Origin of the sequence: Streptomyces viridiviolaceus, from assembly GCF_014650995.1 — a bacterium.
Classification (GTDB): domain Bacteria; phylum Actinomycetota; class Actinomycetes; order Streptomycetales; family Streptomycetaceae; genus Streptomyces; species Streptomyces viridiviolaceus.
Genome location: NZ_BMWA01000036.1, coordinates 1 through 56,639 on the forward strand (window position 1 = coordinate 1; position 56,639 = coordinate 56,639).

The following is a 56,639-nucleotide window of genomic DNA, read 5'->3' on the forward strand; positions in this document are numbered from 1 at the left end:
CGCCTGTGGGAATCGCCCGACGAGCTGCTCGACCGGTTCCACCTCGAGGTCGTGCCCAGCCCCAGCGGCGTGACGCATCACCTGTTCTGGCGAAAGTGATGCCAGGGCTCCCCCGGAAATCTCAGCACGGCTGATGCGAGCGTTCCGGCACATAAGCGCATGGTTATGGGCGAGTTGCCAAGACGGACCGCAGTACGACGGCAGCGTGGCTCACCATCGCCACCGTGCTGCACAACGAGTAGCCCCTCTCCCCTCACTGAATACCTCCGCCCGACGCCCCGTGCCCATGACGCTGATCGGGACGTACGGTCCGGTGTCGGCTGCCCGGCCTTCGCACCTGCCACGATGTGAAGGCCGGGCAGCGTGGGTGCAGGGGCTGCGGTCAGCGGGTGCGACGGTGAGGGGGATCCGGGCGCCAGGCAGACTGCCGACCTGAAGTAGGTTGACGACGCCAGCCGGGCTGACGATGATTTTCAATCATCGAACGCTCATACGATTTTGGGGGATGGCTTGAGGAAGCGACTGAGGAGCCGTGTCGCCACGCTCCTGGCGACCAGTGCACTCTTTGTCGGCAGCTCGATCACCATCGGGGCGAGCAATGCGGCAGCCGCCACGTGGACCTTTGAAAAGGGCGAGGTGTTCGCCGACGGGGGCTTTTCGATCGCCGCCCACTACAACGGCACCTACGCAGGCCTCATGGAGTGGCGCGGCGACCCACTGCCCGGGGACCCTGGCGACGCGTTCCGCGTCCTGGATCGACTCTCCGACGGGTGGGGCATGGAGGCCAGCATGATCAGCCCGGCAACGGGACGCGTTGCCACCACACGCGGCCACTCGGCCGTCTACTACAGCCCATGGAGCACCGGCGATCTGCCTGAGGAAACCAAGGTCTACATCCAGCTTTGCGCGGTCCAGGGCGAGCGCTTCCAGTGCAGCTCCGTGTACAGCGGTCACGCGTGACCGAGCGCTGATCGCCTGGATTTAAGACATATCACCGCCCGCCCCCGGAAGCCGGGGGCGGGCGTACGTTGTCCTGCAACACCGAACTGCAATGGCGTCCCAGCCGGGTCCCCCATGAGGGGACAGCTGTCCACAGCCGTCCGCGTGGATCCGGTCTGCTTGCTCCACTGGGCATCCGTTGCAAATACGCCCGGCCAGATCGGCGAACACGAGACCGTGGTGGAATGACCCATCACCTTGCCCTCCTGCGGACCGCTCCCCTGCGCGACGCCGTCGCTGATCTGCCGCGTCGCGAGCCGCTACGGGATGGAAACCAAGGCGTTGCGGTCCTGCTGGCACTGGCGCAATCACCAGCCCCGACACGACGGTGGGAACGCGCGGGCCGACGCCGAGGTGCTGCTGAACGCAGCCGGACGGCAGATCCTGGCAGGCCTGTGCGGCATCGAGGAAGACGTGCTGGCGCGGGCGTGGATCCGTGACGCCAGGAGCTGAGCTGCTGTCGGAGGCGGCTTGTACTCTGCACCCATTCGAGATCGGACGATCACGAACTCGGCATGCGGGCACGGGGCGGGCGTCCAGGGGCAGGAGCGCGGGGATTCGATGAAGGACGCACATCCGATACGAAGCCGCAGACCGGGCCTCTCGGTCGGAACGCGGATCATCGCCGTGGTCGTCCTCGCCGCGATCGGGGCCCTCGGCGCCTGGCTCCAGCACGACGCTCCCGGCCGGAGTGCGCAGCCGCGTACGGAGTTCACCGCGAACAATCCGCCCGCCGGTCTGCCCACCGCGCTCACCACCGGCCAGCACCTCCACTGGTCCCGCTGCACCTCGCCGCCCACCGCGCGCACGGGCTACGACTGCGCTGCCATGAAGACCCCCCTCGACTACCGGAAACCAGATGGCAGGACGATCGACGTGGCCCTAATCCGCCGCAAGGCCACCGGCCCGAACGCCCGGCGCATCGGCTCGCTCGTCCTCAACTTCGGCGGTCCCGGCGTGTCCGGCGTGAGCGGACTGCCCGAACACCTCGACCAGTACAAGCCGCTCCTCGACCGCTACGACCTGGTCTCCTTCGACCCGCGCGGCGTTGGCGCGACCATCCCGGTGCGCTGCGGGAAGACCGCGAACGAGACTGGCTACGACGGGGCCGACGCCTGCGCCGAGCATTCCGGGGCGCTCCTCCCGTACATCGGCACTTCGCACACCGCGCGCGACCTCGACCTGATGCGCTACCTCCTCGGCGACGAGCGGCTGCACTACTTCGGCGTCTCGTACGGAACGGAGCTCGGCGCGGTTTACGCCCACCTGTACCCGTCGCACGTCGGACGGCTCGTCCTCGAGGCGCCCGTCGATCCGACCGAGGACCTCGTCGAGGAGCAGGTGTCGCAGGTCAAGGCGGTCCAGGCGGCGTTCGACCGGTTCGCTGCGCACTGCGCGGCCCGTATCCGCCACTGCCCGACCGGTGATGGGCCCGCGGAGGCCGCGCGACGCATGGCGCGCCTGGCCGACCGCCTGGAGAAGAAGCCCGCCCCGGCCGGTGGAGGAAACGACCTCGACGCCGACGACCTCGCGTACGCCGTCAGCGACCATCTCGACCTCGGCACGGACGGCTGGTCGCCACTCGCCGAGGCGCTCACCGCGCTGATCGACCACAACGACGGCGGTCCGCTGAGCAAGGGCGCGGACGACACCGGCTCCGCCGACCGCGCAGCGACCCCGCGCGACAACAGCCGCGTCGCCCAGACCGCGATCACCTGCGCGGACTCCAGCCTGCGTCCTGGCTTCGAACGCCTCGACAGGGACGAGGCCCGCGTCAGAGCCGCCTCACCCGTTTTCGGCGAGGCCTGGTCCACCGGCGTCTACCTCTGTTACGACTGGCCGTTCGACGGCGAGCGCGCCACGCCCCAGGTGAATGCTGACGGCGCGGCCCCCATCCTGGTGGTCGGCGGCACCGGCGACCCGACCACCCCGTATCCCGGCGCCCGCCGCATGGCCCGCGCCCTGGGCGACGGTGTCGGCGTGCTCCTGACGGCCGAGGAGGAGGGCCACGGCACATACCCGCAGAACCGCTGCGTCACCAAGGCGGTCGACACATACCTCCGCACGGGCCGCACCCCGGCCGTGGGAACGGTGTGCCGGGGCAGCATGTCCTGAGGTCCATACGGATCCGCCGGACGGCCGTCAGCACACCGGTTCGTTCGCAGACGACGAGGGGCGTATCCAGGACGGCACCGACGCCGTACGGAGCCGATCGCTCCACCGCAGGCCGCGCCCAAGTTCATGCTCGTCGGCATGGTCGTGGTCGGGGTCTCCGCGGTGCTCCCGCCCGACCAGGGGAGCGCCTACGCTCAGGGCGCGCCACCCTCACCCCCGGCAAGCTCGCCGCCCTCGCCGACCTCGGGCTCGACTGGGCGGCGATGTAACTGCCCGCTAGAGATGCAGTACGCGGAAGCGGCCCGGTTGCACGCGGAACTTGTCGTCGACCGGACACGTATCCAGGGCGCCGACCACCACGACACCTTGACCAGTCGCCATCACCATGCCTGGGAAGTGGCGGGGACGGGAGATCATGGGGAGGCAGTACGGGTGTACGCCGCTGTGATCGCCGACTCGACCCGTGTTCTGGGATTCGACCACCCCGACACGTTGAACGCCCGCGCCTGCCAGGCGCCCTGGATCGGAACACTCGGGGATCATGCGGAGGCGGCACGGTTGCTGGCCGAGGTCGTGGCCGCCCGGGTACGTGTCCTTGGACCCGACCACCCCGACACGTTGAACGCCCGATCGATGTCAGGCCGCTGAAGGGACTATGGGGGCACCTCAGGCCGTTGAAGATCTGAGCGGCGTGGACCGGCGAGACCGGCCGCCAGCCCGCCAGAGTCGAAGGCTGGTCGATCGGGCGGCGGTGTCCGCCGGGGTGCGGGGCCGGGGCACGGCAGCGGACACCAGGTCGAGCCGCTTGTCCATATCCAGGCGGAAGGTCCCGTACGGGTTGACGTTCGACCAGAACAGCGCGGTCAGCCCGCGCCCGTCCTCGTCGCTCAGCTTCTTTGCCCAGGCCGGTTCGGCCAGAACCTGCTGCACCAGCAGGGTGTTGACGTGCACGAGCGCGGACTGAAGCAGGTGCAGGGCGAGCATCGACGTCTCGGCGTGCTCCTTGTCCGGGCCGGTCGGGGCACCGTACTTGCCGTAGTGCAGCACCGTGTTCGCCGAGTTCCAGTTCTCCACGACCTGAAGGCCGCCGTAAATCTCGCGGCGCAGGTCGGGGCTGGCCAGGTAGTCGCACGCGAAGACCGTACGGACCGCGCGGTCGAGTTCTTCGAGCGCGGCGTAGGTGGGGTGCTTGGGCCCGCCGCGGGTGAAGCGCCTCAGCACCTGCTCGGCCTCGGCCGTGCCGAGGCCGAGCGCGGGTCGCGTACTTCACCATCTGGTCGTACTGCTGCTCGATCAGCTCCCCGCTGATCGGCCGCGTCAGCGAGCACCGAGCGCCGGCCAGCCGGGCGGGGTGTCGTCCGGGCGGTACAGGCGGATGCTGCCGATGTTCTTCAGCCGCGGCAGCAGGCGGAAGTTGAGCAGTTCGGCGAAGGCGAACCCAACCACGCTCGCGCCGTGGGTGTCGACGTACTGGGACTCGATCTCGGCATCGGTGCAGTGCCGCAGCAGACCCACGATCATCGCCGCGACCTCGGACGACGAACAGCTCTTGAGCTGGGAGTAGATGCAGACATTCTTCCGCTCGACGTGCCAGTAGATCATCACGCCGTTGCCGCCGCTTGAGCGCGGCCAGCAGGGCAGTGCCCGCCTCGTTGTCCTCGGCCACCAGAGACAGCAGCCGGCCCGTACCCTCCTCGCCCAGGCGCTCGATGACGCGCGCGCAGAAATGCCGACTCCCACCGGCCCCGGGCGGCGACCAGGATCTTCTCGACACGGGTCCGGCCCGGCGGCTCGATCTTCCGCGCCCGGTACTCCACCAGCAGAGCCGGGCCTCCACCAGCTCGACCGGGCACACCTCCACAGCCATCCACCCGGTGAGCGCCTCCTCGTCCGCGAGCGTCGCCGGCCGGAACCCAAGCGCCTCACGGATCTGCTTGCGGTGGTACTCGGCAGTCCGGCCGACCAGCGTGCTTCGCGAAGTCGGTGGCCGGGACCTTCACCAGATCAGCGACGCGACGCTGCCGCTCCTCGCGCAGGGCGGCACCGTGTCCTCCCCGCCGACGCGGGGGGTTCCGTCCGGCCGACCCGAGGACCGGGTCCTCCCCGCCGACGCCGGGGTGTTCCGGCTCGCAGCGCGGCCAGCCCAGACAGCCGCCGCACAGGGCTCCGCCGGGGGAGTCGTCTCCGCATTCCGGGCATTCGCCCCGCACGCGGCGGCGCACGGACTCCTCGACCGGGCGATCGGCGGCCAGCGTCGACGACGCTTCCCGCCGGGAAGCTGCACCGTCGCCGTTGGATGCCTGCCCGGGGAGCATCGCTGTGCGGGGCGTGCGTACCAGGCCGTCGATGCGGGCGGAGATCACTCCGCCGGGACTCTTCCTGATCGGCTCGTTCAGCGGTGCTCCCAGCACCGCGGTCAGCTCGCTGATCCGCCACGGGTCCCCGCGGCTTCCGAGTCGGCGATCTTGCCGTCCAGTTTCCTCGTCTGGTCCGTCAGGACCCGACCGGCCAGAGCCGGCTGCGGCTGCATTCGGCCGACCCGCAGGACAACCTCCACCCCCGGCGTCGTCTCCGCAGGACGCCGCGAACCCGCGACGAGGAGACCTACCGCAGCGTCCGCGACCACCTGACCATCGTGAGCGAACGCTTTCGCCGCAACGCGCTCGCGATCGAAGGCCCGCGATTCGCCCCTCCAGCCCATCACCGGCCTGGCTCCCGCCACCGGCTACTCCCCCTTCGCAGAACTCCGCGCCCCAGGAAGACTTACTCCAGTGGGTCGCACGGGGCGAGCGTCACCTTTGCCCCCGCGGCGACGAGTGCCCGGCTGACGCCGAGGCCGATCCCCGATGCCGCTCCGGTGACGAACGCCGCCTCCCCTGCCGGCCAGTTCATGCTTCTCTCCTTGCCCATGTGTCGCCGCTCGGGTTCGCGGCGGACTACGCCCACGGTGGACCGGGGCATCAGGTGACGGCACCGCCGTTCGCGGCGGATGCAGGCCGCTCGTCCCGCCGTTCACGCGCCGCGCGGAGGCCGCTGCTCCTGCTCCGGCTCTCGGCGGAAGTACGGCGCGCGGTTGGCGGGGTAACTGCCCGACATCTGCCCCGCGCGGCGGTGCCACCGGCCGGTTCTCCCGCCGGACCATTGCCGGACCTCGCGCCGTGTGCGCACGTGTCAGATACCGAGGGAGTTCGATGCCCACGTACCCGAGGCCGCCGTTCGACCTCAAAGTCGAGGCGGCCCTGACCGCCCTGGCGGAACCGATCCCGGCCGTCACGCCCGGGTCGATCTCGGCCCTGCGGCAAGCCGCTCTGCCCGTCGTCTCGGACGAGGTGCTGCTCGCCGCCGGGGTCATGTGCCGGGACGTGACCGTTCCCGGCCACCGGGGCGCCGAACTCGTCGCCAGTGTGATCACGCGTTCCGGTCACACCGGCGCGGGCCCGGGCGTCTACCACATCCACGGCGGTGGAATGATCGCCGGCGAGCGCATGACCGGGGTGAGTCAGATCCTCCCCTGGATCGTGGAGCACGACGCCGTGGTCGTGACCGTGGAGTACCGGCTCGCGCCCGAGTTCCCGGACCCCTGCCCGGTCGAGGAGTGCTATGCGGGCCTTGTGTGGATCGCCGAGCACGCCGCCGAACTCGGCATCGCCCCCGGCCGCCTGATCATCGCCGGTGCCAGCGCCGGAGGTGGGCTCGCCGCGGGCACTGCGCTCCTGGCCCGCGACCGTAAGGGACCCGCGCTCATCGGTCAGGTCCTGATCTGTCCGATGCTCGACGACCGGGACCGGACTGTTCTGTCTCCAGTGCCCAGTACGAGAACGTCGGCGTCTGGGTCCGGGAGAGCAACCGGACGGGAGGGGCGGCGCTGCTGGGCGACCGGTGCGGCACCGAGGAGGTGCCGGTCTACGCCGCGCCCGCTCGCGCGACCGACCTCACGGGATTGCCACCCGCGTTCATCGACTGCGGTTCGGCCGAACTTTTCCGGGACGAGGACGTCGCCTACTCGACCGCCCTCTGGCACGCCGGCGTGCAGGCCGAGTTGCACGTATGGCCCGGCGGCTACCACGGATTCGACATGCTCGCGCCGGACTCCGGCATCGCACGGGCGGCGATCGCGGCCCGGAACGGGTGGGCCCGCGCGCACTCTCGGCGCCCGGCTCCCGGGCACGGGCGGGCGGTAGGCGGGGCGGTCGCCTCAGCGGCCCGGGACGGACCTGAGCGCGGGGGCGGCACACCTCCGGCGCATGACGAGACGGTTCGCGCCGACAGGAACGGTCACCGCAGGTGGCCTTGGAACATGGAGTTGAAGGAGCAGCATGAAGGCAGCACGGTTTTACGGCAAGGAAGACGTCCGCATCGAGGAGGTGCCGGAGCCCAGTCCCGGCCCGGGGCAAGTGAAGCTGCGCAACGCGTTCGCCGGCATCTGCGGTTCCGATCTCCACTTCTTCTTCTACCCCGAGTCGCTGCCGTTCTCCCTGGACGAGCCGCACCCCCTGACCGGGGCCACTCTGCCGCAGATCCTCGGGCACGAGTTCTCCGGCACCGTCGTCGAGATCGGCGAGGGCGTGACGGATGTGAAGATCGGCGACCGCTGTGCTGTCTTCCCCCTGGCGGTCTCCTGCGGCAAGTGCGCCGCCTGCCGCCGGGGGCTGCCGTTCTCCTGCCGGCTGATGGGCGCGCTCGGGTCGAACGTGGAGGGCGGTGGTCTGTCGGAGTTCACCGTGTGCGACGCGTCGAAGGCGCACGTATTGCCGGACGGTGTCGACCTGCGGATGGGCGCGCTCGTCGAGCCCACGGCGGTGGGCTGGCACGCTGCCGCGCGCAGCGGTGTGGAACCGGGTGGCAGCGCGCTCGTGGCGGGGGCCGGGCCGATCGGTATCGGTGCCTGGTTCGCTTTCAAGGCCCGAGGAGTGGAGAAGGTGCTGGTGTCCGAGCCGAGCGCGGACCGTCGCGCCATCATGGCCGCGCTGGGTGCCCGCGTCATCGACCCGGTGAACGAGGACCTCGCGGACGCCATCGACTCGCTCACCGGAGGTGACGGCGTCGACGCCGCGGTGGACGCCGCCGGCGCGGGCGCGGCGGTCACCTCCGCCATGGCGTGCCTGGTCCCCGGCGGTCGCCTGGTGGTCGCCGCGCTGCACGAGCACACCATGGACTTCCAGCCCACCCACCTCATGATGGGCGAGACCGGGATCGTGGGCGCTGTCGGCTACCGCCCCGAGGAGTTCGACGAGGTCATCGCGGCCATGGCCGACGGGTTCTACGACACCACCGGCTGGGTGCGGGAGCTGCCCCTGGAGGGCCTCGTCGACGCCTTCCACTCGCTGCGCCGCGGCATCGGAGGGAAGACTCTCCTGCGCCTTGGCTGAGCCTCCCGAACGCTCCGGTACGGACGGCCCGAGGGCTTGTCCGTACCGGGCTGCGCCCCTCCCGGCGGGCCAGCGCGCGAACGGCGGAGGACATCACCCGAGACTGCGGCGTTCGGCGGTTCCTCACGCGGTGGCTCGCCCATGACGATTGATCCGCACCGCGACCAGGCGGTGCGGAAGAAGGAGCCCCATGTCTCACAGCGTCCCGCGCCCCCCGTTCGACCCGGAGCTCGAGGCCGTACTCGCGGTCCTCGCGGATCAGATACCGCCGACCATGACCGCGGAGATGATCCCCGATATGCGTCGGGCAGCACCGGCAGAGGTCAGCGATGAAATGCTCAAGGCTTCCGGTCTGACCCGGCGCGACGTCACGGTCCCGGGGTATCTGGGCGACCCGATAACCGTCTCGGTGATCGCCCGGGAGGATCATCAGGGGCTCGGGCCGGGGATCTACCATACGCACGGCGGTGGCATGGTCTCCGGCGATCAGTTCTCGGGTCTGATCCAGGCCCTCCCGTGGGTCGTCGAGCACGACGCGGTCCTGGTCACCGTCGACTACCGGCTCGCACCCGAGCACCCCGATCCCTACCCGGTCGAGGACTGCTATGCCGGTCTGCTGTGGACCGCCGAGCACGCCCGAGAACTCGGAATGGACCCTGACAGGCTGATCATCGCCGGACAGAGCGCCGGAGGCGGCCTTGCCGCCGGCGTCGCACTGATGGCACGCGACCGGCAAGGACCGGCCTTGATCGGCCAGGTCCTCATGTATCCGATGCTCGACGACAGGGATCGGACGGTCTCCTCGGCCCAGTTCGACGCTGTCGGCGTGTGGGACCGCGGGAGCAATGTCATGGGCTGGACCGCGCTCCTGGGAGAGCGGCGCGGAACCGACGAGGTCTCGGTCTACGCCGTACCCGCCCGCGCGACCGACCTCACGGGGTTGCCGCCCGCGTTCATCGACTGTGGCTCGGCCGAGGTGTTCCGGGACGAGGACGTCGCGTACGCGACCGCCCTCTGGCAAGCGGGCGTGCAGGCCGAGCTGCACGTCTGGCCCGGCGGATTCCACGGCTTCGATCTGACGGCGCCCCACACCGCGCTCGCGCACGCCATGACGGCCGCACGCAACGCTTGGGTGGCCCGCACCCTGGGATCCTGAGGAACCCCACTCCCTCAGCGCTCGATACACTCCAAAAACGAAAAGGGAGAGCAATTGCACCATTTGGCCGGTCGGCTGAGCGCACTCGACCCGGAGGCAGGCGAGAGTCTGCGGATCGTGTCGTATTTCGACGTCCTCATCACCCGGGGCGCTGGACTCGACGGGCTCCTGCGTGGTGCCGCGGTCCTTTCCGGGACAGTCGCGGGCGCCGAGATCCGAGGGCGCGTGAGCCGACGCGACCCCGACGGGCATTCGGTCACGGAGGCCGTCGAAAGCCGGCGTTCCCCCCAGATGTCTCACGGCGACTGGACGGTCTGGCTCGAGAGAGACGGGGAACCGGAACCCAACGACGAGATGATCGTGGAGCGCCTCGCGCTGGGCGTCGAGCTGATCGAGGGGCGCCGCCGTCCCGAGCGCGGCTTCGACGCGGTCATCGACGCCGCCCGTCCGATCGCCGAGCGGGTGACGCTCCTCGCGAAGCACCGGCTCGACGCGGCGACGCCGGTACGGATCCTGGCCACCGCCGCGGACACTGCCGAGCTCGGCGCACCCTCCGCGATCGTGCCGACCCGGTACGGGCTTCTGAGGGCCACACTCGACGTCTTCGGCAAGCTCGATCCGCCGGAACCGGTCGGGTTCGGGACCTGGGTGCGTGCCGACCGGGCCCCCGACTCCTGGGACGCGGCGATCATCGCGCTCCGGCTGACGGACGACTCCGCACCGGCCGTCGACGCGACCGATCTCGGAGCGATGCTCCTGCTCGCCCAGGCGTACGACCCACAGAACCCTCACGACGACGTGCGCGCTCTCGCCGGGCTCGATACGCGTTCCGCGGACGTACTCCGCACGCTGGTGGAAGCCGACAGCATCCGCTCCGCCGCCGCCACACTGGGCATGCACCACTCCACCGTGCAAGCACGCCATGAAGCGCTGACACAAACCCTCGGCTACGACCCGCGCACCAACGTCGGCCAGATGCGGTACATCGCCGCGGCACTGCTGCTACGCCTCACCGACCCGATCACCCCGGTGCACTCCAAGCCGGCTTAGGGCTCATAACAAGGTTGGTGGACAGGACCTGTTCAGCGGTCGGTGTCGCGCACGATAAACCCGGCGACGTCGACGATCCTCCCCGGGATACTGGTCGCCCATGGATGAGGTCAAAGTCGTCGTCGCCCATTCCGAGCGCGCGACCCTGCGCGTCGGCGACGTGTTCCTGAAGGTGGACGCCGATCAGGGGCGCATCGACGTCGAGGTCGAGGCGATGGCCCTGGCGCCGGTCCCGACCCCGAAGGTCCTGTGGCGCACGCCGCCCGTGCTCGCGATCGCCGCGGTCCCGGGGGCGGCGCTCGGCCGCCTCGGCGAGCCGTCGACCGCGTCCCCGGCGGCATGGGCCGCGGCGGGCGCCGCCATCCGGAAACTGCACGACGCGCCGCTGCCGACCCGGCCCGGCCGGGCCGGCCGGGGCCTCGACGAGCTGGCGGCAGATCTCGACGGCGAGTGCGAGTGGCTCGTGACGAACGCAGTCCTGCCCGCCGACCTGGTCACCCGCAACCGCCAGGTCGCCCAGGCCGCGCTCCGACCGTGGACTCCGGCGTTCACACACGGCGACCTACAGATCGCTCACGTCTTCGTCGACGGCGACGAGATCACGGGCATCATCGACTGGTCCGAAGCGGGCCAGGGCGATGCCCTGTACGACCTCGCCACCCTCACGCTAGGACACGAGGAGCACCTCGGCGACGTCGTCGCCGGCTATGGCACCGACGTCGACCTCGACGTGATCCGCGCGTGGTGGTCATTGCGAAGCCTGCTGGGGGTTCGCTGGCTGGTCGAGCACGGCTTCGACCCGACCGCGCCGGGCTGTGAAGTCGACGTCCTGAGATCCCAGACGTGAGACTGCGCGGGCCCGACTGCTATGAGTGCCGTTCTGGTGATGGGGCTATTTGGACTTCCCCACCCCCTGCTAGACATGAAGGCAAACCTTGTCTGGGCGGACATTGCCCGGGTGCTCAGCCTGCTGTTCGACGCCGGGTGGTCTTGGGGAGCGCTGGCGGTGGCGGTCGGCTGGTTGGCCCAGACCTGGGTCCGAGGGGCGCTGGTTGGGGTTCTGGCGCTGGCCGGGGCCACGGTGTCCTACTACGTGACGGATGCTTTCGCTTGGGGGCTGGCTCGGACATGGTCCGGTGGTTGGCGGTGGGTCTGCCGCTCGGGTTGCTGCTGGGTGCAGTGGGCGCCACGATCAGGCGGCCGGGAGCAGTCGGGTTGCTTGCCGCCTTGACGGTTCCGGTGGGTGCTGCGTTGCAGATGGTGGTGCTGCCGCCGCAGCCGCTCGTCAACTCGAATCTGGACGTTGTTGTCGCTGAGGCCATCGTCTGGACGGCAGCTGTGCTCGGTGCCGGCTGGGCTGTCTACCGTTTCCAGCTCGAGAGGCATGCAGTCGACGTCGGGCCGCGAACCGGAGAGGGAGTCCCGTCCATCGACTCGTGAGATGGCCGACGCCGGTGAACGCGTAGCACTCGGCGTTCACCTGCTGCTGCCGAGCTGTCTCCGCCGTCCACGGCTGTGATCTAGCTCTTCTTCGACCAGGTGGTGCGGGTGCCCTTGCGGGTCATGAGAGTGATGAGTGCGCAGGTCAGGTGGGCTTCTGAGTGTTGCGGGAGACGTTCGTAGTCGCGGACGGTGCGCCGGGCTTTCATGCCCACCGCGGGTCTCGATACGGCCATGCCGTGCACCGCCTGCACATCGGCGAGGAACGAGCGGGTCAGGTCGCGGGCCTCGGCGATCTCCTCGCTGCCCTCGAACGCGGCGGACACCGATAGGGGGCGCTCGGCGAGCGGCTGCGGACCATCGTCGCGTCCGGGCAGGTCCATCCAGTCCGCCTCACGTCCGAAGCGCCGACAATTTCCCACCCCGCTTACCCCGAGAAACAGCACCGCAGTCCGGCACGAGCGAAAATCGATTCTGGAAATCCTGTGCGGGTATGCGTCTCAGGCGAGGTGTTCGAAGACGGAAGGACACATGGTGGTGGACCGGCAGGCAGGCGGATGGACCTTCCTCACCAACCATGCCCGCGTGCTGCTTGCCGTCGCACGGAACAGGGGCTCGCCGGGAACCGCCGAGCCGGCCGGTCGCTTCGCCCGCACCTGCTGAGCTGGTCATACTGGCGCCGCAGACGCCAGGTCGTCGCCCGCCACTGCTACTACCAACGACGACTCCGCTCGTTGGAGCGGGCGGTCCAGCAAGACCGCCCCTGACGCACCACCAGCCAACTACGCTCCGGACGATGCCTCTGAACAGGCCAGATAGCAAAACGCTGCTGGATTACTAGGCCTTCGATGGCTCACGCAGCCAGTACAGGCCCGCGTCGCGCTCCAGCAGGCACAGGTCGATCAGATATCTGCGAATAGTCACGTGATCGGTGTTCGAGCCTTCGCACCAATCACGCAACGTCTCGTTGATCGCTTTCTCGTCGTACCTGGCGCCCGGTTCGAACGACCTCTCGGCCAGGTACTGGAGCACGGTGCGGCGGCGACTCAGCTGCGCGGGCACCCGGGTCAGCCGGCCCTCTCGGGTGAAGGTGCGCAGCAAGGTCTCCACTTGCTGGTCACCGGAGCCGTGGTCCTCCACCGGCGGGGCCGGCTCAGCCTCGCGGGCGGTGTTGCGCAATGCCTCGGCGTCGACCCTCATCTCGGCCCCGTCGTCCACGACGAGCCCCGCGCTGCGCAGCCGCCGTACCGCACCCGCAGCGTCTTTCACGGACACGCCTGCTGCACTGGCCACCTCGGACAATGTGCTCGCCCCCAACGCGATCGCTGAGAACACGCGCAGACGGGCGGGCTCGGCAAGCAGGCCAACGATTGTCGCCGGCGTCACAGAATCTCCCTCGTTCTATTTGGTCGTGTGTGTCATGCGTCCCTGCTTGTTGCACGGGAATTCATTCGTCCGCAGGTAGCTTCTCACTACGTTCAGCACCGTGAAGAGCACTTTTTTCCGGCTTCTTGGGTGACGTGCTGAATCAGGCCACGTTGCAGGAACGCGTGCACCGCGCCCGCGATGCGGGCACGATCGACACCCAACTCTGTTCTGGCCTCCTCCATCGTCCAGCCGGACAGCGGCGTGAGGAGCTCACCGAACGCCCGGGGCACACTCGACACCGCGTCGGACACGGCTTCCCCGATCCAGTCGTCGCCCCGGGGTCGCCGTGGGGCGGTGTCGCGAGCAGGTGCGGCCCCGGCTGGCCGGCGTCCCGGCTGGTGCGCTCCACGGATGTCGTCGCCCACCGCGCGGCCAGGGCCGCGTGGAAGGCGAACGCGGTCTCGTCGTCGGCCGCCGCGACGTCTACGACGACCAGTCCGGGCTCGGACACGTGTACCTCGTTGATCGCTTGCATGTCCGGCACGACGCACCTGGAGCCGGCGGCAGTTCACGCGGAAGCCCGCATTCACCCGCCCGGAGGGCTCCTGCGGCATGGGAGGCCTGGCTGGCAGCCGGTCTGCCCATAGGGATGCCACTGACCCCATGGGTCAAGATCAAACTTGAGGGTCTGGAGAAGACCAGGCGTTGGCGGCCCTCGGACGCGTGTGGGCGCCCTGACGGTTGCGGGCCGCGCCGTCTGCCGCGGGCGGCCCGCGCGGTGTTCAGCGTTTGGCGGTGCCCATTTGTTCGGGGACTGTCTGCAGGTATGCGCGTTCGACAGGCTCGGTGGTGGTGGGCTCGTGGTTGTCTGCAGCGGGGTGCTTGGGCCGTCTCTGCCAGGTGTGTGGGCGGTCTGTCACGGCGAGCAGGCGGTTGATGCGGCGGGCGAATTCGTCTCCGGGCAGGGGAAGCTCGGTGTCCGGTTCTCGGAGGTAGCCGGCCGTGACGGCGGCGGGGAGGTAGGCCATGAGTTTGCTGACCGCGGCTGGGCGCGACCGCACGGTCTGCTTGGCGAGGTGGCGCAGGATGCGCATGAACTGGGTGGTGGTGGCGCTGGTGATCCGGTGGTCTGCGGGATTCCAGCTGGTGCCGTCGTCCCAGGCCGGGGGTTCGGGTGCGGGCTGGACGTCGTCGGTTTGCTGGTGCCACCGCTCGGCCGTGGTCCGTTCCCCCAGCGCGAGGTGGTGCAGGTAGAGGCAGTAGGCGGCGGCCTGTCCGGCGCCGGCCGCGTACTGCCACCAGAAGCGTGCGCCCTCGACGGTGTCGGTCAGTTGCAGGACGCAGGCGAGGACCAGGGCGCTGCGTGGTTCGGGGACCTGGCCGGTGACGAATTTGGTGACGGTGGTGGGCGGGGTGTGCAGGGCGAGGGTTTCGCACAGGGCGCGCAGGTCCTGGGCGGCTGCGTTGGGGGTGCTGTCCTGGGCGGGGTTGCCGGTGGGGCGTGTGCGGGCTGCGGTCGGGGCGGGGCAGGGGACGCTCTCGCGGACAACGGTGCGTTCGCGTACGAGCAGTGCTCTGGAGAGGAGCTCTTCGATGCGGGTCACGAGGTTGTTCCTCCGGTCGAGGGCGGCGAGTCCAGGACGCTCTTCACGAAGTGGGTGGCGTGGCGTTCGTCGGAGCGGACGGTGGCCAGTGAGGCTCCCACCAGAGCTGATACGGCCTCGGGGGTGAAGCCGCACAGGCGGCGCAGCACCATGACGTCGAACTGGCGGCCGGGCAGGTGGCTGATCGCGGTGAACAGCTCCACGAGCTCCGGGACCTGGTCCACGTCGGCACGCGCGGCGAGGACCGGGCGCGGCTTCTTGATCTGGTTCTTGACGTACCGTTCGACGGTGCGCTGGGAGATGCGCAGCATCTGGGCGACCGGTCTGGTGCCCTTGAGCTGCTTGACCAGGTAGCGCATCTGCGCCGGCGCGCTCTTGGGTGCCGGGCGGGTGAACGATTTCTGCACCGCGGCGTCCAGGCGTCCCCGAACAGGGTCATCGTCCTCTCCACTTCGTATTCGCCGTTTGTCGGTGTGCGTCACGGTCAGGTCGCGGCAGTCCATGACGTTGCTGTAGAGCAGGGCCGGGATGAGCTGGCCGATGCGGACCAGGTGCTCGCCGTACCCGGCCTATGCCACCCGGCTGGTCACCCAGCCCGGCCACGGCTCCATTGCGGACGCTCTGTGCGGCGTCATGTACGGCACGCTACCGGCCACCTGTGACGTCGGAGACGGAGACCGGACAGCCCCAGGCGTCGGGGACGTGCGGCAAGTCGGCTTGCGGGCATGTCCATTGGGCGGTCAGATGAGGGTGCCCCGACAACGAGAAGACAACGGGCAGTCGTTCTTTGAAGAACGACCGGAGAAGACCGCACCGCTCCCACTCAGCTCAGCCGGGTCAGGGCTTCCACGTGCGGAGCATGGCGGCGATCCCGGAAGCGGTGGAACGCGGACTGTTCAACTCGTGAGCGAGCGCGGCCAGTTGCTCGCGGGTCGGGTTGACCGGGATGTTGCCGGCTTCGAGGTACATGACGGCGACGACGCAGGCAACCGTCAGATTGGAGCGCTCCAGCCAGCGGCAGCGGCCGAGGGTATGCATCAGGGCTGCAGCTCGGGCGTAGGGGCCGTCATAGACGGGCAGGCCCAGCTCGACACCGATGTCCTTGACCCGCACGGGGCCACCCGCCGCCCGCCGCCCGCACGAACTTCATGATCCGCTGGTAGTCGGGCGGGAGGGCCTCCTCCCCCATGCCCCGGACCGCGGTGCGAGACCAGCAGTACCCCACGACCGCCCACCTGCGCCGGTACCGCCCGCGTCGCCGACTTCTCCGACTCCAGCTGGGGGTGCATGCGTTCCCACACGCGCTTCGCCGCAGCGAGTTCCTCACGCTCGGCGCGGACCTTCTCGAGCCATTCGACCAGGACCATCTCCTCCTCGTCGAGCTCCGCCCGGCGGGCGGCGACGCGTTCGGCGACTTCGCTGATCTCCGTCATCCCGCGAGCCTACGAACCCGCCCGACCTCATGACCTGGAAACTGGCAGACCGCCCTTGACCACCGGCCGATGAGCCCTCGGAAGCATCACGCCAGCCCACCCGACCAGCGGAGATCAAGATGGCGCAGCCTCAATCTTCGGGGCTGCGTCGTCGAACTCGTACCGTTCCAGGACGACCGCCGTGACAGGCGCAACTGGAGTCGCCGCCTGCGCCTGCGCACCACCAGTCATGACTAAGCAGACTCTGAGTAAAATTTTTTGAGACAAAACTCGAAGTCTCGTGTAGCGTCGCCGCCATGTTCGAGTCCGAAGAGTCCGATGTCACGCTCGGAGACCGCCTCCGTCGCCGTCGGAAAGCTCTCCACCTGACGCTGCAACAGGTTGCCGAAGCCACCGGCATCACGGTCGGATACCTGTCGCAGCTTGAGCGCGGGCGCGCCAATGGAAGCGTCAGTACCTTGCAGAAGATCTGCGACGTGCTGAAGCTCAATGTCGGTGACCTCTTCGAGTCCAGCAGTACGCCGACACGGCCGGTTCTGCGTTTCGCAGACGCCACCAGTCGGCAGTTCGGCAACAAGGCGTCCAAGGTCAAGCTGACCCCGGCGCATTTCGACCACCTCGAAGTGCTCCTCGGCCACTTTGAGCCCGGCGGCGACACCGGCACGGACCAGTACACGCACGGTGCTTCCGAAGAGCTCCTCGTGGTGCTGGAAGGCCAAGTGGAGTTGCAGGTCGGCACCACGACCCACACCCTCGGCCCGCTCGATTCCGTGAGCTACAACAGTGGGCACCCCCACAAGGTCAGCGAACGCACGGGCACTCACCCCGCCAGGGTCATGTGGGCCATGGCGCCCCCCACGTACTGACCGGCGCACCTCAGGCAACTCCGCACGGCCACACCCCGCCGCCGAACCGGAGCCACCTGTATGGGGTGCCCCAGAGGCCACCCCGTTCACACGCGCCCCACGGGGCCGTATCAGCCTGACCTTCCACGCGATCCGATCCCGTTCGGGGTCGCCGGATCATCCAACCGCTTGCAGCCACACGGCGCCGGACGGGCGAACTCCCCTGCCCGCATCGGCACTTCATGGCGACGTATCACTCGGCCACAGCCCCCGATCATCTGACGAGACACCCTAGGAGTTGTTTTGTCTGTTACGTCCCCGCAGCGCGCCCAGAAAGCGACGTCCGAACTCCGGGGCGTCGGAGGAATGGCGTTCGCGGAGCTCTGGGAACGCTTCTCCTTCTACGGCCTGCAGAGCATCCTCGCGTTCTACCTCCTCGACGCGTTGAGCGAAGGAGGGCTCGGCCTTCCTGCCGCCGCGGCGGTCGGCATCACGGGCGCCTATGGCGGTGCCGTCTACCTGGCTCAACTCCTCGGCGCCTGGGCCGGCGAGCGCCTGGTCAGCCCCCATGCGCTCGTCCTCGGTGGCGGCATCGTCATCGCCCTGGGCCACACCGTGCTCGCCGTCGCGCCGGGACTGCTCGGGCTCGGCATAGGCCTCGTCCTGATCGTCCTCGGTACGGGCGCGCTGAAGACCAACATCACCTCCATCGTGGGCTTCATCCTCGCGAGCGAGAGTGCCGCCAAGAAGGACGCCGGTTTCTCGTACTTCTACATGGCGATCAACACGGGTGCCGTTCTGGGCCCGTTGACCACGGGCCTTGCCCAGAACCAGTGGGGCTTCCACGTCGGGTTCGGGCTCGCCGCGGTCGGCATGGTCATCGCCCTGATCCAGTACGTCCGTTCGGCACGCTTCCTGCCTGCGCGGGCGAGCGAGGTCATCAACCCGCTGCCCGCGGCAACGCTGCGCAAAGCCCTCTGCATAGCCGTCGCTGCGCTTGCAGTCATCACCCTGGCAGCCCTGTCTGGCCTCCTCAAGGCCGAGCGGCTGTCCATGATCGTCACGGTGGGGACCCTCATCACTTCGGCCGTCTATTTCACGCTCATCCTGCGCTCGGAGAACGTGACGACCTTGGAGCGCCGCCGGGTCAGCTCCTACATTCCGCTGTTCCTCAGCTCAGCCCTGTACTTCGGGCTGCTCTTCGCGAAGTTCACCGCGATCTCCCTGCTGGTCAAGAGTCGCGTGGATCTCAGCATCGGCGACTGGTCGTTCCCCGTCGGCTGGATCACCATGATCTCCTCCGCGTCCGGCGTGGCCATGCTCCCGGTCGGCGCCGCCATCTGGAAGAAGATGGGGGCACGTCAGCCGAAGGCCGCCACGAAGTTCGCCATCGGGCTGGTGCAGATCGGCCTGGGCTTCGCATTCATTCTGGTGATCTCCGCACTGTTCGACGGCACCACGATTCCGTTCGCGTACATCGTCGTCTTCATGTTCATCATGGGCAGCTCCGAGATCTTCGTCGGACCCATCGGCCTCTCCCTGGCCACACAGATCGCGCCGAAAGCCTTCACCGCGCAGATGGTGGCCATCAACTTCCTCACGCTGGCGCTCGGTTCGTCTCTCTCGGGCCTGCTCGGGCAGTACTTCACCGCAGTCTCGAACAACACCTACTTCCTGAGCCTGGCGCTCGGAGCAGTCGCCGCGGGCCTGTGCCTGTACGCGTTCCGTCGACCCATCCACCGCAGCCTGTACGCCGGAATCGGGAGCTGATCCCCATGCCCACTCCTCGCATTGCCGTAATCGGTACGGGAACCATCGGAGCGCAGACGCTCTGGCAACTCGCCAAGCAGGGCGTCGACGCGACCGGCTACGAACTCTTCAGCCCGGGGCACTCACGTGGAGCAGCTGGTGGTGAAACCAGGCTGTTCCGCCACATCGACGTGGAACACCTGGAGTACCTGCCTATCACCGACCGGTCGGACGTCCTCTGGCGCGAGCTCGAGCAGGAGTCCGGACGCACGCTGCGCAACCTGACGGGTGCCCTCGCCATCGGCAGTACTGCCAGCCCCGCGACGCACACCGCGCTCGAGAGCGCGGTCCTTCTCGGCAGCCGCGCCGAGGTGCTCAGTCGTGAGGAAGCACATCAGCGTTTCCCCCAATACCGGCTGCACGAGGACGAGATCGCGATCCTCGACAAGGGCGCCGGCATCATCTTCCCCGAGCGCACCGTACGTACCGCCGCGGATGCGGCCGTCGCACGCGGCGCACGGATCCTGCGCGAATGCCGGGTCACGGCCATCAACCAGGTCGGCAGCCAGGTCGACATCGTGGCCGACAACGGTACGGAACGCTACGACCGAGTGGTCGTCGCGGCAGGCGCGTGGACCGCCACCCTCCTGCCTGAAGTGGCCCCGTATCTCGCCACGCGGCGCCTCATCTCCTCGTGGTACCTGCCCAAAGCCGGAAACACGCTCGACGGAATGCTCCCCTACCTGCGCACGGAACCGAACTACTCGTACGGGCTGCCAACCGCGGACGGCCTGGCCATGAAGCTCGGCGTCGGATTCCGCGACCACCTGCCCATCGAGTCCCCGGACACCGCACCCCTGCGCATCACCGACCAGGACCTCGAACCCATCCGCGCCGTTGCACGGGACCTCTTCCCGATGCTAGAGGACTACCCCATGCGCGCCCAGGCGTACTTCGAGGCCTATACGCACTCACGCGTCGAGTTCCTGCGCGAACACCCGAGCATGCCCTCGGTCTTTGTCTGCGCCGGCTTCTCCGGCAAGGGCTTCAAGAACGCACCAGCCTTCGGCGAGCACGCCGCCCGAGCGACTCTCGGCCTGCCACCGGAGAACGAGAGCATGGCTTTCATCCTCAACGCTGAGCCTGTGTCCCGCCCAGCACCTGCCTGACCATCGCTGTAAGTGGTTACCGAGTGCGTTTGCCGGCTGGAGCGTGTCTGAAAGATCGTGTAAGTCCGTGATGTGAAAGGCTGGCCGGGGCCCGGTGCAGGGCCTTGACCAGCTGGGACGGACGGACCATGACAGACAAAGGAATCCCGGCTGTCGAGCTGGTCGAGGACAAGCTGGTGGACGAGGTCGTCGAGCGGCTGATGGACCGTGCCGACGCTTCAGGGGCCGCCCTGCTGGGCGAGGGCGGGCTGCTGACCGCGGTCACCCGGGCAGTGCTGGAGCGGGCCCTGGACGCCGAGATGAGCGAACACCTCGGCTATGAGAGGTACGATCCGGCCGGCCGCGGCTCGGGCAACAACCGCAACGGGACCTCGGCCAAGACCGTCCTGACCGACGCCGGCGCGGTCACCGTGGCCCTTCCCCGGGACCGCAACGGCTCCTTCGAGCCGCAGCTGGTGCCCAAGCACGCACGACGGCTGGCCGGGTTCAACGAGCAGATCCTGCCGCTGTACGCCCGCGGCATGAGTCTCCGGGACATCCGCTCGCATCTGGCCGGCATGTACGGCGTGCAGGTCTCACCGGACCTGATCAGCAAGGTGACCGACGCGGTCGTCGACGAACTCGCCACCTGGCAGAACCGCCCGCTGGACGCCATCTGGCCGATCATCTACATCGACGCGTTATGGATCAAGATCCGGTCCGAATCGGTCGTCTCCAAGCCGGTCTACCTCGCCGTCGGCGTCGACATGGACGGCCGCAAGAACGTCCTGGGCCTGTGGGTCGGCTACGGGGGCGAGGGCGCCACCACCTGGATGACGGTGCTGTCCGAACTGCGCAACCGGTGCGGGGTGGTTCTCCTTCGCCAGTGCCCGTAGTACCCGTAGCCCTGGCCCCACGCCTCAACGCAGGCCCCGGCACGGTCTACTGGATGCCGGGACCTGCGGGGGAACGGACGAGTGCGTCACTGAACGCTGGTACGGGCCAGAGCTTGCAAGTGGCCGAGGTCCACCGTTTCCTGCGTTCCGCCGTGCGTCAGCTCGAGTCCGTCGTCGGTGCTGTCCACCCGCCAGACGGCGCCATGCCGGTTCTCCCACTCGACGAAGCTGCCGGGAGCGCCGTCGAGCAGCCCCAGTTCCCGCACCAGAGTGTCCAGGTGAGCGAAGCCGCGGGCATCACCCTTGCTCATGCTCTGGGTACGGGTGTTGTCGTAGCGCATCTTGACGAAAGGCACCTCGGTACGGTCGAGCTTGTTCGGCTGGAGCATTTTGCGGAACCTGCCCCAGGCCTCTTCCTCGTTCTCCCTGCCGGAGATTTCACTGTCATAGGCGGGAAAGACGGCGTAGGTGACGGCGGACAGCTCGGGATTCTCCGTGGCGTGGTAGCCGTGCACCTCGGGTGCCGCCACCCCCACGGTGTCGAATGCCGTCCCGTCGTGATGGAAGCCGCCGATGGCCACCAGAGGCCGCCCCTGTCCTACGAAGGTGTTGTCATGGGTGCGCGCGTGGGCGAGCAGTGCGGTGACGAGCGCCTCGTCGTAGGGGCCACGGACGTTGACCTGCAGATTGTGCCGGCCGTCGGTGGAAAGTGCGGCGGTGAAGGTGAACATCGGGTTCGGCGACCACCGCCACGCGGAAGCGAGACCGGAAACGGGAGCGGCGCCGGGCATGCCGGGCAGGACGGATGCAGGGTTCATGAGGGTGGCTCCTGTGCTCGGGATGGGGGGCCCTAGCTGCATGAGTAGAGGGTGGGGTGGACATCCTGGCGGTAGGTGGCATCCATGAGCGCACCGCCGCGAGAGTTCTCGCTTCTCGTCATGGGCTCCATGTTGTCGGGATCGTTGTAGAAGTCGTTGCGGGTGGCCCGGTCGGAACGGTAGCCCGTCTGGTTCCAGTGATCGACCACCGGTGTCAGGTGCTCGTACGTGAGCTGGTGGGACGGAATGATCTCGCCCGCGGAGTTGCGCCAGGTCAGCTCGGACCTGGGGATGCGTTCCATGATCTGGCGGCCCTGGGGATCGAGTCGTCCGGTGGGCCGCATCGGTGTGCCGCCCTGGGCGATGCCCTCGTCGGTCCAGGTGGCGGCCATGGCGTCATGGGTGGACTGGCGATAACTGCCGGGATACTCGGTGTCGCGGTTGTGGGTCTGAACGGGCGAGTTCGGGTCTCTTTCCCACCGGCCGCGCTGGCCGCGGACGCGGATGAGGCCCAGCGGGTCGAGGAGGAGGAGCGGGTTGGCGACATAGGCGTAGTCGTTCGGGTCCGGGGCCAGGCCCAGCGGATCGGCGCTGATGTAGCGCGCGGTCTCCGGGTCGTAGTAGCGGAAGTAGTTGTAGTTCCAACCGGTCTCGGCGTCCGCGTACTGTCCGGGGAAGCGCAATGGGCAGTCGGTTTCCGGGGCTGAGGGCGGTGCGCCGGTCGGCTTGCCCCAGGCCGTGAATCTGCGGTGCCAGACGATTCTGCCGTCCGGCGAGACGAGTTCGGTCGGCGTTCCGACGAGGTCGGTGACGATGGCGTAGAAACGGGCGTCGGTGTCGCTCTGGTCGCTTCCGGTGCCGTCCGCCGCCGGCCGTTCCCGGCCGCCGGTGACTGTCTGGGCGACGGGCCGGTAGGAGCCCGGCTCGTAATCCCACGTGGTGACGGTGCCGTCGGACTCGATCTGTTCGGCGAGGCGTGTTCCGTCCCAGCTGAACGTCGTCTCCTCCAGCACGTCACCACCAGTGCCGATGCGCTGTTTGCCGACCCTTCGGCCGTCCGGATCGTAGGTGTAGCGCCACTCGGATCCGTCCGGTGTGACGGTCCGGACCAGGCGGTCGTCCGGGCTCCACCCGTAGTGGGAGATGCGTCGTCCACCACTGAGGAGACGGACACTCTTGCGGATCAGACGTCCCTGGCCGTCGTAGGTGTAGGTGGTGCGCCCGGCGCGATGCAGCCTCGTTCCGTCGAACTCGCGGGGCTGCGGGTCCGCAGTGCCGGCGTGCGGGGACGTGGTGACGAGGTTGCCCGCGCGGTCGTACCCGTACCTCTCCTCACGGTCAGCGGCCCTGACCGCGGTCAGCCGACCGACCGGATCCACGTCGAACCGGCGGCTCTCGCCGAGGAGTTCGTCGATCTCCCTGAGCGCTCCGTCGAGGTCGTACTCGTAGGTGCGGTGCTGCAGCAGCTCACCGCCCACGTCGCCGCTGCTGCGGCCCGGGGTGGTCACCGACTGCCCGGTCAGCCGACCGGAGCCGTCCCAGCTCTGGTGGAGCACCGCCGTCGTCCCCAGGGTCCTGCGGATCTCACGATGGGCGGTGTCGTAGTCGAAGCGCAGCTGGCTGCCGGCGCCGCTCAAGGTCTGCGGGCGGCCCGTCGCCTCGTAGGTCCAGGTCGAGGTGATGCCCGAGGGAGTGCGTCGGCTGGTGCGGCGGCCGAGGGCGTCGTAGGTGTAGGTGGTGGTCCGGCCGTTGACCGTCTCGGTCAGGGTGCGGCCCGCGGGGTCGTAGGTGCGTTCGACCGTGGTGTCGCGGTTGGCCGCGCGAAGCAGTGAGCCGGCGCTGTCGTACTCGTAGGTGGTGACCTCGTCCGCCGTGCGGTACTGGCGTGGCCGGCCGAGCAGGTCCACGGTCACGTCCGTGGTCTGTCCGGCGCCGTTGGTCCACGACGTACGCTGCCCGGCCGCGTCGTGCGTGTAGGTGAGCGTGCGGCCGTTGAAGTCCGTCTCCCGGATCAGGCGGTTGGCCGCGTCGTAGGCGTACTCCCAGGTACGGCCGTCCGCGTCGTGAACACCGGTCAGGTTCAGTTCGGTGTCGTAGGCGAACGTGTAGCGGCGGCCGTCCGGTGTGGTGCGGGAGGTCGGCTGGTGGAAGTGAGTGGACTCGTACGTGGTGATGGCACCATTGCGGGCCGTGTGAGAGACAAGGTTGCCTTCGCCGTCCCAGCTCCAGGCCTCGGTCGCGCCGTCAGGAAAGGACCGCCAGGAGGCCAGTCCTTCGACGGTCCAGCCGAACCGGTCGGTGGCGCCGGCGGCATCGGTCACCGCGGTCACGCGTCCGAAGGAGTCGCGCCGCGCTCTGGTCGTCCGGCCCTGCGGGTCGGTGAGGGCCAGCGGCAGGCCGGCCGGGTCGGTCTGGATGTGCTGGGTGTGGCCGAGCGCATCGGTGACCGAGACGGGCCGCCCCAGAGCGTCATAGCTGTAGCGGGTGGTGGCGCCGGACGGGTCGGTGACGGACAGGCGATTGCCTCGCTCGTCATAGGTGTAGCTCCAGAACGAACCGTCAGGTTCCGTGAGCCGGCGCGTGCGGCCTGCCTCGTCGTACTCGGCCCGGATCGAGCTGAGGTCGGGCCTGACCACCTCGGTCAGGTGACCGGCCGCGTCGAAGACCTGCCGCGTGGTCCGGCCCAGCGGGTCGGTCCAGGAGACCAGGCGTCCGTGCTCGTCCCACTCCCGGTGGGTCGAGGCCCCCAGGGGATCGGTGACCTGGACGAGCTGCAGGCGCTCGTCGAAACGGTAGGTGGTGGCCCGGCCGAGGGAGTTCCGATACGTGTTGACGCGTGCCGCGTCGTCATAGGTGAGGGAGCAGTCCAGGAAGCCACCCGCTCCCCTGCCGGCTGTGACTCTGTGCCGCTCGTCGTAGGTGTAGCGGTACCAGCCGCCGTTGCGGTCGGTCCAGCTCGTAATGCGGGACTCGGCGTCGTAGGTGAGCTGGAAGTTGCGCCCCTGCCCGTCGGAGACGGCGCGGAGATTGCCTTGCGCGTCGTAGCCGTAGCGTCGCACCTCCGTCCACGGGGAGTGGGCTTCCGTGCCGTACCCGTCTTCCGGTGAGCTGAGAACGCTCAAGGACGTGACCCGGCCCAGTTCCGTGCCAATGGCCACCCGGTATCCGCCCGAGTGACGCATCTCGGAGAGATCGCCCGCCTCGTCGTAGAGGAAGTCAATGCGGTGCCCGTTACGGTCGGTTATCGCGGTGAGGGGCAGGGTGTAGGCGGACGTGTCACCGTCGCGCCGTACACCGGGAGCGAAGTGGTGCGTTAGTCCGGTCTCGTCGTCGTGGACGGTGATCGTGCCCCCGTCATCACCGTTCCACTCCAAAGGCCGTCGAGGCCCCTCCAGAGGCAGGGTCGCCGTGTGGGGCGCGGGAATCGGATAGGCCAGGAGCATGCCGTCCTCGGTGGCGAACACCACCCCTTGATCATCGATCTCCAGCCGCTGATCCAGCGTCGAGGTCCAACTCGCCCCGAAGCAGCGCCCCCAGCGGTAGGTGGAGATATGGGTACGCCGGACGGTCAGCGGCAAGAGCCCGGCCAGGTCCAGGTCCACCTGCTCCATGAGCATCTCGCCGGACACCATGTCGATCGGGTCGCCGCCCCGGCACCGGCCCTTGTACGGCTTGGCTTTCGCAAGGAGGTCCTTGGCGCCGGAGCGCAGGGTTTTCAGGCCGCTCCGCACGGCTGTGGCCATTCCCTTCATGCCCTTGGCGATCGCGCCGAGGGATGTGAGGCCCTTGACTCCTGGTATGCAGTCCAGGGCCGCGAAGGCCACATCCCACAAGGACGCCTGTCCTTTGCGATATTTGTTGAGGGTGTCGGCGAGGACGACCAGGGCGGCCACGACGACGATCGCGGCCAGGATCGGCCCGCCGATGATCATCGCGACGATGCCGACGATCGCGACGACGACCTTGCAGACCGCGACGATCGAGTCCCAGTTGTCGGTGAACCAGTCGCCGACCTCCTCCCACCAGGACCGGTTCTGGATGCCGGCGTCGGACGCCTCGTCGATCTTGTTCTTGGCTTCGCGGGCGGCGTCCTCGCGCATCTTGCGCGCGTCCTCGGCCATCTTCTTCGCCGCGTCCAGCGCGCTCTGCGCGTCGTTGACGGCCGACTGCGCGTTGGTCTGCGCGGTCTTCGCGTGCTGGACGTCACGGGTCGCGGCCCGGACCTTCGCCTCATCCGGCTTGTCCGCGTCCGACTTGCTGCCCGTCGGATCGTCCTTGTACTTGTCTGCTTCCTTCGACGCGCGGGTCACCCAGGAGTCTGCCGAGGACAGCTTCGACTGGGCGGCGGTGAGGTCCTCGCGGGCTTCCCGCGCTTTGATCAGTGCCTTGTCGGCAAGGGCCTGGGCGCGCTCCAGCTTGGGCCAGAAGTCGGCGAGGGCGTCGCCGCACATCCCGTACGACTTCTCCAGCTTCTTCAAGTTCTTCGGAACGCTGGAGAACTCCTCCTTGAAGACGGCGGCCGACTTGCCCGCCCACTCCGCGAGCGTGGACTCCCCCGCCATGCCCTTCACCAGACGCAACGCCTCCGAAACGTCGTCGGCGAAGTCGTGCAGCGTCTTGGCGAGCGTGCGCACCCGCTGGGGATCACCCGGCGTCGGATCCTTATCCAGGTCCAGGACATGCCAGTCACTCGGCCTGTGGCCCACCATCGCGCAACCCCCGTCAACACCTGCGGTCATCAACTACTCATGTGCACACGTGAACCTACAAGGCACAGCAGTTCGAAGAGAAGCAGCTCCTTGTGACCAGGAGCCGGGTGAGGTGTTATCTCGGGTTCCGATTGAGCGTCAGGTGTGCAAGTACCCTTCAGGCCCCCACGCCTGACAGATATATGAGTGGCTCACCTACCGATCGCGGGCTGCGTTGCCTTGCGCAGTTGCCGGTGCACCGGCACCAGCCCGGCCGGCTCCAGCACCTCCACGCCGCTCGGGGCGGGCGTCCAGCCGTCGTCGCCGTTGCGGGCAGCCCGCCAGTACTGCTCCTCGGCCAGCGTGCGGCGCCGTGTCCAGCGCACCGGCCGCCACCCTCCCCAGCGCACACCGGAGGGCCTCGGCGAGCGGCCATCGTCCCTCCAACCGCAGTTGTTCAAGGTGGATTGGCCCGGCGAACAGGCAGCCACTGAGGTAGACGTCACTGAGCACCAGCTGCGCGGAATCCCCCTCCCCCCGCAATGACGTGACCTCCACGCGCGCGTCCGGCATGCATGAACATTCGCCCCATGGCCCGCGGGCATACGGGCGAGTCCGCATCGGACGGCCCGGCTTGATTGGGTATCAGGACCGCATCCGGACTCGCAGGGCTGTTCGAGGCACAACTGCTACAGGTCGAATTCCACATGCTCGATGTCGGTGAAGCGGACCTCCTCCAGGGAGCCGGCGCGGCGGCCGCTGTCCTGGAAGTAGACCTCTTTGAGTCCTTCGGCGGCGATCTGCTGCAGTTGCCGGTCGGGGGCGCCGGCCTGTTGGGCGTCGAAGAGGCGGGCGGCGTACTGCGGCGGCAGCGCGAAACAGCCTTCATGGGCTCGGCGGCCTCGGACTCGGACACGGCCACGCTCTCACTGGTCATCGATGCATCTTCCATGATCGGGAGTTACACCGAACGAGAACGATACAGTCCCGAATCTTCGCGAAGTCCCTGAACTTCTGGCGTGTTGGCTGTAGCCCATGGTGTGTGAGCCTTCACGACGGTGGAGGCTTCGGCTGCCCGCACCACCGCCGGTGTCACCGTCGAGGTCAGCTGCCGACGGGGTACCGGCTGGTGATCGCGACGCGGTTGAAAGCGTTCATCACGGTTGCCAGCCAGGCGATTGCAGAGACCTGGTCTGTGGTGAGTACGGCCGCGGCGGCGTTGAAGTCCTCGTCGCTGACGTGTCCGTCCGGCACGCGTGTGATCGCCTCGGTCAGGCGGAGGGCGGCGCGGTCCGTCTCGGAGAAGTAGCCGGTCTCCGCCCAGGCCGGCAGCACGGCGATCCTGTCGGGGTTTTCGCCCTTCTTGAGGGCGTCACGGGTGTGCATGCGCAGGCAGAACGAGCAGCCGTTGATCTGGGAGGTGCGGATCCTCAGCAGCTCGACCAGGAGCGGGTCCAGGCCCGCTGCGGCGGCGGCCTCTTCCACCTGTGACGACAGGGCGATGAGAGCCTTGTAGGCGGCCGGGTGCTGCTCGCCGATGTTGACGCGCTGAATGTCGGTCATGATTCCTTCGATTCGTTCCAGTGGCCTGCGCCGCGCACTTGGCGTGCGTGGGGGGCCGGTCGAGTGGGTTTGGCAGGGGCCGAGGGGTGGGCGGGGCGGAGCCGCCCACTGCGTGCCCCGGGCTACGACGCCGGGTCGTCGACCTTGAGTTCTTCTCCGGTGTTGGAGACGAAGACGACCAGGAGCCTGGCCTGTTTGGTCGGGCTGGTGTTCTCGGTGAGGAGGTGGTGGGCACCCGGCGGCTCGACCCAGTTGTCGCCCTGGTGGTAGGTGCGCACGGGCTTGCCGGCGAGTTGGCTGCGCACGGTGCCTTCGAGGACGTAGGCGTAGACGAACGCCTGGCCGTGCCGGTGCGGCATCGCGCGTGCGTTGGGCGGGAAGTCGACGATCACCGAGGTGAACGTCTTGCCTTTCACATTCGGAAGGGCCTGCTGGAGCAGCGGCTTGACGGTTTCGGTGGGGCTTGTCGATGCCATGGCCGCAGGCGATGCCACAGCCGCGGTCGTGCCCGTGGCGTGGGTGGGCTGGTCCGAGGTCGAGCAGGCCGTGGCCGCAGTCAGCGTGGCGACAGCCAGGAGGCCGGCGGCGATTGGCATTCTGATCACGACGGGTCTCCTGATTCAGTCTTCCGTGACGCGGATGATCGTCTTGCCCGGGGCACGCGTGCCGGGAGCGAACGCGGAGGGTGCTTCGGCGAGTGGCCGCACAGCGCCGACGACCGGTTTGAGCCGGCCGTCCCTCACCCGCGCGGCGAGATCGGCGAGCCGGGCGCGGTCGGGTTCGACGACGAAGAAGATTGCACGCCCGTCCTTGGGCCGGACCTTGGGCGGCAGGACGATGCTGACCAGCGTGCCACCGGGGCGGACCAGGGCGGCCGAGCGATCGAGGATGTCGCCGCCGATGACGTCGAACACGAGGTCGGCCTCGCCGGCGTCCTCCAGCTTGTCGGTCTGCAGGTCGATGAAGGTGTCGACGCCGAGTGCGAGTGCCCTGTCCCGGCCGGCGGCCCGGCCGGCGGCCCGGCCGGTGCCGATGACGCGGGCGCCGGCCTCGCGGGCGAGCTGTACCGCGATCGAGCCGACGCCGCCCGCGGCACCATGGATCAGGACGGTCTGGCCTGTCGTGAGGCGGCCGTGGTCGAACAGGCCCTGCCAGGCGGTCAGCCCGGAGATCGGCAGCGCGGCGGCCACGGTGTGGTCGACGTCCGCCGGCAGCGGGGCGAGGTTGCGGGCCTCCACCGCGGTGTACTCGGCGAGCGTGCCGTTACGGGCCCAGTCGGCCAGCCCGAACACCCGCTGTCCGACACTCAGGCCGGTGGTGCCGTACCCCAGCTCTGCGACGACACCGGACAGCTCGTGCCCGGGCACGCTCGGCGTCCGGTCGCGGCCGGCGCGATCGGTCCACGTGGCGGGCCAGTCCAGCTCGCCAGGGGTGAAGCCGGCGGCGTGCACCCGCACGATGACGTCGTTCTCGGCCGCATGGGGGTAGGGCATGTCCGTCAGGGACATCCCGGCCAGACCGGCGTCACGGTTTCGCACAGTGATGGCTTGCATACAGGTCCTTTACTGCGGAGGGGCGACCCGAGCGCACAGCCCGTTCGCGCGCAGGGCTCGCGGCTGCAGGTGGATGTATGCCGTGCCGCATGATCGATCTCACCTGCTCTGGCGTCTTCCTTCGTCGCCCGTTGTGCGTTCTCAACAGGGAGACGAGGTGGCCCCTGCGGGTGTGACAGCTCAGACCCGCACGAGTTTGTCGGGATTGAGGACCCTGCGGTACGCGGTGATCAGACCGTCTGTGATCTGGACCGTGTCGACGGAGTAGACCCGGCCTTCCCGGTGGAACACGAGCGCGAGCTCGCCGCCGACCTCGGCGAATTCGATACGGTCGGGGCGCCACTGACGCCCCGTACGCACCATGACCTCGGCGACGCGCTCGCCACCGTGAATGAGCTTGCGTGCCGCCAAGACCTTGCCGCCGCCGTCGGTGACGTAGACCGCGTCCGGGTGCAGGAGCCTGACCAGGCCGGCCAGGTCCCCGGCCTCGTAGGCGGCGCGGAAGACCGTGAGGACCCGTTCGCGCTCCGCCTTCGACGCCTGCGGCGTGGACTGCTTCGCCTTGGCCACCCGCCGTCGTGCCCGCGAGGCGAGCTGCCGGGCACCCGGCACGGAGACGTCCAGCACCTCGGCGATCCGGCCGAACTCAAGGCCGAAGACATCGTGCAGGACGAAGGCCACCCGCTCCGGCGGGCTCAGTTCTTCCATGATCAGGAGCATCGCCGAGCTGACGGACTCGTCGACGAGTACCGGCTGCGACGCGTCCGGCCCTGTCAGCAGCGGCTCCGGCAGCCACGGCCCGACATAGCTCTCCCGGCGGAAGCGGGCGCTCTTGAGGATGTCGTACGACCGTCGCGCGGCCACCGTCACCAGCCAGGCCCGCAGATCATCGATGTCCTGCAGATCCGCTCCGGCCGCCCGCAGCCACACGTCCTGGGTGACATCCTCAGCATCGGCCACAGTCCCCAGCAGCCGGTAGGCCACTCCGAAGACCGCGGGCCGGTGCCTCTCCCATTCGGCTCCGAGCGGGTCCTCCTGCTCAGACCGTCCGCGCCCGTGCCCGTCACCCATACGGATCGCAACCTCCTCCAGCCTGCGGATGCAGCGTAGCTATTTCGATCTCGGGATCTTCGAAGACAGCTCCGCGGAAGCGAGCCGTCCCGCTCCGACACGGCAGCCGCAAGTCCTGATCAAGCTGCTTCGGGGATGGTGTCGGCGTGGGGCGTGCGGCGCGCTCAGCAGCGGGACGGTTCGCCGAGAGATCCGCTTTCCCGGCCCGTGCGATCGGATCGCCGGTGGTTCTGTGAGCGCGTGCTCGTCCGGCGTGCAGGGCCGCAGCCACGGACAGCGCCCCGACGAAGCCGACGTACAGATAGCCCGTGGTCTCCAGCCCCCATGAGGGCGCCGCGAGCCCGGCCGCTAGGGACGGAAGACTCAACGCCGCACAGCTGATCACGTAGACGGCCGAGAAGACCTCCGACCGCGACTTCGCGGTGGTGACCGCGCTGATGGCGCGGAGGTTGCCGTGGAACGTCAGGCCGACGCCCAGCCCCGCGACGACCGATCCGCCCACGTATACGGCCGGTGACACATCAGTGATGGCCACCGCCAGTCCGGACGCACCCAGAGTCAGGAGAACCGTCCCCAGCAGGGTGGCGAGCCGTGCCGTATGCCGAACGGACCACAACCCGCCCACGCTGTTGGCCAGAAACAGCGCCGCGATGCTGAGCCCGCCCGCAGCACCGGACTGCACATGCAGGACATTGCTGAAGATCACTGTCAGCATCGTGACTGACAGGCCCCACGCTCCCGGTACAGCGGGTAGATCGGTGACGGTGCGCTTGCCGTGGCCATCATCACCACATTGGCGCAGGCCAGCACGGCGAAGGCCGCATCTCGCCCGAGACGGCGCCCGTCGTGAGGGCCACTCACACGTCTCATCACGTTTTATGGCGCCTTGATCAGCTCGGCCACGGAGCGCCCATGATGCGCTCGACCGTGGTTGTGCGCTGGAAGCCGGGAATGAAATGCTCCAGCACATCCGAATTCACGGTTCCGTTCGTGGTCTCCGGGCGGTGCTTGAGTCCCTCGACGAAGGCCTGCAAAAACTCGTTCTTGAAGTCGCCCCGCGGATGGACTGCGGTGATCTCGTCCACCTGGCCGCGATCCAGTTCGTTCAGGCCCAGGCCGAGTACGTCGGTCAGAACCCCCAGATTCGTGATGGCGATCTCCGGGCCCATCCGCCCGGGAATTCCCGGGGTCGTGTGCAGCGCGATCGCCGTCCACACCACGTCGACGGCCGAGGCCGGGAAACCGCGGTCGAGCATGAACTTGCGTGCGTGGTCGGCGCCATCGACCTCGAAGCGCTGCTCAACGTCGGAAAACGGCGTCAAGAGGCCCGTGTCGTGAAACATGGCGGACAGGTAGAGAAGCTCCGGGTCGGGCTCCAGGCCGAGCCTGTGAGCGTGCATGGCGCCGAAGACGAAAACGCGCCGGGAGTGGTGGTAGATGAGGGGGCTGGTCATCTCCTGCATGATGCGGGTGGCCTCGGCGACCGCCGCCGTTTCAGGAATCTCCACCCCCGCGATGATCTCGCTCATGACCTCTGCTCCTTCCGATATCGGTGTGTTACGAATGGACGGTGCGTCCGTCTTCCACCCTGCCGACCACCCGGCGTCCGGCGCTCCCTCGGTCCGGCCATGAGTCACCCGAATCCGGACAGGCGGGCAGCGGGGTTGTGGGCTCCGCCACGCATCGGGTCGCGATCCTCGTCTACGACGGGGTCAAACTCCTGGACGTCGTCGGCCCCGCGGAGGTATTCGGGGAAGCGAACCGGCTCGGTGCCGACTACAAGATCGTGCTGGTGTCACCGACCGGTGCCGATGTCACCTCGTCCATCGGGATCCGGATCGCGGTCGACGCCGCCACCACGGAGCCTGCTCTTGACACGTTCCTGGTGGCCGGTGCAGACCTCTACCCGCGTACACCTGTGCCCCGTGATCTGGTCGAGGCGACGCGAACGCTGGCGGGCCGGGCCGGCCGGGTCGCGTCCATCTGCACCGGAGCATTCATCCTCGGCGCCGCCGGCCTCCTGGACGGCAAGCGCGCGACCACGCACTGGAAGGTCGCGCACGAGCTCGCCGCCCGCTGCAGGGACAGCCGTGTCGAACCCGACGCGATCTACGTCCGTGACGGCACCACCTACACCTCGGCGGGCGTGACCGCCGGCATCGACCTGGCACTGGCACTCGTCGAGGAGGACCACGGGCCTGATCTGACCCGCGACGTCGCCCGCGCCCTGGTGGTCTATTTGCAGCGTTCGGGCGGCCAGTCACAGTTCTCCGCCTCCTTGCAAGGACCGCCGCCCCGATCTCCGGCCCTCCGCAGAATCACCGACTTGATCGCGGCGAATCCCGGGGGAAAACACTCACTCGGTGAACTCGCCAAGCACCTCAATGTGAGCCCTCGGCATCTCACGCGGCTCTTTCGCGACGAGCTGTCCACCACGCCGGCCCGGTATGTGGAAATGATCCGGTTCGACATGGCCAAAGCTCTACTCGACCAAGGGCATACCGCGACGCAGACGGCATCCCTTGCCGGATTCCCGAATTACGAGAGCATGCGGAGAGTTTTCGTGAGGAAATTGTCCCTCAGCCCCGCCGCCTATCAGCGACGCTTCAGCACAGCACGCCGAGCCAACGCGGAGGAGCAGTAACACCCCGACCGCCGAACTGGAACTGAGCCACCGCCAGCGGGCCCGCGCCGAGGACCGCATCTGCGGCCTCCGGGCCGGCCTGCGCAACCTGCCCCTATACGACGCCGCGCAGAACCAGGTGGCCCGTCCAGTTCGTCGGTGAGCGTGGACAGCGGCACGATCTCGCCCGGGCGGCGGCCGCGGGTGAGGCGTTCGTGGATGCGGGTGCCGTCGGGCTGGCGGACGCGGGGGTGCAGCAGGGATGCTGCGGCCACGAGCGAGGTGTTGATCTCCTGACTGGGGGCCGGGTAGTAGGCCTCGTGTGCGAAGAGCAGATACACACCGCCGGTGGACTGCTCGGAACCGTGGTCGGGCATGCCGGTTTCCTCCTTCATCGGTGAAGCGGGCACTGAGGGCTCGGCTGAGGGCTGATGGCATGGGGCGGGACCGTCATGGCGTACTTTCCTCCGTCGGGCCGGTGAAGGTCATGGCGCAGGTGGTGCAGCGTCCGTCGCCGTGGGGGTGGGCGCGGCGTGGGGTGGGGCCGGGGCAGGTGCGGCACAACGGCCAGTCGAGGCAGGCCGGGCAGAGGTCTTCGCCGGGGGCGGTGCCGGGGACGCCTCAGCCGGCGCATTCGACCAGTGCGCGTTAGGTCAGGGCTTCGGTGACGGTGCGGGCCGCGGGCGCCGTGGACGACCGCTCGGGCGTCGAGGGAACGGGCAGCTCGTCGTCCAGGACGTCGCCGCGGCGGTGCGGGCTGGTGAGGGCGGCGGGTGGTGGGTAGGCCTGGGCGGCGCGCAGGCGGGTGGCGATGATCGCGCCGACGCTGGTACGCACCGGGGCCGGCAGGGGGCGGCCGGCGATGATCTGGCGCAGCTGGGCGCTGGTCCAGCCGGAGTCCAGCATCACGGTCACGACGCGGCCCTGATCGGTCAGCGCCTTCCCGGTCAGCAACAGCTCGGGCTGAGCGGCTCCGATCTCCAGCAGCAGCTGGATCCCGGGATGCATCTCATCAGCCGGAGGCACGGGCGGGATCGCCGGCGAGGCGTCGGGCGCCGGTGCCGCGGGCGAGCTGTCGGCCGAGGACGCTGCTGCGTCCGGCCGGCCCGTCTCCGAGGAGACGGCCGAGCTGGCGGCGCGGTCGCAGGGACGGAGGGGTCTGGTCTTCTGCTTGGTGGTCTTCTTCATATCCGGCGGGGCTCGCTCAGCGCACCGGCTGGGTGAGCAGTGCTGTAGTCCGGAGGGCCCCCGCGCTCGTGTGCGTCGTCAACGGCGCAGCCGGGACCCTCATCGGCCTGACGGCAATCGACGAACGCGACGGCGAGGGCGCGCAGGGCCTGGTTGTGCGCGGCTTCGCCGGATTTGGCGTGCTGTTCGGCTTCGAGGCGCCCGGCCAGGTACGCCTCGGCCGCGCGCTGTGGGTCGCCCTGGATCCAGTACAGGCCACCGAGGGCGCTGGTGGCGGCCCTCCCAGCCCAGGGTCTGGACGGTGGCGAGCGCGGTCGGGAAGTCGCCGGCCAGCCGGGCGGCCTGCGCCAGTCCGCGGCGGGCTGCGGGGGCCAGGCGGCCCCCGCCGTCGGCCACCTACTGGTAGCCGCGGCGTGTGGACCTCGTCGCGGGCGGCGGCCGGCGTGGTGCCAGCAGGCAGCTGCCAGCGTCTACCGAACTGCCACGACTCGGCCCTACGATCTTCAGAAGGACCAGCAGCACCCGGGGGCAGACCCGGCGCCCCCGGGGGCGTCCGCCCGGACACCGGGCTCGCCCGGCTGTCGTACGAGCAGGCCCGCGCCGGCCCGGTTCGCCCTCAGCGATTCGGGGTCTGGGGGGTGACTGACGGCCTGACGGCGCGTTACCGTGGTGCTGTCCTGGGGCAGTAGAAGCACCAGGGCACAGTCAGCAAGGACAGCCCTCACCTGACCACACGACTTCGAGGGGCTATCCCCCTCGCCGGAACAGGCCGCCTGGTCCCAAAACGCTGGCAGGCGCCCGACACCATGGCACCCCGAGTACCGAGTCATAACGACAGGTCTCGACCACGCTCACGGCTGATCTCACAAGTGTCCAACCCGCCCCGTCGGCGGTGGCGACCGAGAGTCGGAGCGTCTCACCTGCCTGCTCAGGTGGCCGGTCGAACCTGCCTTGCGCTCCCCGGTCACCTCCCACAGGGAAGGAAGACCTGGGTTGAGCCCTAACCGGAAGAAAGCCCTCGCCGTCGTGATCGCGTTCTTGATCTCGGTTGTTGCCGCGCTCGTCTGCGGAATCGCAATGAGCATCATGGGCCACAGCGGGTCAGAGAGTCTCGCGGCCGGCGCAGGGGCGTGGGCGGTCCTGATGACGCTGAGCGTTACCGTCATCGCGCTGTTCGACTTCAAGGACGACCGCACGCCCTCGACACCCCCGAATCAGCCGGGGGCGCCTACTCCCTGACCCGCTTGTCCGCCCGCAGCTGGTGGTAGGGGTCGACGTGGATGTCGCCCGTGATGCGGCTGGGCGATGGCGTCATCCTGTACGCCTGCACCGCCCCCGCCCCGACTTGGCGGCTGACAGCGTCGCACCATTCGCCTCCTGATCAGGGCTCTGCCGTGGCCCTGGCCGGAGCCCTGTCGGCCCGCGTGGGGAGAGGCCGTACCCTCACAGGCGGACGCCCGCAGCCAGCTCGAATGGCTGCGGGCGTCCTTTGCGGTGTCGGCCGGTCAGCGGTCGACGACGTCCTTGTCGAGGTCGCGGTGGACTAGCTCCACGACCAGGTGGCGGTCGGTGAACCGCTGGGCGGCGTCGGCCAGTCCGTACGCGGCGGCCTGCTCGACGTCCCCGGCGACCACGGCACACAGAGCCATGGCCGTGATAGCTGCGTGATGACGTCCGCCGGTTCTATCGCCCATTGCGAGTTGTTGCTTCCAACCGGCCAACGGACATGTGGCGCCCAGCGTGAGGCACGGAGCGCCACTCATCTTCTATCACCCTAGAAATCCAAGGGTTTCCAAGCCTTGCTAGGGTCCTTCGGAGTGGCGAACCTGACGGCATGACAGACACCGCGACCACCAACCGCTGCTACTGCGGCTGCCAGACCGCCATCGGCTACGGACGCACCTTCGCCGCCGGTCATGACAAGATCGCCGAAGCCGCCTACCTCGCCGTCCACCACAACGGCTCCGTCGCCGAACTCCTCAAGAGCCAGGGCTACGGCCCCGACAACCCCGTCACCGACGCAGCCGTCGAAGCAGGCGCCTGGAAGAAGTGCGACCACTGCGACTACAAGGGCGCTCCTGAAAGCATCCGCAACCACATGGCCAAGGTGCAGAAGGCTGAGAACACCCAGCGAGAGTCCCTGGAGAAGTCCGTTCGCGCGCTCGGCGGAACCTGGGACCCGAGCCGCGGAATGCAGACCCTGCGAGACGCCGGTTACCACCCCTCCGAGAAGTACATCCGAGAGGTGTACCGGCGACTGGCGGACAGTGGCCTGCTGGAGAAGGTGGATGAGCACCGGGCCATCTACTTCGTCATCGAGAAGTAGGGCCAACAAGTGGGCCCTGTGCTCGATGGTCGCGCCGTCGCGGCCGTCGGTGAACAACGTCGCCGGGAACAGCCAGGTACTCGTGTACAGCCGCTCCAGGACGGCGACGGCGGTGGCGACGGCCTCGGTAACGACCCACGGATCGGCCCCGATCTCGCCCTCGGGCATCTGGGTCGCCGGCATCGTCGCGGACACCTTTCCAGTGTCTGCCGCGCAGGAGGACCAGGCCGTGGGCGTGGTCTCGCTCGACGCAGCCGCGTTCAAGACTGAGAGCTTCGCCTGACCGCATCCCCGACAGGTAGCTGATCACGATGAAGCAGGCCGTACTCAGATGCCGGGCCAGGAAACCGGCCTCGGTGTAGTCGATGGCCCCGTCGTGCCAAGGCCGGCTGTCCAACTGCCTGGTGACCGGCGCGTCTCGTGCTGTGACCGCAAAGGTTCACCGGCCTGGGGCGTGTGTCTTCCTTTGGCTGAGCAGACGTTCAGGAGCACTCGCGCAAGGGAACCGTCGCAGGAACGCAGCGCGTCACACGCCGGCGGATGAGCTTTGTCGTCGGGAGAGGGATAGCCTGCGTCGCTCTCGGTCGATCTCGGTGACGACCACCGTGATCTCGTCGCCGACCTGGACGACATCTGATGGAGTCTCCACCGGTGTCCAGGCGAGCTCGTGCAGGTGAACCAGTCCCTCGATTCCGTCGGCGACCTGGACGAAGACGCCGAACGGGATCAGCTTGGTGACCTGGCCAGGCAGTTTCTGCCCCACCGCGATGGTGTCGGCGAATACCTGAAAGGGGTCCGGCTGTGTGGCTTTCAAGGACAGTCTGGCCTCCAGGTTCCACGTGTCGAACTGGAGGAACTCGCATGAGACGCGCTGCCCGACCTGCACGACGTCGGAGGCTGCTTCGAAGCGACGCCAGGACAGTTCAGCGAAGGAGATGAACCCGACGCCGGGGAAGACCGGATGGTCGGGTCCGTCGTCCAGCGCCACGAACACGCCGAACCGTTCGATCGCTGTGACGGTGCCGGAAAGGAACTCACCGTGGTGCAGTGACTCGAGGAACGCCCAGAGTTCTGGGTTCTCAGACGGTCCGCCCATCATGCTCCCAGCCTTTCACGAGGAGCTGCGCACTGGGTAGGAAGTGCGCTCACGCTGCGGTCTTGAGGCGACGTCCGCCCCAGCGGATGCCTTTCTCGCTGCGGATGCGGGCGTTCCTTGCGTTCGGCGGCCAGGACGTCACGGTGGCGGGCGTTGGCGTTGCGCCAACGCAGGTAGGCGTGCAGGGCCCGTGTCTGGACGGTGTGGTTGGGGTGGTGGGAGTTGGCGATGGTGAACTGCCGCAGCGGTCCGTCCTTGCCACGGTCCACCCGGACAGCGGGACCCGATGTATGCCACACCACGGGTCGTCAGGTCATGGCCTCGGACACTCGGTGAGCGCCGCCGGCGAGTCGTGCGCGCTTCGGCCGCGGTGGCGCGTGAGGAGCAGAAGGACGAGTGAGGCGGCGACACCTGCGGCCGCCATCAACGGCAGCACGGTCAGTGTGCGGGCTGCGACCAGACCGCCCGCTCCCGCCCCCGCGGCAATGGCAATCTGCATCACCGACTGGTTCAGACTCAGCAGCACGTCGGACGCATCGGGCGCCAGAGAGGCCACGCGGATCTGCTGCGCGGACGTACTGGCCCACGCCGCGGCCCCCCACAGCACCGCCAGCACGACCCCCGCAGCACCGGCCGAGGCTCCGAGCAGCGAGAGGGCGATGAGTACGAGCACGTGCAGAGCCTTGGTGACGGTCAGCGTCCGGTGAGGTCCGACCCGGTCCGTCAGGGAACCGCCGACCTGTATGCCCACGATGCTCGCCATGCCGAAAAGGAGCAGGACCAGGCCCATGGCATCGCCGTCGACGCCGCTGACGCCGAGCAGGTAGGGCGTGAGGTAGGTGTTCAGTACGGCGTAGCCGCCGAGCCAGAGAAAGGTGACCGTCAGACCGAGGATCACGGGCGCGCCGGAGAGCAGGCCCAGTTGGCGGCGGAGCGGCACAGGGGCGTGGGGCGCGGTACGGGGAAGGACCGTCCGCACCAGGCCCGCCACGAGCACCGCGAGCGCGGCGTTGAGCGGGAAAATGGTCGTCCAGCCCCAGTGCTGCGCGATGGTGCGCCCGGCCGGCACCCCGAGGACGAGGGACGCCGTCACCCCCATCACCACGGTGGAGACCGCGCGAGCGCGGCGTTCCGGAGCCGCGAGGCGTACCGCGAGACTCAGTGCCGTGACGACGACGAGCCCGGTGCTGGCCGCCATGACGACCCGCAGTGTCATGATCGTCAGGAGGGTGGGGCTCTGCCAGGACGCGAGGTTCGTGGCCGCGAAGACGAGCAGAGCCGCTGATATGAGACGGCGCCGTTCCACGCGCGCCGTCAGCACGACGAGCACGGGGGTGATCAGCCCGTACGCGAGAGCGAAGACGGTGACGAGCTGGCCTGTGGCCGCCTCACTGACTCCGAGCCCTTGGGCGACGAGGTCGAGCTGTCCGGTCAGGACGTATTCGGCGACTCCTGCGGTGAACGTCGCGGAGAAGAGCACGCCGGTGGTCAGCATCGGACGATGTATCACGGTGATGTTCCCAGGTCGATGAGGCTACGTGCGCTGACCGGTTCCGTCCGCCGGGGCCCTCCGGCCCCGGCGGACGGACGTCGGCTACCTGTGCGCTGCCAGGAACGGCAGGACCACGTCGGCCATCTCGTCGGGTACTTCCTCCGCGAGGTCGTGGCCCGCGTCGAAGACGTGTCCGGTGACGTCGTGGGCGACGAGCCGTGCCTGGGACTCGTTGCGTTCGCCGATGAAGGCGGAGCCGCCGAGCGCCAGGACCGGGATGTCCAGCTTCTTCCGGGCGGCCTGCCGGTTCTGTTCGGCGTCGGTGAGCATCGCCCGGTACACGGAGAGCATCGCGCGGATGCCGCCGGGCATGGAGTAGCAGCGCACGTACTCCTCGATCGCGTCGGGGGTGGCGGTGTCGGGGTGGCTGCGCTCGTTCTTGATCATGTAGGTGATCAGTTCGCGTTCGTGCCCGGCGATCAGCATCTCGGGGACGTCGGGCTGGAAGTAGAAGCCCAGGTGCCACAGGTGCATGCCACTGGAGACGTTCTCGGCAGTGAGGGCGGTGTGGTCCTCGAAGCCGAAGCCGGGGAACAGCGCCTCGGCGAAGACGAGGGCGGTGGCGTGGTCGCGGTGGCGGGCGGCGAGCTGGTAGCCGATCACCGCTCCCCAGTCCTCGCCGATCACGGCGTAGCTCTCGTGTCCGAGGCGGGCCATCAGCTCGGCGATGTCGTCGCTCATCGTCGCGGAGTCGTAGCCGTCCGCGGGACGGGCGGAGTCGCCGAGACCGCGCAGGTCGGGAACGACGACGGTGTGGTGGGGCGTCAGCTTCGGGACCAGGTGGCGCCAGTGGTAACCGGTCTTGGGCACGCCGTGCAGCAGCACCACAGCGGGGCCGGACCCGGCCGTCCGGTAGTGCAGGCTCGTTCCGTTGACGGCGGCACGGCCGGTGCGCAGGGGCGTTGTGGTGTGGTCGTACATCATGACGTGGTGCTTCCTGTCTTGGGTGCGGTGGGTGTGATGGGTTCGGTGGGTTCGGCGGGTTCGGTGGGTGGGTTTGGTGGGTCGATGAGGTCGGCAGGTGGATCGGACCGTCGGCGCTGTTGGGTGCGCTGTCGGCGCGGCCGGGTCGGGACTCCTTTCTTTGGCGAGCGTTACAGATTCGAGGCATGAGAAACGACCGGCCGTGGCGGCGGTGCCCCTCAGTCGAGAGCGGTCAGTGCGACCTCGACGAGGGGTTCGAGGGCGGGCGCGTCCGGCGTGATCTTCGAGGAGACCAGGAGCCCGTTGAGGAAGGTGACCAGGAACGCGGCGACCGTGTGCGGGTCGTGCCGCGCCGCGATCTCGCCCCGCTCCATCGCGGCCCGCAACACCTCGGTCAACGCCTCCCGGCTCGCATCCTGCATGTCACGCACGGTGCGCCGGGTCGCCGCGTCCTGGGGCAGCCGCTCGCAGACGGCGTTGACGGCCAGGCAGCCCTGGCCGCCGTGCTCGACAGCGATGCGGATCCGCTCCGTCAGCAGCGTACGGATCGCCGCGCGGGCGTCCGCTCCCTCCTCCAGGCTGCGCAGGGCGGCCGCCGCAAGGGTGGTGCGGTAGTGCTCCAGCGCGGCCCGGTACAGGCCGTCCTTGTCGCCGAACGCGGCGTACAGGGATCCCTGTCCGATCCCCAGGTGCTGGGTCAGATCACGCACCGAGGTCGCCTCGTAGCCGCGCATCCAGAACAGTTCCATGGCGCGGGTCACCGCCGCCTCAGTGTCGAACTCCCGGGTCCTTGCCATGGTTTCACCGTAACGTATCTGGATCGCTCGCTCAAGAAAGAGGTCTGCGACCTGACCGCGCGCTGCCCCGCAGGCCGGTCACGGACTTGACCTTGACACGGTGACAAGGTGCCCCCTGAGTGCAGGAGGTGGTTTCGATCAACCTGACAACCGGAACCCCGCAGAACGCCCTCTGCAGCAGAGCGATCCGTGCCCAAAGGGCAGCTGCCGCCCGCCGCCGCTCCCGGTACGCCTCCTGCCGACAGGACCGTCATCGACTTGGCGCACCAGCCGCAGTCCCACGCGCTGTCCGTCGGCGATGACGTCGGCAGCGGGGATGTCGAACATCACCCGGTCGGGTGGGGGGCTGCCCCGCCGCAGGGAGATCATGAGCAGGCCTGACGGTGCCAGCAGGTCCGCCAGCCGCTGCATGGCCCGGCCGCGTGCGGCCGGCTCCAGATGCATCCACACCGCTGACAGCAGGACCAGATCGTGCAGGCCGACGATACGGTTCAGACCCGGCAGCGCATCAGCCACCCAGCAGAGGTTGTCGCCGGTGTGCAGACCTTGGGCGACCTCGCGCAGCTCGGGTACCGGTTCCACCGCCGTGCCCCGTGACGGATGCCCGGGCGTGACGGCAATGCCGGTGATCGCGTTGGTGGCGCAGTCGGTGAACCAGGTGATCCACGGCCTGCGGGGCTTGCCGTCGATGTCGACCAGCACCGGGGCCTGTACGTGGTCGGTCTCCCACACCTTGTTACGCCAGCCCTGCGGCCGGGCCAGGAACACATCGTGCTTGCGCGCCGCGCGCTCTCCTCTCGCGAGCCCGGCTCACTCCCCCGGTGTCAGATCCCGCTGGATCGCCCGGTGCAAGGTGGGCAGCGATGGCGGCGGAGCCGCGGGCGGGGACTGCCGGGCTGCGCGGGCCGTCAGCTCACGATGCACCGCCGCGACGTTGCCCTTCCACAACGCGAGCAGGCTGCGTAGCAGCCTGCGCACGGCAGGGCCGCGCAGCGCCGGCAGGGAGGAAGAAGGCAGACCTCCCCGCGCGTGCGGACCGTCCTCGTGGCCGCCAGCCTCTCCCGGCCCGGAGGCGCCGGTCACAGCGGCCCCATGAGCCGTGCGCAGGCCCGCTCCAGCAACCGGCGGTCCACCACCGCCCGGCTTTTGCCATAGATCTCCGCGGTCAGGTGACAGCTTCGCCCACGTCCGGAAATTGCCATGGCCCACATGCTCGTCCACCCACACGACGTCGTCCCCGCTCACGCCCTCCCACAGGGGGTGGAAGGCCGCCATCACGGTGGCCACTTCGCGCGGGCCAAGGCGCGGCACCAGCTCCCAGGTCAGCACGCGAGAGGCCAGCGCAGGTACCCGGCGCAGCGCCCGTTCACTGCCCGCCCCCGCGAGCACGAGTGCCGTGTCCGTGTCCGGGTGGTCCCACAGCCCGCGCAGAAACTCCAGCGCCAGCCCCGGAAGGCGCTGCGCATGGCGCTAGGAGTCGTGTCGATCGCGCGAGCGAGGAGGCAGGAGCTTGCCGCCAGTGGTGTCGTGGACGTTCGCGGCGGTGACGAGGACGGCGAGCACCAGACCGAGCGTGTCCGTGATCAGATGACGCTTGCGCCCTTTGATCTTCTTGCCGGCGTCGATGCCCTGGCTGGTCTCGGCGACGTTTGCCGAGGTCTTCACGCTTTGCGTGTCCATCACGGCCGCGGTGGGCTCCGGACTGCGGCCGTGAGCCCACCGGGTCTTGTCGCGTAACAGGTCGTGGACCTGCGGTGCCACCACTCGGCCGTGTTCCGTTCCCCCAGCGCGAGGTGGTGCAGGTAGACGCAGTAGGCAGCGGCGGCCTGTCCGGCGCCGGCCGCGTACTGCCACCAGAAGCGCGCGCCCTCGTCGGTGTCGGTCAGTTGCAGGATGCAGGCGAGAACCCGCCCCGGGTTCTCCAGCGGTCGGAGGAACAGGGTTCTCCGACAGTCGAAAAGGGCGCCTGCCCGGTCTTCCAACCGGCAGGCGCCCTTCGGCGGTCACGGAGTCACTGCCGCAGAGTCCTGCGTGCCAGCCAGTTGCCCAGGAACTGCGCCACTTGGACGAGGAGCACGATGACGAGCACGGCGATCCAGGTGACCGTCCAGTTGAAGCGCTGGTAGCCGTAGGCGATGGCGAAGTTGCCGAGTCCGCCTCCGCCGACCGCGCCGGCGATCGCCGTCGCGTCGACCACGGAGACGAAGACGAAGGTGTAACCGAGGATGAGCGGGCCCAGGGCCTCGGGGATGAGCAGGGTGGTGATGATACGTACGGGGCCCGCGCCCATGGACCGGGCCGCCTCGATCACACCGTTGTCGATCGTGACCAGGTTCTGTTCGACGATGCGGGAGATGCCGAAGGTGGCGGCGACGACCAGGGGAAAGGTCGCGGCGGCGGTGCCGATGGTGGTGCCCACCACCTTCAGGGTCAGCGGGCCTACGGCGGTGATGAAGATGATGAACGGGATGGGCCTGACGAAGTTGACCAGAATGTTCAGGACCGTATAGAGCGGGGTGTTCTGCAGCAGTCCCCCGCGGCGTGTCGTGTACAGCAGGATGCCGAGGAGCAGGCCGAAGAAGCCGCCGAAGACCATCGTCACGGCGACCATCCACAGGGTCTGTCCGATGGAGGTCGTGAACACCGGCCAGAGGGTGTTCCAGTCCGTGTTCACGCGAGCACCTCCACCTTGGCCACCGCGCCGAGCCGGGCCACTGCCTTTTCGATGTCCTCCGCCGTCCCGGAGAGTGCGAGGGTGACGCTGCCGAAGGAGCGCCCTTGCAGGGTGTCGATCCCGCCGTGCACGATCTCGAACCGGAGGTCGTGTCGCCGCACGGCGTCCGCCAGTACCTCACCGATCGCGGTGTCGCCGTCGACCGTGACGGACACGAGGGAACCCTCGTACTGCTTCCGGAGCCGCGCGACGTCCTCGGCGTCGGGGCGGTTCCTCAGAATGGTGTTCACGAAACGCCGGGTGGTGTCGGTCCGGGGCGCGGAGAAGACGTCGAAGACCGTGCCGACCTCGATGACCTTTCCCGCCTCCATCACGGCGACCCGGTCGGCGATGCTCCGCACCACGTCCATCTCGTGGGTGACGACGACAACGGTCAAGCCCAGTTCGGAGTTGACGCGTCTGAGCAGTCGCAGGACGTCCTGAGTGGTCTCGGGGTCCAGCGCGCTGGTCGACTCGTCCGCCAGCAGGATCGTGGGGTTGTTGGCCAGTGCGCGCGCGATGCCGACCCGTTGCTTCTGGCCGCCGCTGAGCTGGTCGGGGTACGCCCAGGCCTTGTCGGTCAGGCCGACGAACGCCAGGAGTTCGGCGACTCTCGCCCGTTGTCTCTCCTTGGACCAGCCGGCGAGTTTCAGGGGGTAGGCCACATTGCCGAACACCGTGCGGGAGCGGAAGAGGTTGAACTGCTGGAAGATCATGCCGATCCTCGAGCGGATCCTGCGGGCTTCCCTCTCGCTCTGCTCGCTGATCACCACCCCGTCGACGGTGACCGTGCCCGAGGTGACGCCCTCAAGAGCGTTGATCAACCGCACCAGCGTGCTCTTGCCCGCGCCGGAGTGCCCGATGATCGCGAAGATCTCTCCCGCTTCGATCTCCAGGTCGATCGAGGCGAGCGCGGACACGGTACCCGCTCGGGAGGTGAAGGTCTTGCTGACGTCGCGGAATTCTATGAGTGGTGCCATGGGTCCTTGCTTCGATTCGGGCCTGCGGTGCGTGAGGGGGCGTCCGCGGCGGACGCCCCCTCACACGCCCTGCTGTCAGTGCGCCGCGCGCACCGTCTTCTCCAGGGAGGCGAGGATGCCTTCCAGGTCGGCCTGCGGACGGTCCACGATCACCGCTGTTCCCTTGGACGCGTCGGTCGCCGCCTTCTTCACCGCTGCCTCGTGGTAGAGCTTGGCGATCTTCAGGTACGTGGGGTTGTTCTTGTCGGCCGAGCGGGCGGCGAAGACGTTGATGTACGGCTCGGCCTCGGGCTTCGACGGGTCGTCGCCGTAGAGGGCCTTCGACGGGTCGAGCTTGGCGTCCAGGGCGAAGTTGTTGTTGATCACGGCGGCGTCGACGGACGGCAACGAAGCCACGGTCTGCGAGGCGTCGACGGGGGTCACCGTGACCTTCGAGGCCGCGGTGTCCACGTCCGCCGGCGTCGACAGCACCGATCCGCCGTTCTTCAGCTTCAGCAGGCCGGCCTGCTGGAGCACCAGCAGCGCCCGGGCCTGGTTGGTCGGGTCGTTGGGGATCGCCACACGGCCGTGCTCCGGGATCTCCTGGACCGCCGTGTGCTTCTTCGAGTAGAGGCTCAGCGGCACGACGACCGTCGACCCGATGGGGGTCAGGTTGTCACCGTTGGCCACGTTGTGGTTCGCGAGGAACAGCAGGTGCTGGAAGAGGTTCAGGTCGATCTGCTTCTGCGACAGCGCCGGGTTGGCCTGCGTGTAGTCGGTGAAGTTGACCAGCTTGATGTCGATGCCCTCCTCGGCGGCGCGCCGGGTCAGGACGGGCCAGAAGTCCGAGCTCTGGTCGGTCGTGCCTATCTTCACGGTGACACGTCCGGAGGCGTCGGCCTTCGACGTGCCGCCCGTGAGGTTGGAGATCAGCACGGCCGCCGCCGCGACCACGGCCACGGCGCCGATGGCGATTCCAGTGATGAGCCCGGTTCTCCTGCCCCTCGGCTTGTCGGGGAGTTCGGGGGCGGATCCGGGCTCGGTCGGTGCGTTCGTCATGAGGGTTCCTCTTCTTCTCGGGATCGGATTCTTCGTGGGATCGGGTTCTTCGCGGGATCGGACTCTTCGCGGGATCGGGTTCTTTGCGGGGTCGGACTCTTCGCGGGATGGGAATGACGGGCGCGCGCGTCCTGTCCGTGACGGGGTCACGGGTGGGACGGGACGTGCTGTGCGGCCCTGCCGCCGGTGGGCAGGAGGTTCTGCGGGAACGCGGCCAGCAGTTCCTTGGTGTAGGGGGCGGTCGGCGCCTCGAAGACGGTGTCCCTCGGGCCCACCTCCACCAGTTCGCCCTGCTTCAGGACTGCGATCCGGTCGCAGAAGTGCCGTACCACCGCGAGGTCGTGGGAGATGAAGAGCAGCGAGAGGCCGAGTTCCTCACGCAGATCCATGAGCAGGTTCAGGACCTGCGCCTGGATGGAGACGTCCAGCGCGGAGACCGGCTCGTCGGCGATGATCAGGCGCGGCCGGACGGCCAGGGCGCGGGCGATTCCGATGCGTTGGCGCTGGCCGCCGGAGAACTCGTGCGGGTGGCGGGAGAGGTGTGACGCGGACAGGCCCACCTGTTCCAGCAGCTCCGCCGCCCGCTCCTTCCGCTGGGCTCCGTCCAGGTCCGTGTGGATGCGCAGCGGTGTCGCGAGGATCTGTTCCACCGTGCGGCGCGGGTTCAGCGACGCGTACGGGTCCTGGAAGACCAGTTGGACGTCCCGGCTCAGCTCGCGGCGCAGTCGCGAGTTCGTCGCCGCTTTCGAGATGTCCCTGCCGTCGAAGCGGACCTCTCCGCCGGTGGGGCGACGCAGGCCGGCCAGGACCCTGGCGATCGTGGACTTGCCCGAGCCGGACTCGCCGACGAGACCGAGGGTCTCGCCGTGCGCCACGTGCAGGCTCACGCCCTTCACCGCGGGATGGGGGTGGCCGCGGCGGCGGCCCGGGTAGTCCACGCGCAGGTCGTGCAGTTCTGCCAGGACTCCGGGGCCGGAAACGGTACGGAGGCCGGCCTTCGCCCGCGGGTCCGGGGTCGACTCCGGGGCCGAGTTCGGCTTCGAGTTCGGGGCCCGCTTCGTCCGCTGCTTCGGTTCCGGGTCGTCGACCGTGGGAAGGCGTGTGCCGGGTGTGGTGCGCAGGGTGGGGGCCGCGCCGATCAGGGCCCGCGTGTAGGGGTGGGCGGGTGCGGTCAGGAGGTGTTCCGTGGTGCCCTCCTCCACGGTCTCCCCGCCGCGCAGGATCAGCATGCGGTGGCAGGTCTCCGCCACCACGCCCACGTCGTGGGTGATGAGGACCATGGCCGTTCCGGTCTCCGCCTGGAGCCGGCGGATCAGGTCGAGGACCTGGCGCTGGACCCTGGCGTCCAGCGCCGTGGTCGGTTCGTCGGCGATCAGAACGGCCGGGTCGTTGATCAGCGCCATGGCGATGACGATCCGTTGGCGCATGCCGCCCGAGAGGTGGTGGGGGTGGTCCGAGGCCCGGGCGGCGGGGATGCCGACCCGCTCCAGTACGGCCGCTGCCCGTTCCCGGGCCTCCTTGCGGCCGGCCTTCGGATGGTGGACGCGGTAGGCCTCGGCGATCTGCGCGCCGATGGTGTGGTACGGCGACAGCGCGTCCAGGGCGTCCTGGAAGACCATGGCGACCCGGTCGCCCCGGATCCGGGTGAGGACAGATTCGGGCGCGCCGACCAGTTCGTCCGGGTGGCCGGCGAGCCGGATGCTCCCTTCGACACGGGTGCGGGCCGGGTCGTGCAGGCCGAGGGCGGCGAGGCCGATGGTGGACTTGCCGGAGCCCGACTCCCCCACCAGGCCGATGACTTCGCCCGGTGCCAGGTCGAAGGAGATGTTCCGGACGGCCGGGACGGGGCCACGCGGGGTGGTGAAGGTGACGGCCAGGTCCTGGACACGCAGTGCGGGCAGGGCGCTCATGCGAGCCTCACTCGGGGGTCCAGCCAGGCGACGACGAGGTCGGCCAGGGCGACGAACACGACGACGAAGAACGCGGCGAGGAGCACCGTGCCGACGACGGTGGGCAGGTCGTTGCCGTTGACAGCGTCGACGGCCAGCTTGCCGACGCCGCCGAGTCCGAACACGGTCTCGGTGATGAACGCGCCGCCGAGCAGGGCCCCGACCTCCAGGCCGAGCAGTTGCACCAGCGGGCCGGCCGCTCCGCGCGCGGTGTACTTCAGGTGGACGCGCACGGTGCCCAGGCCCTTCGCGCGGGCCGTACGGACGTACCCGTGGTGCATGGTCTCCAGCATCTGCGAGCGGGTCAGACGGGCGAAGACGGCCGCGTTGACGAAGCCCAGCACCAGCCACGGCAGGACCAGGCCCAAGGCCCACTGGGCGGGCTGGGCGGTGAAGGAGGCGTAGCTCGGGGGATCGAACAGGCCCGTGGAGTAGACGAGCAGGAGCAGGAGCATGTAGCCGAGGAAGTAGATCTGGACACTGGCGCCCAGCAGGTTGAAGCCGGACAGGAGACGGTCGGTCGCCGTGCCCCGGCGCAGCGCCGCCACCAGCCCCGAGCCGACGCCGAGGACGAGGATCACCGCGAGGGCGCCGACCGCGAGGGAGACGGTCACCGGGAGGCGGTCCTCGATGGCGGCCAGGACGGGCTGGTGCAGGGTGTAGGAGTAACCGAGGCAGGGGGCGGGGCAGGGGATCGGGGTGCCGTCGACGTCCGCGATGGTGCGCCCGGTGACGATGCCGCCGACGTAGTCGGTGAACTGTGAGACGACCGGCTGGTCGAGTCCCATGCTCGTGCGTACGGCCGCGAGCTGTGCGCTGTCGCACTTGGGACCGCAGGCGATCTGAGCCGGGTCGGAGGGGGCGGCGTAGAAGAGCCCGAAGGCCGTGGCGGCGATCGCGAGGAGCACCGCCACGGCCTGCGCGACCCTCTTGAGGAGGTATCGGATCATGATCGCAGGAGGTCAGGAGTTCTTGTCGCCGGAGGTCAGGACTTGTTGACGTACACGTTGGCCAGGGCCGTGACGCCGTAGATCGGGTGGATGGCGGTGCCGCCGATCTTCTCGCCGCGGAACTGGGAGGTGCTCTTGTAGAGGAAGGGCACCAGGGGGACGTCCTTCATGACCGTCTCCTCCAGGTTGATCAGCTCCTCGGCCTTCTTCTGCGCGTCACCGATCTTCGCGATGCGGGCCAGTTCCTTGTCCACCTGCGGGTTGCTGTAGCGGGTGGGGTTGGACACCGCGTCCAGGTGGCTCTCGTAGCCGAGGGGGAGCAGGGTCGACGGGGTGGGCCAGTCCACGGAGTTGGTGGACAGGAACAGGTCGTACGGGCTGTCGTCGCCGCCGAAGATCTGGTCGTTGAACGCGTTAGGTTGAAGGGGCTTCAGGACGAGCTTGATCCCGGCCTTGGCGAAGGCGTCGGCGAGGACCTGGGCGACCTGGTCGTCCGCCGGGCTCTCGGTGGGGTACGCGTACGTCAGCTTGGTGACCTTCGTCTTCGCCTTGGCCAGGTGCTCCTTGGCCTTGGCGATGTCGCCGGTGGGGGCGACGGGGTAGAGGTCGTACTTCTTCCAGCCGACGACGGACGGGGAGGAGAGGGTGGTCGCGATGTCGCCGACGTAGCGGCCGCCGAGGACCTGGCGGGCCTGCTCGCGCGGGAAGATGTAGTGGATGGCCTTGCGGACCTCGGGATCGGTGACCCGGTCGTTCCTGATGTACAGGTCCTGGGTGTAGGCGCCCTTGCTGCCGGAGACGACCAGCTTCCGCTTGGCGGGGTCGCGTTCGACCGTCGAGATCAGCTCCGGCGGCAGTTCGTCCTTGGTGGTGAGCGTGGTCGCGCCGGTGCCCTGGCCGTTGAACACCTCCTGCGCGGTGTTGAGGGCGGCCTTGCCGAAGGTGAACTCGAAGCGGTCCGGGTAGGCGTGCCGGATCGAGTCCGTCTCCGGCTTCCAGTACGGGTTGCGCTCCAGGGTGAGGCTCTGGTTCTGCTTGTGCTCGACGATCTTGTACGGCCCGGTGGCGAAGGGCTTCACGTCGTAGCCGGTGCCCGTGTCCTTGTCCTTGCGGACCGGCGAGGAGGAGGACTGGGAGGCCATGTACGGCACGTCGGACTGCGGCTGGGGGAAGTGGAAGATGATGGTCTTGTCGTCGGGCGTCTCGATGGCCTTGAGGTCGCCGTCCTTCTTGGGGCCGCCGTACTTCTTCACCGCCTCGGTGAGGTCCTTGGTGCCGGTGAGCCACGGCTGCCAGTAGGTGGGGCCGAGCTCGAAGCCGGGCTCGAAGGTGCGCTCGATGCCGTACTTGACCTGCTGCGCGGTGACGGGCTTGCCGTCCTCCCAGGCGATGCCGTCCTTCAGGTGGTACGTCCAGGTGCGGCCGCCGTCGGAGGAGGTGCCGGTGTCGGTGGCGAGGTCACCGACCAGCCTGGGCCTGCCGTCGATGATCTGGTACTGCGTCAGCTGCCTGCCCCACAGCAGCGAGGTGCTGTATCTCTCGCCGGCGTAGATCTTCTGCGGGTCGAGGTGGGAGAAGTCCTCCTCGTTGGCGACGGTGACGGTGCCGCCCTTGCGGGCGCCGGGGATCTCGGGGGCGGGGCCCTGGCTGTCCTTCGCGGTGCCGAGGGTGACGCTCAGCCGCTGGCCGCTCTTGGCCGCGGTGCTGTTCTTGCTCTTGCCCGTGCCCGCGCCCGTGCCGGCTTCCGCGCCCGCGCCCGCGGAGCAGGAGCACAGCAGAAGGGTGGCGGCGGCGAGGGCCGGGACTGCTGCGGCACGTGGGGAGAATGCGGACATGACTGACTCCGATGTCGTGTACGGGTGTTGCTTGTGCGGGCGGAAAAGGTCGCAGGGGTTCAGCGGGCGGTGTGCGGGTCGAGCGCGTCCCGTACGGCGTCGCCGAGGAGGTTGAAGGCGAGGACGAAGAGGAGGAGCGAGACGCCGGGGAACACCATGTAGGTGGGGTCGTCGTAGAAGACCTCGGAGCCCCGCGAGATCATGCGGCCCCAGTCGGGGATGGGTTCGCTGATGCCGACGCCCAGGAAGGACAGCGCGGCCTCGGTGGTGACGATCGCGGGCACGGCGAGGGTGATGTGGACGAGTACCGGTGCCCATACGTTCGGCAGCAGTTCCCGGAAGACGATGTGCCGTCGGCTCGCGCCGAGGGCTCGGGCCGCCTCGACGAACTCCCGCTCACGCAGGGAGCGTACGAGGGTGCGCAGCACCATCGCGAGTGGCACCCAGCCGAAGGCGGAGAAGACGAGGACGAGGACGGTGAACTGCATCCAGGCGGGTTCGTTCTCGTCGGGTCCGACGAAGCGGGTCTGGATGACCGGGCCCAGCGTGAGCAGGAGCAGCAGGGTCGGGAAAGCGAGCAGGACGTTGCAGACGAAGGTGAACGTCCTGTCGGCGAGACCACCGAGGTAGCCCGCGGTCACTCCGACGACCACTCCGACGACGGCGACGACGGCGACCGAGGCGAAGGCGATCAGCAGGGAGGTGCGGATGCCGTAGAGGAGCTGGGTGAGGACGTCCCGGCCGAGGCCCGGCTCGATGCCGAACCAGTACTGGGCGGAGATGCCGCCGTTGGGCAGTACGGGCAGGCCTTCCGGGCTCAGCAGGCCGGGCTCGTTCTGGCCGTAGTGCTCGGTGGGGTTCTTGCCGTAGAGGAGGGCGATGAGGGGCGCCGTAACGGCGAGGAGCACGAAGAACGCGACGACGCAGAGCGAGAGGCTCCCGACTCGATCACGCCGGAACGCGTCCACCATCGATACCGCTGCCACGCTGCCGTACTCCCGACTCGCCTAGGGCGCGCCAACTGTGGAGGAGCGCCCTGAATCACACCGGAGGCGGGGTTGCCGCTCCGAACGTCGGACATTAGATCGAAAGATCTTTATGCTGCAACGCGTCACATTCCAAGGTGAATCGATGACATTACCTTGGATTGCTAGAATGTTTCTCCGTTCATGCCACCGCAATAAAGATGCTCATCAATCACCGCGAATCGCCCTATCGCGGGGAGACGAGCATCACAGCCGCCCGGCCCGCCGGGCGCGTAGGCGGAGATGTCGTACGGGAGCCGGAACTCCAGCGGTGCGGCCTCGCCACCGGCCGACGCGCTCACGCCTTCGGCCTCGGTGCAGCGGGCGAGCGACGCCCGCTGCAGGATCGATCTCGCCCTGACCCTGCGCACAGCACACGGCATGAGCTGCGACAGTCCGCAGAGCTACCACAACCCCTCGTGTCAACGGCACGTTGATGTTGCACCGGCGTCTGGCCCGCGGGCACGGCCACCGGCCCGACAATGCCGCCTCACGCGTCTACTGGGCATCCACCGCAAACATGACCCGCCTCCTCACCGCGCCTGCGCCGGCCTGGCGCGATGACTTCGTGGTGGCCGCGTGAACGTCATCGAACTCCTGGCAGATCTCCGGGCCCGGCAGGACGAGGCCGCCACCCGGGCCGGCGAACTGCGCGACCAGATCGAGCACCTGAAAGCCGCCCTGACCGAGACCGAGGCCCGTCCTGCGGGCCTCGGTCTTCTGCTCGGTGCTGCCCACCGAACCGCCCCCACTCGCGATGCGACGACACGCCGACCGGACACTTCCCGCCGGCGGCCACCGCCAGCCGTCAAACTGATCGACCGTACCCGCAGTAGTCCGGGACCCGTCGGGCAATCAGACGCAGTGGCCGAAACCATGCCGATCAACCCCGTGCATCGGTGCATGCCGTGAGTGTCACGTTGGCTGTCACATTGACGGCAGATACGGGGGTTGAGGGGCGTTTCCCCATCAGAGCGCGTGACAGCCGGAGCGTGACAAGCGGCGTGACACCCGCGTGACAGGGGTGCGTGACACCTCGATTCCGGGGCGGCCTGCCGGAACACGCCCTCGCAGTGCAACTGTCCTCTGACACTGGACATGGAGGCCAGGAAAGTTGGACAACCACTACGTTCCTGCCTTCGACGTTGGACCGAGGGGGCTGGGGGCTCCCCTCAAGACAGAGGCCAGGGTTGGATGGGGGGATGCGAAGATCCACGGTTTGGACACGCGGGTGGGGGGCGGCGGCGCTGATATGCGCGGCGGCGGTGGTTGTCCTTCCCGCCGTACGGTTCACTGCTGCGGCGCCGCGCGTCGACATGCTGGTCGCGATGATGATGGCGCTCGTGTGCGGCCTGGGGTGGGTGGCGGCCACACGCCGGGCGCCCGCGCTGGAGCCGGGCCCGCCCGCCCCCGGCCTCGACGAGAAGCTCCCGCCGATCCCCTCGGTACTCCCCCGGCCTTTCCCCGTCCCGCTCGGCCCCGCGTTCGCCCTCATGCTTGCTGCCACCGCCATCGCCTCGGCGTTCCTCGTGGGGCTGCGGCCGGACGGCGCCCAGGGCGAGGCGCTCGACGAGATCCAGCGCGCGCAGCCGCGGGTGTCGACGGGGACCGTCGTCCGGGTTGACGGCGAGGAGTTCACCGGCGTCGGGAAGGGCAAGCGGAGCGGCGGCGGTTACTACTTCGCCGATCTGCAAGTCGAGCTGGCAGATCACACGTTGCTCGCCGTGGACCGCGGGATCGTCGGCTCGTCCCCGGAGGAGGGCATGCACGTCCAGATCCTGCACGCCCCCGGCCGCCCCGAACTGGGCGGCTGGGTGGACGACGGTGAGGACCTCTCGTCGTATCTCTCGCCCTGGTACGTGCCCCTGAACGGCGGAACGCTGATGCCGTTCGCGGTTCTCCTGCTCGTGGCGTGCTGGGCCGCCGCCATGGTGAACTCTGAGCGGGTCGCGGAGTACGGTCCGCGCAGGCTGCTGACGGAGGACGCGGCGGCGGGGCAGGTGAACGCCGGGTATGTGGAGCGGCTGACCGCGGTACACGACGCCCGCACCACGGTCGGCGGCCGGGCCGGCAGCACCAAGGTGGTCGACAGGGTCCGGCTGAGCGCCATGGTCGACGGTGTCGCCTCGGTCGAACTCTGTGTCCACCGCGCCGACGTCCTCGCCCTGGCGACGGATTTCGGCGAGACGACCGGCTGGCTGGTCTGGGCCCGGCGTTGGACCATGGTGAACGGCAAGAGCACGGTCCCGGCGGTCTTCGTCGCCCCTGACGGCCGGACCTTCACCTGCTCCGTCCCCCGCGCCGACATCCGCCGCCTGACCGACGCCGCCAGGGGGACGCAGGAGGCGACCACCCCCGGCACGGCGACCCGTCCCTGGGAGGGCGTCTGCCGCACCTCCCCCGGCATCCGGCTCACGGCCGTCGGGCTGTACGCGGCAGCCGGGGTGTCCCTGCTCCCAGCCCTGACCGGGAACGCCGGCCACCTCACCGGCTACCTCCCGCTCGCCCTCACGCCCGTCGCCGCCATACTGACAGCCGCACTCGTGGTCCCCAGCTGGCGCCGCACCCTGCCGCTTCCGGGCTGGGAACGGCGGACGAGCCGGAACGCACGCGTACGCGCGTGACAGGACGATCGGTGGCCGGCTTCGACGAGCGGGCCACCCGCCGCGGCGGAACCTCAGCCTGCCTGCTTCGGTCTGGATCCGACACCAGTGGCAAAGAGTCCAGGTTCGCTGGCAGAAGACACAGTGCAACCTCCCCGGGCCCGCCGGCTCTCCGGCGGGCCCGTGGTCGCCAGGGTGCACTTCAGACGGTCCGCGTGGCAGGCGCGGCCTCCAGGCGGTCCAGGCGTTCATACAGGGCCCGGACGAGCCGGGCGCTGTTCTGGGCGCAGTGTGCGGTGCCCTGGCCGGTTGGGAGAGGCGGCCGGCTGCTTCGTGAAGGATGACTGCGGCGAGGGCGCCGCGGCCGTCGTTCTTCGGCAGGGCGGCGGCGTGGCGCTGGACGTCGGCGGCGAGGGCGCGGGCGTGCCCGGTGAGCTGGAGAGCGATCCGCTCGTAGTCGCGGGGCGTGAGGTTCGGGTTCTGCCACGCGAGGACGGCGGTGACGCGTGCTTCGTACGGGGCGCGTTCCAGCGGCAGTTCGGCGTCGACCATGCCGTGGGGGTCGTGGAGCACGGTGTGGGTGTCGCTCACCGGCGCCTCGCCGCGTCGTCCTGGTCGTGGTCGCCGGTGCGGTCGTCCGGGGCGGCCTGGGCGAGGAAGCGGGCGTAGCCGCGGTCGGCGCGTGCCAGCAGGGCCGGGGAAGGCCGGCCGAAGGCGGGCGGCTGGAGGCCGCGTCCTTCGGGTGCGGGTCCGGCGGGTGTGGGCGCGCTCATGGGGCACCGCCTTCTGTTGCTGGGTTGCGTCGGTGTCGTTCGACGCTGCGGAGGCCGCCGCGCAGAGCGGCGCGCCTCGTCGGCCACCGGCCGCCATGGGGGCATCGATGACCAGCCCAGACGTCACACTCAGTGTCCGCTGCAGCGATGGTGCGGTTCTGGAGGATGAGCATGGAAGCACACGAGTCTCGCCACCGTGTGCCTTGCCTTCCTCCTTCCGGTGATCGGTGGATGCAGTGGAGCCGGCCGTCGTCGACGGGATGACGCTCCGCGAGGCCGCGGGCCGTGTCGCGGGTTTCGCCTCAGAGCTTGGTTGCGCGGCGATCTTCCACGCCCACACCCACACGATCCCCCTCCGACCCCGCGGTGGAGCCTGCCACGACGCCGCCCTCCGGACGGCAGAGCGGGCCGGCTGTTCGCGCCTCCGATTGACCTTCCTAGGGCTCCTAGGTTAAAACCTAGAAGTCCAAGGATCTGGGAGGGTGCATGGCGCGGGCCGGGCTGACAGGCGGAGCGGGTGACGATCGCGGGCGCCGAGCTGGCGGACGAGGTTGGGCTCGACCAGGTGACCATGTCGCAGGTCGCGCGGCGGCTGGGCGTGAAGGATGCGAGCCTTTATACGCACGTCCGCAACCTGGAGGACCTGCGGGGACGGATCGCGCTTTTGGCGGCGGACGAGAAGACCATCCGCATCGCGGAGGCGACCACCGGCCGGTCGGGCAGAGACGCTCTGATCGCCTCTGCGAACGCCTGGCGGGAGTACGCGCACAAGCACCCGGGCCGCTACACAGCGACGCAGGCCCCGCTACAGATCGACCCTGATCCGGCCGCGACAGCACCCGGACCGCGGCGCGCGGTCGAGCTGACCTACGGCATGCTGCGCGGCTACGGACTTGCCGAGCCCGACCTGACCGACGCGGTCCGTCTGCTGCGCAGCACATTCCACGGGTTCGTCGCCTTGGAGGCTGCGGGCGGGTTCGCACACGAGCGTTCGCCGCAGCACACCTGGGTCCGCGCCCTCGACGCCCTGCACACCCTCCTGGAGCACCGGCCCCGTCCCGAGAAGGAGACCCAGCATGACTGACCCGACCATCGGCAGCCTGCGCGTGAACGGTGCCACCCTGCACTATGAAGTGCGCGGCCAGGGACCGCTCCTGCTGCTGATCCCCGGAGGGACGGGCGGCACGGCCTCCTTCGACGGCATCGCCGACGACCTGGCCGCCGAATACACCGTCGCGACCTACGACCCGCGCGGCATGTCCCGGAGCACACTGGACGACCCCGAGGCCGAGCAGCGAGTGGCCGAGCACGCCGACGACGCGTTCCGGGTACTGGAACTGATGTCGCCCAATGAGCCCGCCCGAGTGTTCGGCACGAGCTCGGGGGCGATCGCCGCAATGCA

At 68.9% G+C, this 56,639-nt stretch carries 50 protein-coding genes and 13 pseudogenes (1 of these 63 running past the window's edge); 23 read left to right on the forward strand and 40 right to left on the reverse strand.

Translation table 11 applies throughout. The features are described from left to right. The 5 genes and pseudogenes from IE260_RS35960 to IE260_RS35980 all read left to right on the forward strand — a co-directional run. Nucleotides 1–99: pseudogene (locus IE260_RS35960) on the forward strand (dihydrofolate reductase family protein); the annotation flags it as partial. Between the two features lie 411 nt (nucleotides 100–510). Further along, nucleotides 511–960, forward strand: coding sequence for a hypothetical protein (locus IE260_RS35965; protein WP_189879770.1), 450 nt, complete (start codon nucleotides 511–513; stop codon nucleotides 958–960). Between the two features lie 306 nt (nucleotides 961–1,266). Continuing rightward, nucleotides 1,267–1,452, forward strand: coding sequence for a hypothetical protein (locus tag IE260_RS35970; RefSeq protein ID WP_229881641.1), 186 nt, complete (start codon nucleotides 1,267–1,269; stop codon nucleotides 1,450–1,452). A gap of 108 nt (nucleotides 1,453–1,560) precedes the next feature. Further along, complete coding sequence (locus IE260_RS35975; protein ID WP_189879772.1) at nucleotides 1,561–3,114, forward strand: alpha/beta hydrolase; 1,554 nt, start codon at nucleotides 1,561–1,563, stop codon at nucleotides 3,112–3,114. A gap of 282 nt (nucleotides 3,115–3,396) precedes the next feature. Beyond that, complete coding sequence (locus IE260_RS35980; protein WP_189879774.1) at nucleotides 3,397–3,762, forward strand: tetratricopeptide repeat protein; 366 nt, start codon at nucleotides 3,397–3,399, stop codon at nucleotides 3,760–3,762. Nucleotides 3,763–3,780: 18 nt separating this feature from the next. Here IE260_RS35980 and IE260_RS35985 read toward each other — a convergent pair. Together IE260_RS35985 and IE260_RS42715 are read right to left on the reverse strand one after the other, a co-directional pair. Then, nucleotides 3,781–5,040 (reverse strand): annotated as a pseudogene (locus IE260_RS35985) (Tn3 family transposase). A gap of 837 nt (nucleotides 5,041–5,877) precedes the next feature. Continuing rightward, nucleotides 5,878–6,006 carry an SDR family NAD(P)-dependent oxidoreductase gene (locus tag IE260_RS42715; RefSeq protein WP_268254986.1) on the reverse strand — a complete coding sequence of 43 codons (129 nt, stop codon included), beginning with the start codon at nucleotides 6,004–6,006 and terminating at the stop codon, nucleotides 5,878–5,880. A gap of 593 nt (nucleotides 6,007–6,599) precedes the next feature. On the opposite strand from IE260_RS42715, the pseudogene IE260_RS42885 reads away from it, so the two are divergent. From IE260_RS42885 to IE260_RS36020, 7 genes and pseudogenes are all read left to right on the forward strand, one after another. Next, nucleotides 6,600–6,845, forward strand: a pseudogene (locus IE260_RS42885) (alpha/beta hydrolase); the annotation flags it as partial. Nucleotides 6,846–6,982: 137 nt separating this feature from the next. Beyond that, nucleotides 6,983–7,129, forward strand: a pseudogene (locus tag IE260_RS42890) (alpha/beta hydrolase); the annotation flags it as partial. A gap of 301 nt (nucleotides 7,130–7,430) precedes the next feature. Continuing rightward, nucleotides 7,431–8,483, forward strand: coding sequence for an alcohol dehydrogenase catalytic domain-containing protein (locus IE260_RS36000; RefSeq protein ID WP_189879776.1), 1,053 nt, complete (start codon nucleotides 7,431–7,433; stop codon nucleotides 8,481–8,483). Between the two features lie 190 nt (nucleotides 8,484–8,673). After that, entirely contained in the window at nucleotides 8,674–9,639 is a 966-nt protein-coding gene (locus tag IE260_RS36005) for an alpha/beta hydrolase (RefSeq protein ID WP_189879778.1), read from the forward strand. Nucleotides 9,640–9,864: 225 nt separating this feature from the next. Next, complete coding sequence (locus tag IE260_RS36010; RefSeq protein WP_189879780.1) at nucleotides 9,865–10,689, forward strand: hypothetical protein; 825 nt, start codon at nucleotides 9,865–9,867, stop codon at nucleotides 10,687–10,689. 100 nt (nucleotides 10,690–10,789) lie between these two features. Beyond that, nucleotides 10,790–11,536 carry a phosphotransferase family protein gene (locus tag IE260_RS36015; RefSeq protein ID WP_189879782.1) on the forward strand — a complete coding sequence of 249 codons (747 nt, stop codon included), beginning with the start codon at nucleotides 10,790–10,792 and terminating at the stop codon, nucleotides 11,534–11,536. 293 nt (nucleotides 11,537–11,829) lie between these two features. After that, the gene (locus IE260_RS36020; protein ID WP_189879784.1) at nucleotides 11,830–12,129 is read left to right on the forward strand and encodes a hypothetical protein; all 300 of its coding nucleotides are present in this window, start codon (nucleotides 11,830–11,832) and stop codon (nucleotides 12,127–12,129) included. Between the two features lie 80 nt (nucleotides 12,130–12,209). Here the strand turns inward: IE260_RS36020 and IE260_RS43245 are convergent, their stop codons facing one another. From IE260_RS43245 to IE260_RS36055, 8 genes and pseudogenes are all read right to left on the reverse strand, one after another. Then, on the reverse strand, nucleotides 12,210–12,512 hold the full coding sequence (locus tag IE260_RS43245; protein ID WP_373303456.1) for a hypothetical protein: 303 nt from the start codon (nucleotides 12,510–12,512) through the stop codon (nucleotides 12,210–12,212). 454 nt (nucleotides 12,513–12,966) lie between these two features. Beyond that, nucleotides 12,967–13,515, reverse strand: a complete 549-nt coding sequence (locus tag IE260_RS36030) for a DUF2087 domain-containing protein (RefSeq protein ID WP_189879787.1) — start codon at nucleotides 13,513–13,515, stop codon at nucleotides 12,967–12,969. 92 nt (nucleotides 13,516–13,607) lie between these two features. After that, a complete protein-coding gene (locus IE260_RS36035; RefSeq protein WP_189879789.1) occupies nucleotides 13,608–13,808 on the reverse strand; it encodes a hypothetical protein in 201 nt (66 codons plus the stop codon). A 74-nt stretch (nucleotides 13,809–13,882) separates the two neighbouring features. After that, nucleotides 13,883–14,032, reverse strand: a pseudogene (locus IE260_RS42200) (DUF6207 family protein); the annotation flags it as partial. A gap of 247 nt (nucleotides 14,033–14,279) precedes the next feature. Beyond that, complete coding sequence (locus IE260_RS36040) at nucleotides 14,280–15,101, reverse strand: hypothetical protein (protein WP_189879791.1); 822 nt, start codon at nucleotides 15,099–15,101, stop codon at nucleotides 14,280–14,282. After that, nucleotides 15,098–15,325: a sigma factor-like helix-turn-helix DNA-binding protein gene (locus IE260_RS36045; RefSeq protein ID WP_268254997.1), complete on the reverse strand. Its 228-nt coding sequence runs from the start codon at nucleotides 15,323–15,325 to the stop codon at nucleotides 15,098–15,100. Before IE260_RS36045 ends, IE260_RS36040 begins: the two co-directional genes overlap by 4 nt. Next, nucleotides 15,326–15,540: pseudogene (tpg, locus tag IE260_RS36050) on the reverse strand (telomere-protecting terminal protein Tpg); the annotation flags it as partial. Nucleotides 15,541–15,938: 398 nt separating this feature from the next. Further along, a pseudogene (locus IE260_RS36055) lies at nucleotides 15,939–16,178 on the reverse strand (fic family toxin-antitoxin system, toxin component); the annotation flags it as partial. Nucleotides 16,179–16,830: 652 nt separating this feature from the next. Between IE260_RS36055 and IE260_RS36060 the strand changes: the two are divergent. From IE260_RS36060 to IE260_RS36075, 4 genes and pseudogenes are all read left to right on the forward strand, one after another. Continuing rightward, a complete protein-coding gene (locus IE260_RS36060; RefSeq protein ID WP_189879793.1) occupies nucleotides 16,831–17,400 on the forward strand; it encodes a helix-turn-helix domain-containing protein in 570 nt (189 codons plus the stop codon). Between the two features lie 282 nt (nucleotides 17,401–17,682). Beyond that, nucleotides 17,683–19,149, forward strand: a complete 1,467-nt coding sequence (locus IE260_RS36065; protein ID WP_229881642.1) for a peptide MFS transporter — start codon at nucleotides 17,683–17,685, stop codon at nucleotides 19,147–19,149. Nucleotides 19,150–19,154: 5 nt separating this feature from the next. After that, the gene (locus tag IE260_RS36070; RefSeq protein WP_189879797.1) at nucleotides 19,155–20,297 is read left to right on the forward strand and encodes an FAD-dependent oxidoreductase; all 1,143 of its coding nucleotides are present in this window, start codon (nucleotides 19,155–19,157) and stop codon (nucleotides 20,295–20,297) included. 128 nt (nucleotides 20,298–20,425) lie between these two features. After that, a pseudogene (locus tag IE260_RS36075) lies at nucleotides 20,426–21,139 on the forward strand (IS256 family transposase); the annotation flags it as partial. A 119-nt stretch (nucleotides 21,140–21,258) separates the two neighbouring features. Here IE260_RS36075 and IE260_RS36080 read toward each other — a convergent pair. From IE260_RS36080 to IE260_RS36125, 10 genes and pseudogenes are all read right to left on the reverse strand, one after another. Continuing rightward, nucleotides 21,259–21,903, reverse strand: coding sequence for a hypothetical protein (locus IE260_RS36080; protein WP_189879799.1), 645 nt, complete (start codon nucleotides 21,901–21,903; stop codon nucleotides 21,259–21,261). A 119-nt stretch (nucleotides 21,904–22,022) separates the two neighbouring features. Continuing rightward, nucleotides 22,023–26,624 (reverse strand): RHS repeat-associated core domain-containing protein, encoded by a 4,602-nt coding sequence (locus IE260_RS36085; protein WP_229881646.1) that lies wholly within the window; start codon nucleotides 26,622–26,624, stop codon nucleotides 22,023–22,025. Between the two features lie 266 nt (nucleotides 26,625–26,890). Next, on the reverse strand, nucleotides 26,891–27,064 hold the full coding sequence (locus IE260_RS36090; RefSeq protein WP_189879801.1) for a hypothetical protein: 174 nt from the start codon (nucleotides 27,062–27,064) through the stop codon (nucleotides 26,891–26,893). Nucleotides 27,065–27,367: 303 nt separating this feature from the next. Next, nucleotides 27,368–27,553: pseudogene (locus IE260_RS36095) on the reverse strand (telomere-protecting terminal protein Tpg); the annotation flags it as partial. A gap of 229 nt (nucleotides 27,554–27,782) precedes the next feature. Further along, nucleotides 27,783–28,241 carry a carboxymuconolactone decarboxylase family protein gene (locus IE260_RS36100; protein WP_189879803.1) on the reverse strand — a complete coding sequence of 153 codons (459 nt, stop codon included), beginning with the start codon at nucleotides 28,239–28,241 and terminating at the stop codon, nucleotides 27,783–27,785. 122 nt (nucleotides 28,242–28,363) lie between these two features. Continuing rightward, a complete protein-coding gene (locus IE260_RS36105; RefSeq protein ID WP_229881648.1) occupies nucleotides 28,364–28,717 on the reverse strand; it encodes a cupin domain-containing protein in 354 nt (117 codons plus the stop codon). A gap of 144 nt (nucleotides 28,718–28,861) precedes the next feature. Then, entirely contained in the window at nucleotides 28,862–29,794 is a 933-nt protein-coding gene (locus IE260_RS36110) for an NADP-dependent oxidoreductase (protein ID WP_189879805.1), read from the reverse strand. Between the two features lie 180 nt (nucleotides 29,795–29,974). Next, on the reverse strand, nucleotides 29,975–30,865 hold the full coding sequence (gene sigJ, locus IE260_RS36115) for an RNA polymerase sigma factor SigJ (RefSeq protein WP_189879807.1): 891 nt from the start codon (nucleotides 30,863–30,865) through the stop codon (nucleotides 29,975–29,977). Continuing rightward, the gene (locus tag IE260_RS36120; RefSeq protein ID WP_189879810.1) at nucleotides 30,858–31,571 is read right to left on the reverse strand and encodes an MFS transporter; all 714 of its coding nucleotides are present in this window, start codon (nucleotides 31,569–31,571) and stop codon (nucleotides 30,858–30,860) included. Before IE260_RS36120 ends, sigJ begins: the two co-directional genes overlap by 8 nt. A 184-nt stretch (nucleotides 31,572–31,755) precedes the next feature. Next, nucleotides 31,756–32,394, reverse strand: coding sequence for an HD domain-containing protein (locus tag IE260_RS36125; protein WP_189879812.1), 639 nt, complete (start codon nucleotides 32,392–32,394; stop codon nucleotides 31,756–31,758). A 137-nt stretch (nucleotides 32,395–32,531) separates the two neighbouring features. Here IE260_RS36125 and IE260_RS36130 point away from each other — a divergent pair, with 137 nt between their 5' ends. Beyond that, a complete protein-coding gene (locus IE260_RS36130; RefSeq protein ID WP_229881650.1) occupies nucleotides 32,532–33,509 on the forward strand; it encodes a GlxA family transcriptional regulator in 978 nt (325 codons plus the stop codon). Between the two features lie 627 nt (nucleotides 33,510–34,136). Here IE260_RS36130 and IE260_RS36135 read toward each other — a convergent pair. Beyond that, nucleotides 34,137–34,676 (reverse strand): hypothetical protein, encoded by a 540-nt coding sequence (locus IE260_RS36135; RefSeq protein ID WP_308434728.1) that lies wholly within the window; start codon nucleotides 34,674–34,676, stop codon nucleotides 34,137–34,139. Between the two features lie 993 nt (nucleotides 34,677–35,669). On the opposite strand from IE260_RS36135, the gene IE260_RS36140 reads away from it, so the two are divergent. Beyond that, nucleotides 35,670–35,915: a hypothetical protein gene (locus tag IE260_RS36140; RefSeq protein ID WP_189879813.1), complete on the forward strand. Its 246-nt coding sequence runs from the start codon at nucleotides 35,670–35,672 to the stop codon at nucleotides 35,913–35,915. Between the two features lie 266 nt (nucleotides 35,916–36,181). Here the strand turns inward: IE260_RS36140 and IE260_RS36145 are convergent, their stop codons facing one another. Beyond that, entirely contained in the window at nucleotides 36,182–36,325 is a 144-nt protein-coding gene (locus IE260_RS36145) for a hypothetical protein (protein WP_229881652.1), read from the reverse strand. A 185-nt stretch (nucleotides 36,326–36,510) separates the two neighbouring features. Between IE260_RS36145 and IE260_RS36150 the strand changes: the two genes are divergently transcribed. Beyond that, entirely contained in the window at nucleotides 36,511–37,002 is a 492-nt protein-coding gene (locus tag IE260_RS36150; RefSeq protein ID WP_189879814.1) for a hypothetical protein, read from the forward strand. Between the two features lie 25 nt (nucleotides 37,003–37,027). Next, on the forward strand, nucleotides 37,028–37,285 hold the full coding sequence (locus IE260_RS36155; protein ID WP_189879815.1) for a hypothetical protein: 258 nt from the start codon (nucleotides 37,028–37,030) through the stop codon (nucleotides 37,283–37,285). 243 nt (nucleotides 37,286–37,528) lie between these two features. Here IE260_RS36155 and IE260_RS36160 read toward each other — a convergent pair whose 3' ends face one another. The 16 genes and pseudogenes from IE260_RS36160 to IE260_RS43250 form a co-directional block, all read right to left on the reverse strand. Then, nucleotides 37,529–38,101: a S1 RNA-binding domain-containing protein gene (locus IE260_RS36160; protein ID WP_189879816.1), complete on the reverse strand. Its 573-nt coding sequence runs from the start codon at nucleotides 38,099–38,101 to the stop codon at nucleotides 37,529–37,531. A 46-nt stretch (nucleotides 38,102–38,147) separates the two neighbouring features. After that, nucleotides 38,148–38,349 (reverse strand): annotated as a pseudogene (locus IE260_RS36165) (IS630 family transposase); the annotation flags it as partial. 62 nt (nucleotides 38,350–38,411) lie between these two features. Continuing rightward, on the reverse strand, nucleotides 38,412–39,593 hold the full coding sequence (locus IE260_RS36170; protein ID WP_189879818.1) for an MFS transporter: 1,182 nt from the start codon (nucleotides 39,591–39,593) through the stop codon (nucleotides 38,412–38,414). Between the two features lie 99 nt (nucleotides 39,594–39,692). Continuing rightward, nucleotides 39,693–40,574, reverse strand: coding sequence for an alpha/beta fold hydrolase (locus IE260_RS36175; protein WP_189879819.1), 882 nt, complete (start codon nucleotides 40,572–40,574; stop codon nucleotides 39,693–39,695). Between the two features lie 218 nt (nucleotides 40,575–40,792). Next, nucleotides 40,793–41,371, reverse strand: coding sequence for a TetR/AcrR family transcriptional regulator (locus IE260_RS36180; protein ID WP_189879820.1), 579 nt, complete (start codon nucleotides 41,369–41,371; stop codon nucleotides 40,793–40,795). 138 nt (nucleotides 41,372–41,509) lie between these two features. Beyond that, a complete protein-coding gene (locus tag IE260_RS42205; RefSeq protein ID WP_229881654.1) occupies nucleotides 41,510–42,139 on the reverse strand; it encodes a class I SAM-dependent methyltransferase in 630 nt (209 codons plus the stop codon). 42 nt (nucleotides 42,140–42,181) lie between these two features. Beyond that, complete coding sequence (locus IE260_RS42210) at nucleotides 42,182–42,700, reverse strand: hypothetical protein (RefSeq protein WP_229881656.1); 519 nt, start codon at nucleotides 42,698–42,700, stop codon at nucleotides 42,182–42,184. 183 nt (nucleotides 42,701–42,883) lie between these two features. Beyond that, nucleotides 42,884–43,117: pseudogene (locus IE260_RS36190) on the reverse strand (transposase); the annotation flags it as partial. Nucleotides 43,118–43,382: 265 nt separating this feature from the next. After that, complete coding sequence (locus IE260_RS36195; protein ID WP_189879821.1) at nucleotides 43,383–44,045, reverse strand: methionine ABC transporter permease; 663 nt, start codon at nucleotides 44,043–44,045, stop codon at nucleotides 43,383–43,385. Next, entirely contained in the window at nucleotides 44,042–45,064 is a 1,023-nt protein-coding gene (locus IE260_RS36200) for a methionine ABC transporter ATP-binding protein (RefSeq protein WP_189879822.1), read from the reverse strand. The genes IE260_RS36195 and IE260_RS36200 overlap by 4 nt, the downstream gene beginning before the upstream one ends. A 75-nt stretch (nucleotides 45,065–45,139) precedes the next feature. After that, entirely contained in the window at nucleotides 45,140–46,102 is a 963-nt protein-coding gene (locus IE260_RS36205) for a MetQ/NlpA family ABC transporter substrate-binding protein (protein ID WP_189879823.1), read from the reverse strand. A gap of 146 nt (nucleotides 46,103–46,248) precedes the next feature. Further along, a complete protein-coding gene (locus IE260_RS36210; RefSeq protein ID WP_189879824.1) occupies nucleotides 46,249–48,012 on the reverse strand; it encodes a dipeptide ABC transporter ATP-binding protein in 1,764 nt (587 codons plus the stop codon). After that, entirely contained in the window at nucleotides 48,009–49,001 is a 993-nt protein-coding gene (locus IE260_RS36215) for an ABC transporter permease (RefSeq protein ID WP_189879825.1), read from the reverse strand. Before IE260_RS36215 ends, IE260_RS36210 begins: the two co-directional genes overlap by 4 nt. A 35-nt stretch (nucleotides 49,002–49,036) precedes the next feature. Then, a complete protein-coding gene (locus tag IE260_RS36220) occupies nucleotides 49,037–50,836 on the reverse strand; it encodes an ABC transporter substrate-binding protein (protein WP_189879826.1) in 1,800 nt (599 codons plus the stop codon). 59 nt (nucleotides 50,837–50,895) lie between these two features. Beyond that, complete coding sequence (locus tag IE260_RS36225) at nucleotides 50,896–51,822, reverse strand: ABC transporter permease (protein WP_229881658.1); 927 nt, start codon at nucleotides 51,820–51,822, stop codon at nucleotides 50,896–50,898. 537 nt (nucleotides 51,823–52,359) lie between these two features. Continuing rightward, nucleotides 52,360–52,599, reverse strand: a complete 240-nt coding sequence (locus IE260_RS43250) for a hypothetical protein (protein ID WP_189879827.1) — start codon at nucleotides 52,597–52,599, stop codon at nucleotides 52,360–52,362. Between the two features lie 527 nt (nucleotides 52,600–53,126). Here IE260_RS43250 and IE260_RS36235 point away from each other — a divergent pair. Beyond that, nucleotides 53,127–54,485 carry a hypothetical protein gene (locus IE260_RS36235; RefSeq protein ID WP_189879828.1) on the forward strand — a complete coding sequence of 453 codons (1,359 nt, stop codon included), beginning with the start codon at nucleotides 53,127–53,129 and terminating at the stop codon, nucleotides 54,483–54,485. Between the two features lie 181 nt (nucleotides 54,486–54,666). Here the strand turns inward: IE260_RS36235 and IE260_RS42215 are convergent. Beyond that, nucleotides 54,667–55,016 (reverse strand): annotated as a pseudogene (locus tag IE260_RS42215) (DUF6415 family natural product biosynthesis protein). Between the two features lie 35 nt (nucleotides 55,017–55,051). Beyond that, nucleotides 55,052–55,237 carry a hypothetical protein gene (locus IE260_RS36240; RefSeq protein WP_189879829.1) on the reverse strand — a complete coding sequence of 62 codons (186 nt, stop codon included), beginning with the start codon at nucleotides 55,235–55,237 and terminating at the stop codon, nucleotides 55,052–55,054. A 486-nt stretch (nucleotides 55,238–55,723) separates the two neighbouring features. Here IE260_RS36240 and IE260_RS36245 point away from each other — a divergent pair. Then, nucleotides 55,724–56,317 (forward strand): annotated as a pseudogene (locus IE260_RS36245) (TetR/AcrR family transcriptional regulator). Then, nucleotides 56,314–56,639, forward strand: partial view of an alpha/beta fold hydrolase gene (locus IE260_RS36250; RefSeq protein WP_189879833.1) — the beginning only. It continues 511 nt past the right edge of the window; 326 of the gene's 837 nt are visible here — the first part of the coding sequence; its start codon is at nucleotides 56,314–56,316; its stop codon lies off the right edge, out of view. The pseudogene IE260_RS36245 and the gene IE260_RS36250 overlap by 4 nt, the downstream one beginning before the upstream one ends.

Excerpts from the sequence above, each read along its gene's own strand:
- IE260_RS36210 (WP_189879824.1), bottom strand. The coding sequence starts at position 48,012 with ATGAGCGCCCTGCCCGCACTGCGTGTCCAGGACCTGGCCGTCACCTTC.
- IE260_RS36125 (WP_189879812.1), bottom strand. The coding sequence starts at position 32,394 with ATGAGCGAGATCATCGCGGGGGTGGAGATTCCTGAAACGGCGGCGGTC.
- IE260_RS36000 (WP_189879776.1), top strand. The coding sequence starts at position 7,431 with ATGAAGGCAGCACGGTTTTACGGCAAGGAAGACGTCCGCATCGAGGAG.
- IE260_RS36160 (WP_189879816.1), bottom strand. The coding sequence starts at position 38,101 with ATGATGGGCGGACCGTCTGAGAACCCAGAACTCTGGGCGTTCCTCGAG.
- IE260_RS36180 (WP_189879820.1), bottom strand. The coding sequence starts at position 41,371 with ATGGCAAGGACCCGGGAGTTCGACACTGAGGCGGCGGTGACCCGCGCC.
- IE260_RS36240 (WP_189879829.1), bottom strand. The coding sequence starts at position 55,237 with ATGAGCGCGCCCACACCCGCCGGACCCGCACCCGAAGGACGCGGCCTC.
- IE260_RS36205 (WP_189879823.1), bottom strand. The coding sequence starts at position 46,102 with ATGACGAACGCACCGACCGAGCCCGGATCCGCCCCCGAACTCCCCGAC.
- IE260_RS42715 (WP_268254986.1), bottom strand. The coding sequence starts at position 6,006 with ATGAACTGGCCGGCAGGGGAGGCGGCGTTCGTCACCGGAGCGGCATCG.
- IE260_RS36005 (WP_189879778.1), top strand. The coding sequence starts at position 8,674 with ATGTCTCACAGCGTCCCGCGCCCCCCGTTCGACCCGGAGCTCGAGGCC.
- IE260_RS36110 (WP_189879805.1), bottom strand. The coding sequence starts at position 29,794 with ATGCAAGCCATCACTGTGCGAAACCGTGACGCCGGTCTGGCCGGGATG.
- IE260_RS36145 (WP_229881652.1), bottom strand. The coding sequence starts at position 36,325 with ATGGCTCTGTGTGCCGTGGTCGCCGGGGACGTCGAGCAGGCCGCCGCG.
- IE260_RS36200 (WP_189879822.1), bottom strand. The coding sequence starts at position 45,064 with ATGGCACCACTCATAGAATTCCGCGACGTCAGCAAGACCTTCACCTCC.
- IE260_RS36080 (WP_189879799.1), bottom strand. The coding sequence starts at position 21,903 with ATGTTCACCTTCACCGCCGCACTTTCCACCGACGGCCGGCACAATCTG.
- IE260_RS36175 (WP_189879819.1), bottom strand. The coding sequence starts at position 40,574 with ATGATGTACGACCACACCACAACGCCCCTGCGCACCGGCCGTGCCGCC.
- IE260_RS35970 (WP_229881641.1), top strand. The coding sequence starts at position 1,267 with ATGGAAACCAAGGCGTTGCGGTCCTGCTGGCACTGGCGCAATCACCAG.
- IE260_RS36100 (WP_189879803.1), bottom strand. The coding sequence starts at position 28,241 with ATGACCGACATTCAGCGCGTCAACATCGGCGAGCAGCACCCGGCCGCC.
- IE260_RS36150 (WP_189879814.1), top strand. The coding sequence starts at position 36,511 with ATGACAGACACCGCGACCACCAACCGCTGCTACTGCGGCTGCCAGACC.
- IE260_RS36135 (WP_308434728.1), bottom strand. The coding sequence starts at position 34,676 with ATGAAGAAGACCACCAAGCAGAAGACCAGACCCCTCCGTCCCTGCGAC.
- IE260_RS36170 (WP_189879818.1), bottom strand. The coding sequence starts at position 39,593 with ATGCTGACCACCGGCGTGCTCTTCTCCGCGACGTTCACCGCAGGAGTC.
- IE260_RS35980 (WP_189879774.1), top strand. The coding sequence starts at position 3,397 with ATGCAGTACGCGGAAGCGGCCCGGTTGCACGCGGAACTTGTCGTCGAC.
- IE260_RS36220 (WP_189879826.1), bottom strand. The coding sequence starts at position 50,836 with ATGTCCGCATTCTCCCCACGTGCCGCAGCAGTCCCGGCCCTCGCCGCC.
- IE260_RS43245 (WP_373303456.1), bottom strand. The coding sequence starts at position 12,512 with ATGGACCTGCCCGGACGCGACGATGGTCCGCAGCCGCTCGCCGAGCGC.
- sigJ (WP_189879807.1), bottom strand. The coding sequence starts at position 30,865 with ATGGGTGACGGGCACGGGCGCGGACGGTCTGAGCAGGAGGACCCGCTC.
- IE260_RS36060 (WP_189879793.1), top strand. The coding sequence starts at position 16,831 with ATGTTCGAGTCCGAAGAGTCCGATGTCACGCTCGGAGACCGCCTCCGT.
- IE260_RS36070 (WP_189879797.1), top strand. The coding sequence starts at position 19,155 with ATGCCCACTCCTCGCATTGCCGTAATCGGTACGGGAACCATCGGAGCG.
- IE260_RS36015 (WP_189879782.1), top strand. The coding sequence starts at position 10,790 with ATGGATGAGGTCAAAGTCGTCGTCGCCCATTCCGAGCGCGCGACCCTG.
- IE260_RS35975 (WP_189879772.1), top strand. The coding sequence starts at position 1,561 with ATGAAGGACGCACATCCGATACGAAGCCGCAGACCGGGCCTCTCGGTC.
- IE260_RS36105 (WP_229881648.1), bottom strand. The coding sequence starts at position 28,717 with ATGGCATCGACAAGCCCCACCGAAACCGTCAAGCCGCTGCTCCAGCAG.
- IE260_RS36215 (WP_189879825.1), bottom strand. The coding sequence starts at position 49,001 with ATGATCCGATACCTCCTCAAGAGGGTCGCGCAGGCCGTGGCGGTGCTC.
- IE260_RS36155 (WP_189879815.1), top strand. The coding sequence starts at position 37,028 with ATGGTCGCGCCGTCGCGGCCGTCGGTGAACAACGTCGCCGGGAACAGC.